Source organism: Hespellia stercorisuis DSM 15480 (assembly GCF_900142165.1).
In the GTDB taxonomy this organism is placed as follows: Bacteria; Bacillota; Clostridia; order Lachnospirales; family Lachnospiraceae; genus Hespellia; species Hespellia stercorisuis.
The window spans coordinates 57,672-115,342 of sequence record NZ_FQZY01000006.1; the positions used below are offsets into that span (position 1 = coordinate 57,672).

The following is a 57,671-nucleotide window of genomic DNA, read 5'->3' on the forward strand; positions in this document are numbered from 1 at the left end:
CCCAATCACCTCACCTCACTTTATCGGGTCGCTAATAAGTTAACGTAGCAATGCAAAAAAGTCAAGGTTCTCTTTTAAAACCTGATTTTAAAGCAGGCTGTATATTCCAAAAGCAGGAATATGCAGCCATTTTGTTGACAGCTGCCTGTTTCACAGTGGGCAGTTTAGGCTATGGTGCCATTAGCAGACCTGTTTTTCTACTACAACCAGCTGATATAATTTTTAAGGATAGAGCAAACCATGAGCTGGGAAAGAATATAATGGACTATTCAAATCGTATGTATGCTGGAACTGGAAGACCAATAACGAAGGGGGTAGAACGATGCATGATATCGAGCAGTTATTTACATTCGCCTGTTCCGGTGATATTTCTGGATTGGAAGAATATTACAAGAACGGTGGCACGAAGAATATTAGGTATCAGAAGTTTGGGACGGAGCATTCCTTGATGATGGGAGCGTTTCGGAACTGCCAATTTGCTACAATGGATTATTTGAAGTCTCAAGGAGAAACCCTGACAGAGGCGGAAGCCGCTGCGCTGCAAAGAGCATTGGGACAAATGGAGCGTGCAAAGCATTTAGCGGATCCTAAAGAGAAAGAGCGGGAAAGTTCCAGATGAATTGGCAGACAGGGAAAACAAGAGGATTCCGGTTGGAACATGAATGAAAAGCAGGGGGATATGTCCGAAGGGTGCATATTTCCCTGCTTTAAAAAAAGGACCTGACCTGCTGGAAAAAAATGTTCCTAGTCCACACACGCCCCTTTAGGGGGCGGGGGTTTTTCAACATTTCCATGTCTGAAATCCCCATAGAAATAGTAAAATTGAAAAGAAGAGAGGATGTGATGCCCTATCATTATAGGAATCGATCATGGCTATTATGCCATCAAAACACCACATGTGTGTTTTTCAACCGGTCTCAGCAAATATGACTACGAGCCGTACACCATGCAAAATGTCTTGCAATATCAGGGGAAATATTATGTCTGCGGCAGCACCCGACAGTCGCTTTTAAAAGACAAGACCATGAACGATACTTATTATCTGCTCACCATGGCAGCCATTGCGAAGGAACTAAAGTATCGGAAAGCGTCAGCCAAAGAGCGGATTGTTCTTGCAGCGGGTCTTCCCCTGGCTGGATTTGGAAGGGAGAAGCAAAGGTTTGGGGACTATCTGCTTCGAAAGGAACAGCCTTTGTGTTTTCGCTATGAGAACAGCGCATATGAAATTTACATCGAAGATGTGAAGCTGTTCCCACAAGGGTATTGTGCACTGGCACTGCATCCGGAGTATCTAAAAGAAGAACCTTCTGTCCTTTTACTGGATATCGGAGGCTGGACGATCGATCTGATGCGGCTTGATAATGCTGTCCCCAATGCCACGACCTGCCGCAGCTTCGAGCTAGGGGTGATCCGTTGTATGGATGAGATCATGGAACAGGTACGGAGGAATACAGGATTGTCAGTTACGGAGATTCAGATTGAACGTGTTCTAAATGGTCAGGCTTGCAGCATGAATCCGGCAGCAAGAGATATTATACTTCAGTATGGAAGTGGATATATTCAGCGGATTCTGTCTGCAGTGACGGAGGCAGGATTTGACTTAAAGGCAATCCCGGCAGTGATCATGGGCGGAGGGGCCTCCATATTGAAACGCCACGTGAGGCCGCAGGATGGGCTGTTTCGCCCGGTTTATCTGGAGGACGTGCATGCGAACGCTTCCGGGTTTGAACGCCTTGCCGGGCAAATGTCGAGCCGATGAACCGCCCGGTGTATTCCTTCCGGCCGGATTTGCAACAAAGGGATCATAGGAGAGCGTGGGAGATACTGAAAGGTGTTCCGAAAGGGCAGAAAAATACCTTTTTAGTGCGTGCGATCCTGCAGACAGATGACAGGGAAACATTAAGAGAACTCATCCGGGAAAGTGTTCAGGAAGTGCTGAGAAATGGAGCTTTGACCTATCAGGAGGCAAAGGAGCCGGATACGGATATCCAAGATCAGATGCTGTCATTTTTAGAAAATCTGTAAGTGTGCGGGAGGTTCGTAAACCAGCAGAAGCACGAACTGTGGGGGAAGCCAGAACACCTTTTGCACGGCCAAGGGAAAGGGGGGATGCTACTGAAAGCAGGATGATCCACATAGGTAACATGCTTCGTTTTCATATAATCTATGCATGCATCTTTGTGTAGTAGTGTGAATGGATATCCATGCATTTTGGGCGTATGTTGTGTGTAGCAAAACGAAAGGGGAATTGTATATGGCAGAGATGAAAAACATATGTGGGAAGATTCCGATAGAACTGCATGAGCAGGTCCGTGCGGAAATCGAACAGACGGAAAGCAGCACACAATTATTTCTACAGAAGATCATTGAAGAGCACTTTATGAAAAAAGGAGCGGTGAGCATGGCAGAGGCAAGGACAATAGCGGTACAGGTAAGCGAGGAACTATTTGGCAGATTTAAGGCGGTGGTGGCAAAAAAGCATTGCAAACAGAAAGAATTTCTGATAGAGATCATCACCCAGGCGATTGCAGCCGAGGAAGCAAAATGGGAAGCATCTGAGCAAGCCGCCAGGTTACAGGAACCTACCGGTGAGTTGCCGGAAGCGGAGCATGATACAGAGGAATAGCAACTAAAAAATGTGAGGAACAGGCGGTGTGGAGCGATCCATACCGTTTTTGTTGTCTTTAAAAGAAGTGAAGGAGGATGATCGATGCAACCATAAGATTTTTTGATTTATTCAGCGGGATCGGCGGATTCCGCGAGGGGCTGACAAGAGCCGGGGGATTTTCCTGTGTCGGGCATTGCGAGGTAGATGCCCATGCAGATAAGAACTACCGCAGGCTGTTCGATACGGAAGGGGAGTGGTTTTGTGATGACGCAAGAGCAATTGAAACTGGAAGAATGCCGGACTTTGATCTTTTATGTGCAGGATTTCCTTGCCAGGCATTCTCAATCGCTGGACGAAGGAGGGGATTTTCCGATGCAAGGGGAACCCTTTTCTTTGAAATTTCCAGATTGGTTAAAGACAAGCGACCTGCGTATTTTCTCCTTGAGAACGTACCCGGACTGCTATCGCATGACAAAGGGAGGACGTTTCATACCATCCTTAGTACGTTTTTGGAACTGGGGTACCATGTGGAATGGAAGGTGCTTAACAGCAAGGATTTTGGAGTCCCACAGGCAAGGAAACGGGTGTATATTGTCGGATATCTTGATGAAAGATGTGCCGGAAAAATATTACCTTTCCCAGAGACAAATGGAACGGCTCTTATACAGCTCCGATCCGGCAGCCAGGGAAAAAGAGTCTACCATCCGCAAGGATTAAGCTGTACGCTGACCTCCGGTGCCGGAGGGATGGGCGGAAAGACCGGCCTTTATGAGTTTGGTGTTCCGATCAAAGAGAATACGAAACAAGGCTATAAAATGGCATATCCCGGTGACAGTATTGACTTAGGGTATGCCAGTATGAATACCAGAAGGGGCAGAGTCGGGCATGGTGTTGCCCATACACTGACAACGGGTGGCCAGCAGGGCACCCTGCAGTTTGCCGCACTGCCCTCCTTGTCTCTGCCCACTGTGTATGCAAGATACCTGCTGGCGGGGCGAAAGGATGGAAGCGGTGACCGCAGGGAAGAGCAGTCAGGCATTCGAACGGAGGACGGACCAAGAGCAGTGCTGACTCTGGCTAAGAGCAGTATAAGGCAAAACGGACGCAGAATGAAAGAGCCGGAGGAGGAAATGTTCACCCTTACGACAGCTGACCGGCATGGTATCTATTATCATGGCAGGATACGCAGGCTGACCCCAAGGGAGTGCTTGAGACTGCAGGGGTATTATGATGTGCAGATCGACTGGATGCTGGAGGGCACTTCGGACAACCAGATTTATAAGCAGGCGGGCAACGGCGTGACAGTTACGGTCATTGAAGCCATAGGAAGCCACCTGCGGGATGCAGATCTTATGCTAAGGCAGATGCCAGAGAAGGGCAGGGATAGCCTATCGACTTAAGGGATCAATACTTTGGAACTGAGATCGAGATGACCGGTATCACCAGAGAAGAGGCCGCCCGCGCAATTGCGCAAATGTTTGGAACAGAAGCGTATTTCATCGGCACCTATTATGAGACATGGGGCGTGCAGGATCCGGAGGGGAAAGAGTGGAAGTTTACCTATGACAGCAGTATCCGGCCAGAGGAACGATCCGGGAGGCGATCTCTGCATGCAGGAAGTGCGTACTGTACGGAAATGGTCAGCCCGAAGCTGGAGTGCGGTGAGATGAAAAAGCTGCAGGCAGTTGCCCGCTGCCTGCGGAGAAGTGGTGCAAAGGTAAATACATCCTGCGGCATGCATGTCCACGTGGATGCCTCCAACCACACGCCCCGGAGCCTGAAAAATGCCCTGACGATCATGTACGCCAAAGAGGATCTTCTGTTCAAGGCCCTGAAGGTACAGACAACCAGAGAAATGGAATACTGCCAGAAGGTCAAACGGACCGTATTGGAAGATATCCGTAAGCTTCCAACCAATAACCTGTCTATGGAACAGGTCAAAAGGAGCTGGTATGAGGGGAGGGACAGAAGCTACAGCCATTATGATTCGACCCGGTATCATGCGCTGAACCTCCATGCGGTGTTCTCTAAGGGAACCTTGGAATGGAGGTGCTTTGAAAGTACCCTCCATGCCGGAAAAGTGCGGGCGAATGTAACACTCGCACTTGCCATTTCCGCTCAGGCTATCAATCAGAAGAAGACACAGATGAAAAAGACCGAGATTTCCGAGAATCCCTGTTTCACCTTCCGCACATTTTTACTGCGGCTGGGGCTGATCGGACCGGAATATAAGAATGTCCGGGATCATCTGCTCTCCAATCTGGAGGGCAGCCGGGCGTGGAGATATGACAAAAGTGTCTATGAAGACCGCAAAAGAAGAGAAGAGTCACGATGAGAGGAGGTGAAAGGTCATAAAGGAGAAATTTTACTTTGCTTATGGCAGCAACATGAACTTAGACCAGATGGACTTCCGGTGCCCGGATGCCCGGGTGATAGAAAATGTCAAGCTGCAGGATTACCGGCTGGCATTTTGCGGCCGGCCATCCGGAGGCGGTGTCGCAACGATACTGCCGGAAAAAGGGAGCATCGTGGAGGGAGTGTTGTGGAAGATCACAGCCCCATGTGAGGCAAGCCTGGATTATTACGAAGGCTATCCCCATCTGTATGGCAAGGAGAGAATCCTTGTACAAAATGAAAAAGGGGTCTTGCAGGAGGCAGCCGTTTATACAATGAATGCCCCCTATAAGGAATGCCCGGCCGTCCCCGCAGATGTCTATTTAAGAGGGATCCTGGAGGGATGCAGACAAAATGAAATCCCGTCTAAGCCAGTCCTAGATGCGGTAAAGCGCGCCATGGTAGAGATAAGGAAGGGTCGGGGGCAGCAAAAGAAAACTGGAAAAGATCTGACACGATAGAAGACCGCAGGAAATGAGATACCTGCGGTCTTTGTATACCAAAGTATGTAAGGAAAGCTGCCAGTGGCAGGTTTTCTGTATGTTGTAGTAGGAAGGAGATCTGAATGAAGATTGGAAAAATAAAACAAAGAATGATTGCATTTGGCCTTGCCCTGCTGATGGGGGCAAGCTCCCTTGGCGGGATCCCGGTATTTGCCGCAGAAGGTGACGGGGAGAGGCCTGCCGTAACAGATACCTTTAGTCAGGAGTCCATACAAGCAGCGGAGGAGGAGGGAACAAAGGTTCTGGCAGAGGATATCGAAAAAGAAGTATCGGACCCGGAGTTTTTCGTGGAGACCTGCATGGAGGGGATCCATTATGATGCAGGGGCGGAGGCTGTGACCCTGACAGAAATCAAAGGGGAGGATGGCGGGGCTTACGATCCAAAGAAAGCCGGGGTCTACGTTGCCAGCTACCTTGTGGTGCCAAAGGACCAGCGGGACAGCTATGTCATCACCCGGAAGATAACCCTGACGGATACAGAGGGTCAGGCACACACGGAACAAGGGGAAAATAAGCTGCAAAAGAAAGATACCGCATCGGAAGAGGATTCGGAAGGTGATACAAACGAGGGACCAGAAGTGAAGGTCACCAGTTCCAATCAAGCGGATACCAGGGAATCCCTGGCAGAATTGGAGGAAGAGATTGCATCCGGGGAGGCACTGGTGCTTTCCGGAGCGGCAAATGATTTTCGTGCCCGGACAACGGTAAACCTGCAAAAAGGGGAAAAGATCTATTATCCAAGTTATATTGGGAATTATTCAACCTGCTGGTTTACGGTGAACGGAAAGATCGCCTATTGCCTGCAGTCACAAAAAGCCTCTCCGCCATCCGGAGCGTATGTGGCGGAGGTACTCGACTCGAACACCAACCTGCAAAAGGTGCTATATTATGGCTATGGCGGTGCCGGAGATATCACGGAGAGCTGTCTGTCCGGAAAAAGTGCCGAGGAAAAATACATCTATACCCACATTGCAGCCAGCTATGCGTATGCCGGAGAGGCCGGCTTCACCGGCTGTGATTATAACGATCTGGTCCGTGCAGGGGTCATCGCCTATATTGACCACCTGTTTGGGATGGAGGGACCTCCCAAGGGAGAGATCACGTTGTCAAAGACCCATGTAGGTGCCGTAAGAGAGGGGGATATCCAGAAGACTCCGGACATAAAGATGGATGGGGATCATCGGAATTATATCACGGTTTCCGTGCCCAGAGAGGTGACCTGTGTGAACAAGACAAAGGGCACTTATGCATCCGCTGGGGAGCTCCGTATTTATGGCGGGGACACCTTCTATCTAAAAGCCCCCTTAAGTGTTGTTGGAAGCTATACCTCCGGAAAGCTTCACGGCTTGGTAGGGGAGACCTGGAGGACGCTGGTGCTTTCCACCGGAACGGCCAGCCAGGATATTGGCGTGTTCGAATCCGAGCATGCACAACCTGTCAGCTTTGGTGTGGACTGGCTGGAAATGACAAGAATCGAATTGCTCAAAAAAGATGCAGATACCAGAAAACCGCTTGCTGGTGCCGTCTATGGCATTTATACTGATCAGAACTGCGAAAATCTCCTTTTGACCATGCCCGTTACCGGGACAGAGGGAAGAGCAGTCAGTGACTACTTTGACGCAGCTCTGAAAACGGTCTATGTGCGGGAGATCACTGCACCGCCTGCTTATGTGCAGTCGTCCACTGTTCATAAAGCTGCGGTGCAGACTGGAACGGCCATAGAGGTGCATGCAACCGATGAGCGGATCACCGGCAGCATCCACATCCGAAAAGTCGATGGGGAGACTGGGGACTTCCTGTCACAGGGGGACAGTGCTCTTACCGGAGCTGTCTATGGCTTGTATGCAAAAGAGGACATCGTACACCCGGACAAAAAGACGGGTGTTCTTTATCAAAAGGACAGCCTGATCGCCCAGGGAACGATCAAGACAGACGGTACGATGGAGTTCTCCAATCTATATCTGGGTGAAATGTATTTAAAAGAGACCACACCGCCAGAGGGCTATACGCTGGATGGCACACGTTATGATGTTTCACTGTCCAGCGAAGGGCAGGGGGAGGCCGTGGTCACGCGTGACCTGACTGTCAAAGAGACCGTCAAGAAGCAGGCATTCCAGCTCATCAAAATCAGTGAGGATGGCGGACAAACCGAAGCCGGTCTGGTAAAGGGGGCCGGATTTAAGGTGTATCTGGTCAGCAGCTTGTCCCAGGTAAAAAGTGGGGTCTTGCAGCCGGCCAATGGAAGCACTTATACCGCAGCGGATTTTATCGGCTATGATTTTGGCAGCGAACCTGTTGCAGTGACTTATGCAGAGGGACAGGCAATTCCAGTGCCGGAACTGATCACAGATGCGAAAGGATATGCCATCAGCCCGGAATTGCCCTATGGCCTGTATGTGGTAGACGAAAGCACGGTTCCGGAGAATCTTAAAAAAGTGGATCCATTTCTGGTAAGCGTTCACGAAGACAGCCGGGAACCGATGCAGTGGCGGATCTTTGATGACAGGCCATTTGAGTTTTTCCTGAAAATCATCAAAAAAGATGCACAGACCGGAAATACGGTATTAAAAGCCGGAGCAGCTTATAAAATATATGACTGCGAAAAAGAGGCGTATGTAGAACAGGTGATTCAGTATCCAAAGAAAGAAAAACTCAGTGTCTTTAAGACCAATGAGGAGGGATATCTGGTAACGCCGAAGGCATTAAAAGCGTCTACGTATCGGATTGAGGAAACAGCGGCGCCGGACACATTTGTAAGGCAGGGCCATGAGATGTCCCTGTATGCAGAGGAAATGCTGCCAGCCCTTGCCCTCACAAGCCATGGGGAATATAAGGAAAATCCAAAAGCAGCGATCACCATCACCGTATCCTCCGATACCGCACATCAGATCGATCCGGACACCGGGGCGGTCATCGCAGCGGTGGAACAGCCAAATGATGAGCAGGTGGGAAGCCTGACCCTTACCAAGACCGGAGAACAGCTGGAGGCGGTAGAAGGTGATTCCTTTGCGGATAAGGCAAAGAAAGTGTGTGCCAATCTGGTCCATACCATGACAGGAAAGGATACGGATACCGGAATCTTTCGGAACTTTCTTTATGAAGAGTCGGGCGTGGAGGGTGCAGTTTTTGAACTCCATGCAAAAGAGACTATCTATTCTCCGGATGGGGCGAAAGACGAGGCGGGGAACCGAATCGTCCGTTATGGGAAAGATGCTCTGGTGGCAGCCCTGACTACGGATAAAGCCGGAAAGGCAGTCCTTCATAACCTGCCCTTAGGCTCCTATTATCTGAAAGAGACCGCTGCAGGGGAGCATTTTGTCCTGAATACGGAACAGAAAGCATTCACGCTGACCGCAGAGGATGACACACAGGCAGTCGTATACAAGGGTGTATCCTATAAAAATGAACGGCAGAAGATCTCCGTATCCATTGAAAAGCAGGATGCGGTATCGAAGGAAGCGCTGGGCGGGGTTGTGTTCGGGCTTTATACAGCAGAGGATATCTTGTCACAACAAGGGGAGCTCCTTGCAGAACAGGACACACTGCTGGAGAAGAAGTCCACCGATGAAAATGGAAAACTGACCTTTGACAGCGATCTGTATCATGGGAAATATTATGTCAAAGAAGAGCTGCAAAGACCGGGGTATCTGCCCAATGAGGAGATCTGGGTATTTGCAGTGGCCTATGAGGATCCGAACGTGGACACCGTCACTTTAAGCAAGGTGATTGAGAATGAGCCCACAGAAAGTCATTTTACAAAGGTGGATGCAACGACGAAAGAGGAGTTAAGCGGCGCCAGGCTGCAGATTACAGATCCGGACGGAAACCTGATCGAAGAATGGATCAGCACCAAAGAGCCGCACATCGTCTATGCGCTTCCGGCGGGGAACTACACCCTTCATGAAGAACTGGCTCCCTATAAAGAGGGCTATGTATCTGCTGCAGATGTGGCATTTGAAATAAAAGAGGACGGCAGCATCACGGAAGTGGAAATGGAAGACGAATATTCCAAAACAGAAATCTCCAAGACAGACAGCACGACCGGGGAGGAGCTAAAAGGAGCAAAGCTTCAGATCTTGGATGCAGAGGGGACGGTACGAGACGAGTGGATAACCAATGGAGAGCCCCACAGAATTGAAAAGCTCCCGGTGCATGAGGAACTGATCCTGCGGGAAATTGCCGCACCGGAGGGGTATGCACTTGCAGAAGATGTAACGTTCACTTTGGAAGATACACTGGAAATCCAGAAGGTAAAGATGCTGGACAGCAGGATACCGGAAATCCCCACTCCCACTGCTCCAAAGACCGGGGACGATCCGTGGAAACCCATGATACTGACAGTCCTTTGCGGAGCGGCACTTGTGTCGTTCGCAGTGGTGACCATCCAAAAAAGGAAACGAAAGGAACAGAAGGATGAATAAGTACCGTTTGATGCAGGGAGCCTTCTTCCTGCTGTTCTGCTTGGCGGCTGGATTCCTATTGCACCATATGGTGTTCGTACCGGAACAGAATCAGAAGAAAATCGAGGCACTCAAAGAGGAATTCCCGGAAGTCACTTCCGGGGCTCCCGCCTCCGAGGAGGACCCGTTCTTACCTGCTGGAAAAGAAGGAGATATCGGGGGCAGGGATCTGCTGGCTATGCAAGCACGTTATCCCGATCTGCAGGCATGGCTCACGATTCCAGGTACAGGAATCGATTACCCTGTCCTGCAAAGCGGGGAAGATGATCCGGAATTTTACTTAAAGCATAATTACAGGAAAGAACAGGATGCTAATGGGAGCCTGTTCTTCGCCTCTGACTGCAACGTAAAGACAAGTGAAAATCTGGTCTTATACGGCCATAACATGAACAGCGGGACGATGTTCGGGAAGCTGGATCTCTTTACGGATGCGGCGTACTGTAAGGAGCATCCGATCATTCAATTACAGACGCCGGAATGTATGGACACGTATGAAATCGTGTCTGTGACCAAGGCAGATACTTCGATGCTGCCGTTTACACAGGTGGATTTTCCGGGGCATGACGGCATCTTAAGCTATGTGGATCAGGCAAAACGGCTGGGGCTGTTTGAAACCGGAGTTTCGGATACCTATTATGAACAGGTACTGACGCTGGTGACCTGCTCCTATGAGTGGAAAGAAGCAAAAACGGTGGTCGTAGCGGTGAAAAAAGCAGCATGATCAATGGAAAAGTGTTCAGAAAAGGGAAATATTGCAACGCTTTGATGACACTTTGATTCGCTTAATATTTGCGCGTAAGCTGGCTATTTTTCAGATTTTGTGCTATACTATAACTACAATATAAAAGCAAAGGAGCTGATTCCAATGTTGGTAAAAGCAGACAAAAAATGGGATTACGCACTTGGTATGATCAAAGTGGATGGTTTGGAGCCTACCCCTGAAATGCAAGAACTAATCAAAAAGGAAAAACGGGGAGAAATTTCCATGGAAGAAGTGAAAAAGGCACTGGACCGTAAGTATAAAATGAAACGGTAGGAAGTGAAAAATGCGTGATCCGTATTTATATCCAAACTCTGAGGTATTGAAAAATTTGGCAGATGTCCAAGAAGAGCAGATATTGAAAGATATGGAAGCAGATTATACTTCATACAGGCTCTCGGAAATTGTAGCCGATGCAAATTGGCTGGAATATGATTTTCATTCCTTGTGTGAGATGCATTACCGTATCTTTCAGGATCTGTATGAATGGGCTGGAAAACCCCGCATCATCAATATTGAAAAGTCTGAGGTGGTCTTAGGAGAATTGTCTATCGAATATTCGGATTGTTTCGACATTGAAAGGGATGCAAAGCAAGTGCTGTTTGACATGAATGCGTTTGATTGGATGGCGGCAGATTTTGATCAGGCAGTGGATATGTTTGCTGCTTGTATGGCAAGGCTTTGGAAAGTGCATCCCTATCGGGAAGGCAACACACGCACAATCGTTACGTTCTGTTCGATGTTTATTGAAACACAGGGAATCTATATTGAAAGCGAGCTGTTCAAAGATCACGCATCCTATATGAGGGATGCACTGGTTGCTGCCAATGCAGTGTTCCATGACATAGGCGATTTGCGCAAACCGGAATATCTACAGCAGATTGTCAGGGATGCATTGGAGCGGGGAAAAGAAATGCGGGAGCATATCGAAGAACAGTTTCGGACAATCCAGCTGACGGTTTCGGAAGAGGATGTGCGTAAAATTGTATTTTGGAATCGCAAAGAGCGGGAAGAACATGCAGCTTGGGAAATCAGGCAATATCTGAGGCATGAAATCAAATAGTGGAAAAATTGATAGAACACTCAGAAGCGTGTTCAAAAAGAGCAATTATGCCACGCTTTGATGACATTGGCTATTTAATAGAAAATAAAACAAACTTAAGATCATAGGATCAGTAAATAACAGGCAGGGTATGTCCTTAAAGCGGGATATGCCCTGCTTTTTTTGTGAAAAAGGAGGTCTACATGAAGCGTTTTTATACAGCAGAAGCAGTGACAGAAGGGCATCCGGACAAGCTCTGTGACCTGATTGCAGACAGTATCCTGGATGCGTGTCTGAGAGAAGACCGTGCATCTAAGGTGGCCTGCGAGGTTCTGGCGACAAAGGGGAACCTGCTTGTAGCCGGGGAAATCACCAGCGGCTATGAACCCTATGTGTTCGAAATAGTAAGACAGGTCCTGGAAGAAGTGGGTTATCCCACGGAGGGGGTGCAGATGGATGCACTGATCCACCAGCAAAGCCCGGATATTGCAGGCGCCGTGGCGTGTTCAAAAGAAAAACGTGCCGGTCTTCCAGCTGCTCAAGATGGATTTGATGCAGGAGCCGGGGATCAGGGAGTCATGATCGGCTATGCCTGCAACGAGACCCCGCAGCTTCTGCCCCTTCCGGTGGTACTGGCGAACCGGATCGTCCGGGAATTATCAGCCTGCAGAAGAAGCGGATACATCGATGGGATATTGCCGGACGGCAAAGCACAGGTCACCGTGGAGTACGAGGAGGGGCACCCAACCCGTTTAGACAGTGTGGTGGTGTCCTGCCAGCATAGGGAGGACAAGACGTGCAAAAAACTGGAGCAGGAAATCCGGGAAAAGGTGTTAAAACCGGCTCTCCGATTCCTGCCGCCCGATGAAGATACCAAGATACTCATCAATCCATCGGGCAGATTTGTCTGTGGAGGCATGGATGCAGATACCGGGCTGACGGGACGCAAGCTGATGGTGGATACGTATGGAAGCATGGTCCCCCATGGCGGCGGGGCATTTTCTGGGAAAGACTGTTCGAAGGTAGATCGTTCCGGTGCTTACATGGCACGGTATATCGCCAAGAACATGGTTGCCGCCGGCCTTGCTAAGCGGTGCCAGATATCACTGGCCTATGCCATTGGTGTGGCGGAGCCTGTGATGGTACAGGTGGATACATTTGGGACCGGAACTGCCTGTGCAGATGACTGTCTGGCAGCGGCAGTCCCGCTGGTGTTCGGCTTGACCCCGGCGCAGATCAGGGAACATCTGCATCTGGACCGCCCCATCTATAAACAGACGGCCGTGTTTGGGCATTTTGGAAGAAAGGAATTTCCCTGGGAGCGGACGGATAAGGTCCGGCAGCTGCGGGATGCTCTCCTCTGATGGCGTGGGTATCGAAAGAGCAGATCGAAGCGGCAAGGGAGATGTCCGCCATAGAATATCTGAGAAGGTATGAAGCAAAACGCCTGAAGAAATCTTCCGCAAGGAATGAATGGGAACTGGCCGATCACGACAGCTTTAAGATCAATGGGATCACCAGTGCGTGGCATTGGAAGTCCAGGGACATCGGGGGCTACAGTGCTTTGAATTTCCTGACCAAGGTAAATGGGATGGACTTTGTGGAGGCGGTGGCGTTCTTAAGCGGACAGAATCCCTCTTATCTGCCGCCCGTGCAGCCAAAGGAACAACAGCCAATCGTGTTTGAACTGCCGCCAAAAGCGCAAACCTGTGACAAAACCCGCCATTATCTGAAGAACCGTGGCATCAGTGACACAGCCATTACCTACTGTGTTCAAAAAGGGATCCTCTATGAGAGCCTTCCCTACCACAATGCAGTGTTTGTGGGATACGATGAAAAGAAGCAACCAAAGTATGCATTCCTTCGTGGGATTTATGATCAGAATGGAAAGTCATTTAAGATGGAGCAGAGGGGCAGCGAGAAAAGCTGTTCCTTTTTGATTCCCCCAAAGAAGGACAGTGCCCGGGTAGCCGTTTATGAAGCTGCCATTGATGCCCTGGCTCATATGACACTGGAAGGGGATCCGATGGATAAATATAGGCTGTCCCTTGGTGGAATCAGTGCCCCGAAGGAGGGAAGTGTACACCGCTCCTATAAGAAACCGTCTGCATTGGAGCGGTTCCTTACAAATCACCCGGAGATTACAGAGATAGAAATCTGCACCGACAATGATTTTGCCGGACGTTGGGCCTGTGAACAATTGAAAAAAGCCTATGCAGCGTACAAAATCATTGAGAATCTGCCACAAGCAGAAGGTGCCGATTATGGGGATCTGGCCGCAGCGGCCGCAAAAACAAATAGAATAAGAGAAAACAGGACAAAGAGAAAGACCCATGAGGGGAGGTGAACGTATCAAAGAGAAAGAACAGCTTATCCCACAGATGAAACTTCTGACGCCGCTTTTTGGTTCCTTTTATCCGGATGATAGGCAAAAGGATGCAGGGCATTATGATGAAAATCGCACACAGGTGGAACTGTTGGAAGGAAAGGACCTGGCCCCCTATGAAGCTGTGATCGCCCAGATGGTGGAAAAGGAAAATGCTTTCGGAGAAGAAGGTGTTTGTAATCTGATGGACTACTTTCATGGAAGGGAATCCATCAAGCAAAAGGTATCGCAGGCGATTGTGTCTGTGAAACAAGTGGATGGGGAACTGTATGGCTGTACGACCCTGACACTTCGTACGAATCTAGAGGGATCAGAGCTTAAGGAACTGTGTGACTATATCAACGGCCAGTACAGCGATGGCTGGGGGGAGGGCTTTGAACAGCGGGACATTGCCATCGATGGAGGTGTCCTAAATGTGCACTTCTGGTCATCCGGCGGTCTGCAGTTTGAAAAGAAACAGATCCTGGAAGAGAAGCGGAAAATGGAACAAAGACCGGAGCATGGGGAAGGAAAGGCGATACGCCCAAAGCTTAAGCTCATTGGTAAGGATGGCAACATTTTTGCCATCTTAGGACGGGCAAAGGCTGTCCTTTGTGATGCCGGGATGAGAGAGGAAGCCTCTGAGATGATCAGCCGGGTAACAGAGGCAGGCAGCTATGAGCAGGCGCTTAGAATCGTCAGTGCATACGTGGAAACAGAGCTAAGCCCTGCAAAGGAGCAGATGCCGGATAAGAAATCAATGAAAAAGAACCAGCCAGAGCGCTGAGAAAAGAAGGGATGATGCCTATTGGGAAAAACTTTAGAATTAGCAGCAATCATGAAAGAAGATGCCGTACGGCCAGAGCATACCGGGGGCAAGAAGTGGGAAATCCTGCATGGAGATACCCTGCGCCTGGTCAATGCCTTTGAGCCGGGAGTCTTCGATGCGGTGATCACAGATCCGCCTTATGCTTCCGGTGGTACGAAACAAAATGAACGGAACCGCATGACAAATCAGAAATACAGCAGCATGAAGCAAGGGAATGCCTTACCGGATTTTGATGGGGATAACAAAGACCAGCGCTCCTGGATGCACTGGATGGCAGAATGGCTGTACGATGTTAGAAAAGCCTGCAAGAGTGGTGCCCCGATCTGCCTGTTCATCGACTGGCGGCAGTATCCGTCCATTACCGATGCCCTCCAGTGGGCAGGGTGGATCTGGAGAGGAACAGCCGTGTGGGACAAAGGGAATTCCCGCCCGCAAAAGGGACGCTTCCGCCAACAGGCAGAATACATTGTATGGGGGAGCAATGGCGCAATGCCGATCAGCCGTCCGGTGTCCTGCCTGCCGGGCGTGTTTCGGTATGGAAACCCACAGAACCGGATCCATGTCACAGAGAAGCCACTGCAGCTAATGAGGGATGTGGTTCAGATTTGCGAATCTGGTGGTTTGATCTTAGATCCCTTTGCCGGAGCAGGTACTACAGTCCTTGCCGCAGTACAGGAGGGATATCAGGCAGTAGGAATTGAAGTGACCGATGCCTATTATAAGCTGGGGACAGACCGCATCCGGTATGCATTAGAGGAAGCCAATCAGGAAAGGGGGGAAGGATAAAGATGGAGAATAAATTAACGTATTCAGAATTTCAAGAGCACTTACTACAGGCGGTGCGACAGGAGCTTAAAACGCAGGGGAGCTATCAATGTGAACTGACACATAATCAAAAAAATAATGTGGAATCAGCGGGGCTTATCATCCGGCAGGAGGACCATGTGATCGCACCTGTTTTCTATTTGGAAAAAGCGTATCAATCGTTTCTTGCGGGGATGCCCCTACAGCAGATCAGCCGGGAGTTGGTGGAAGCTTATCAGGAACAGGTACTCCCGGAGGTTGATCTTCCGGATCTGACGGATTATGAAAAGATAAAGGATAGGCTTCGGGTACGGCTCGTGAACCGGGAAAATAATCAGTCGTATTATAAACAGGGGCCATACAAACTGCATCCAATGGGAGCGGAAGTGCTGTATATAGACCTGGAGAATCAGGGGACAGAACGTATGTCCATACAGGTGAAGACCATTATGGCCGAGCGGTGGGGTAAACCAGAGGCAGAATTATTTGGGACGGCACTTGAGAATACACAGGATCATGAGAAAGTCAGCTTCTGTTCCATGAATGAAGCTCTGCAGGAGCTTCTTGCAGAGGAACCCATGGTGGCACCGCTAGAGGAATCCCCCATGTATGTACTGAGCAATGAAACCAGAAAATTTGGTGCGACAGTCCTCTTGTATCCGGAGGTGGCAAAGCAGATCCGTGATAAGATCGGAAAAGATTACTATATCCTCCCCTCCAGTATCCATGAATGTATCATCTTGCCAAAGGAAAAAGGGATGCTAAGTGTAAAGGAACTGCGGGATATGGTCTGGGAGATCAACCAGAGCCAGGTGCTGCCGGAGGAGGTCTTGGGAAATGAGGTATATGAGTTCCGGGACACTGTGGCTAAAGTGAAAAAATGCAGCAAGGAAGAACGGGAACGTTAGACAGGGCATCCGTATGGATGCTCTGAAATTATTTTAGGAGAACAAGGGCATCCACGTGGATGCCAAAGGAGGGATGTTTTATGGAACAGGCATTGGCTTATGTATGCTGTTCCCCGGAGGAGAGCCGGGCGAACGTGCAGAAATACTGCCGGAAGATCTATGAGATGGGATATGTCCCCTTGTGCCCGCAGTTTGGATTTTCCCCATTTTTAGATGAACGTGAGGCAGAGGACCAGCAGGCATTTGGCCGGATGTCCCATCTGCTCTTACGGAGATGCCGGATGGTGGTAGTCTGCGGACGGGAAGTGACAGCAACCATGAATACAGAAATCAGTATGGCGGACAGGCTGCATATTATCTGCACGACCTTAGAGGGGCTGCTGAAGATCAAAGAAAACGGAGCCTGAACCGCATCAAGGAGTCTGTATGACAGACTTTCTGGTGCGACTGGTTTTGCAAGCATAGCGTTTGGATATCCAAACGCACTTTGGGGCGGACCCCAAACCCCCGGTATCGAATCGGAAAGGAGAAAGAGCCATGTTTTTAGTTGGATTGGCAGTGGGCGTTATAGTAGGAGGGGTCATGGGCATTGTAATCGTGTCTCTGGCAGTGGCAGGAAAAAAGGAAGATGAGCAATTGGCAGCATGGTTTGAGAAGGAGGGAGAGGACAAAAGATGCATCTGCTTTTTAGATGAACAGGAAAAACAGCTATTTTCCATCCCCGATGGGGACTGCATCGGACTGGCGGCTGAAAATGGGGATCAACAGGTGTGCATCTGCCACTATGTGGATGCTGCCCATGTGCAGATCCATGGAGAAGTCTGGGAGCTGCTCCGCTTTGCAAAGGAGATGAAGCAAAGGGGGATTACGTATTATCCGCTGTTAAAATCAGGAACAAAGAAAGAAGGGATATTTTATGAGGAAGAGGAACCATGTGATCCCGGTCCGGTTAAATGCCAGGGAACTGCGCTATCTGGATGAGCAGGTAACAAAAAGCGGGTTTTCCAGAGAAACGTATCTCCGCTCCTTGATCGTGGGCGGGGAGGTACGGGCAAAGCCGTGTGAGCATCATGCGGAGCTTTTGCGAAAGGTCGCCGGGCTGTGCAATAATGCCAATCAGCTTGCGCATGTGGCGAACGCTGCCCAGCGTGCCGATCCGGAGCGGATCCAGGAGATGAGCCGGATATCCAAGGCGGTCTGGCAGCTTGTGAAGGAGGAGTGGTAGGGACGCATGGCCTATACCAGCATCCTTCCCGTCCACCGCCTGGACCATGCGATCGATTATGTGCGTGATCAGGAAAAGACCGTGAAAAAGCCGGAGCAGGCAGACTCCCTGGAAGGAGCCATTGCCTATGCCATGAACCGGGAAAAAACAGAAACAGCCGTCTTTGAAGATTCCATTGGCTGTACCTGTGCGTGTGCATTTGCCGATATGGCTGCCACCAAGGAGCGGTTCCATAAGGCCGGAGGGGTACAAGGATATCATCTGATCCAGAGCTTTGCCGAAGGGGAGGTAACGCCGGAGCTTGCGCATCTGATCGGACAGGAGCTGGCCGAACGGCTGTTAAACGGGCAGTTTGAAGCAGTCATCACGACCCACTTGAATACTCGGCATTACCATAACCATATCGTGTTCAACTCTGTGAGCATGATGGATGGCCATAAGTATCACAGCAACAGCCGGAGCTATTACGAGGATATCCGCCAAAACTCCGATGCCCTGTGCCGGAAATATGGGCTGTCCATCATTCAAACACAGGGAGGAAAGGGGATGCATTATGCACAGTGGAAGGCTGAAAAAGAGGGCAGGCCGACCTGGCGGAGCGGGATCCGTATGGATATCCGGGAGGCTATACAGCTTAGTTTCACCTGGAAACAGTTCCTGCGCCAGATGGAAGACAAAGGCTACGCGTGGAAACTGAACCGGAAGCATCTTGCCTTGAAAGCCCCAGGGATGGAGCGCTATATCCGCTTAAAGAGCCTTGGGGAATCTTATACAGAGACCGCCATACGGGAATGGATCCTCCAGCCGGAACACTTCCGACAGCAAAGGGCCGAAAAAGAAACCCTGCCAAACAAAAAGCAGCACAAAAAAGCGGTCGGCATACAGGCACTCTACTATTTCTATATGTACCGGCTGGGGATATGGGGAAAACATTCCGTGGGGAACGCTTATTCCTTAAAGGCAGATATCCGTAAGTTGGATGAGCGCATCGAACAGCTTCATTTTCTGGAACAGCATAAGATCACCAGTAAAAAAGAACTGGAAGCTTATCGGAAGCCATTGGAGAGGCAGATCCTGGAGATTTTAAAGGAACGCAGGCACCTGTACCGTAAAGATCCGAGTTCAGAGCAGCTCAAAGAGATCACGGAAGCCTTAAAGCCAATCCGAAAGGAAGTGAAGCTGTGCAGCCAAATCCAGGAGCATGCGCTTGAAATAGAGCATCGTTTACAGCAGATGGAACAATGGGAGCAAGAAAAGGTACAACAAAAGTTGGAAACAGAGAACAGGAAAGAAAAGAAAGAGAGGTGACCACATGAACCTTGGAAGTGATGCGGCAGACCAGATTGTAAAATACAGTATGGAGGGTCTGGAAACAGGAGGAAAGCTGGCGCTGGAGGGTGCGGATAAGCTCCTGCGCATTTCGGGCAGAGGTGCACAGCATCTGGCCGCCTTTTTCTATGCGGTACTTACAGATAATAAAAAGAGCAGGGGCAGGACCCGTGTGGTACGTATGGTAAAAGACGGAAGAAACTTGAAATTTTTCACCGTTCCTAAGGATCGGTTAAAGGAGTTCTGTGAGGAGGGAAAGAAACGGGGGCTGCTCTACGTAGTGATTAAAGATAAAAGAGATCCGATAAAGTGTGAGATCATGGTATATGCTGATGATGCAGCAAAGGTCAACCGTGTAATGGATAAGATGAACCTTGATTTTACAGCAGCCCAAAGCGGCCAGCTTGCACATGAGACAAGAGGGGAAATGACCCTGCAGGAACCGGATAAACTAGAAAACATCCAGATGCCGGAAGGTGAGGTATCCTTTGAAATCTTTGATTCCGAACAGGATTTTAACTTTGATACAGCAGAGCCAGGAAATTTTACACAGGCGCAGGAGGCAGAGGAAAAGAATCCGTCCGCACCTTCCTTGCGCAGCAGCGATACTTCTACGGAGCAGGGAAAGACTGAAAAGCCGTCCGTCCGGGAGGAACTGCAGGAGATCAAAGAAGAGCACAAGCAAAAAGCGGAACAGAAACAAAGGCAGGCTAAAAGCCGAAAGAAACAGCGGGGAAAGAACCGATCGGCCGGCAAGGGTAAGAAAAAAGGAAAAACGAAAGGAAGGTAATGCCGCATGGATTTAAATCAATACTTGAATCAGGAATCAGAAGCCTCTGCGCAGGGCGAACCGAGAATGTCAAAGGAAGCGTATGCCGCCATGAAAAAGCAGGAACGGGAAGAGGTCTGGGCAGAGGTAGATGCCAAGGCACAGGAGGTGTTCAAGGACGGAAGATCCCTGAAAGGGTTCCTGGATTTTATGGCACAGTGCACACCACAGCGAACGGTGAATCTGCTGTTATTATACAGCCAGGACCCGAAGATCCGGCAGGTCAGGACCTATGAGAAGATCCGGGAAGAGGGACATTCCCTCCGACCGGAGGAGCGGGGAAAAGGCTACCGTTTCCTTGCAGGAAATGAATATGAGAAGGATGGTGTGATGCTGCAGGGATACCGGATTGTCAAGGCCTATGACGTCAGCCAGATCCGGATGAAACAGCCGGAGCCCATGCAGCCAAAATCCATGGAGGAGTTGATGAAAGCTTTGCTTAGCAATGCAGAGGTGCCAGTCCTAATTGCGGACCATCTTCCGGAGGGGGTGCAGGCACAGTACATTCCGGGCAAACGTTCCATTTATGTGCGAAACGGTATGGGAGAAGTCACGACATTTCATGCAATAAATCGGGAACTGGCCTGTGCCTCCCTGGATATGCGCGGGGGAACCTATAGCAGGAGAAATTCAGCCGCTCCGGCTTTTTGTGCAGCCTATGTGGTGGCACAGAAATATGGCGTGGAAAATTCAGCGTTCCAATTTGATAAAGTCTGCCAGATGCAGGAAAATGGCAGCCGTGACCCAAAAGAACTGCGTGATTTTATCAATGATGTAAAAAATGCAGCCTATACGATTGAAAAACATATGGATCGGAACCTGGGGCAGCCAGAGCAGGAATTTATAGCCGATGAATTTTATGTGGGAGAAGGGAAAAAAGCAAAAGCTACGAAATCGAAAACGCAGCCGGAGCGCTGATGCTGGATAAATCTTAGTTGAATCTTCGTTGGTTTTTTCGGGAAATAGTGGTAGATAATTCCGCTGTCTTGTGGTATGTTGTTTGTAGAAAAGGACAGAAAGGAACGGACAGGACATATGGAAAAACAGCGATGCGTTAAAATGGATGAGATCATGAAGAACATGCTGATTGTTGCCCTGCGGGACGTCTTTCGGGAAGAGAAAGCCAAAGGAATGTCCGTAGAAGAAACAAGAAATCTGACCATGAAGCTGATTGACTATGAAGACACGAAACTATTTCTTGCAGACAACGAATATAGGAAAGCTATTGAGGCACTGAATAAGCTTCGCAATACCTATCTGGATGCCGGGCGGTATTCGGATGGGATCGATGTGGTATTCTGTAAATTATTGAAAGCAAAATATAAGCGATGCAAAGTCCGGTAAGGGAAAAGCAGATCGTATGGAACATGAGCAGTTCCATACATATAGGATGCGGGTGGAAATGAATCTATTTCTATCTGCATTTTTTATGCAGAAGTATGCAAGAGAAGCTGCCGGTGGCAGGTTTTCTGTCTGCAGAAGTATTGTTCCTAACACTGGACAGCAGAAAAGGAGGCATGCAATTGAACCATGAAAAAGAAAAAATCGAACGGTTAAGGAAGCGTTACCCCAAGGGGATGCGGATCTGTCTGGATGGGATGGAGGGAGAACCGCAGATGCCAGCCGGGCTAAAGGGGGAAGTATTCCATGTGGATGATGCCGGGCAGATCCATGTGGGGTGGGAGAATGGCAGTGCACTGGCGTTGGTACCAGGGGTGGATAAGTTCCATAAAATCAACATACCGGAGAAAAAGAAAGAGGTGCCGTCCCGGTAGCACAGAGCAGGAAGTCAGAGTGGATACTCTGGCTTCTTGCTTTACCCATAGTCTGGTGGATGGCGGTACTCCTTGCAGACTGCATCGCACCAGACCAGAACCTGCTTACGATTCTGGAAAAGCTGACAGAAAAGCTGGAGCATCCGCTTGCCCTCCGCTTTACCCCGTATACGATAAAGTCCGTGCTTATCTGTACCGGACTATACGGCATGGGAGTGGCTCTCTACGAATCCAGCCGGAAGAATTACCGCCGGGGCGAAGAGCATGGCTCTGCAAGATGGGGGGATGCCAAGCGGCTCTGTAAGAAATACCGGGATAAGGAATATGCCCACAATCTGCTCCTGACACAGAATTTTCGGATGGGGTTAGATACCTATAAGCACCGCAGATGCCTGAATGTCTTGGTGGTGGGAGGATCTGGCGCCGGAAAATCCAGAGGCTATGCACTTCCCAATATCATGCAGTGCAGCTGTTCCATGATCATCACGGATCCAAAAGCAGAGCTGCTTCGAAAGACCGGCGGCCTGCTGAAAGAAAAAGGCTATGAAGTCAGGGTATTCGATCTGATCAATCCGGACACATCTTTTTGTTATAACCCCTTTCAATATGTCCATGATGATAAGGACGTCCTGCGCCTGATATCGAACCTGATACAGAACACCACACCAAAAGGCGCACAGTCCCAGGATCCGTTTTGGGAGAAGAGTGAAACAGCACTCTTACAGGCCTTAATGCTTTATCTTCTGCACGAAGCACCGCCGGAAGAACAGAATTTTGCCATGATCATGGAGATGCTGGGTGCGGCCCAGGTCAAGGAAGAAGACGAGGATTACGAATCGCCCCTTGATGTTCTGTTTGAACGTCTTCGGATGCGGGAGCCGGAGAGCATTGCAGTGAAGCAGTATCAGATTTACAAGCAGGCGGCGGGAAAAACAGCAAAAACCATCCTGGTCAGTGTGAGCGTCCGGCTGGCGGCTTTCAATCTGCGCCAGATCGCCAATCTTACCTGTACGGATGAGCTGGATCTTGCCAGTATGGGCGAGAAAAAGGTGGCATTATTCTGCTGTATCCCGGATGCGGATTCCAGCCTCAACTATCTGGTGGGCATGATCTACAGCCAGTTGTTCCAGACCTTATACTATGTGGCAGACCGCGTGCATGGCGGGAGACTGCCGATCCCAGTGAACTGCATCATGGACGAATTCCCAAATGTCAGTTTGCCCAATGAGTTCGAAAAGATCCTGGCGACCTGTCGTTCACGTTCGATTTCCTGCAGTATCATCATCCAGAACATGAGCCAGCTAAAGGCGCTGTTTAAGGATAGCTGGCAAAGCCTGGTGGGGAATTGCGATCAATTTTTATATCTCGGCGGCAACGAAAAAGAGACGCACAAGTATGTCTCTGAGCTGTTGGGAAAAGAAACAATCGATACGAATACGTATGGTCAGACCAAAGGGCGTTCCGGCAGTTATTCCACCAACTATCAGCAAAGCGGAAGGGAACTGCTGACACCGGATGAGGTCCGGATGCTGGACAATTTTTATGCGCTTTTGTTCATCCGGGGCGAACAGGCAATCATGGATCAGAAGTATGACCTTATGAAACATCCGAATGTAAAATACACGGAGGATGGAGGAGCCGGCCCCTTTGATTATGCTGCGGCACCCCTGGCCCATGATACGTTTCCATTTGATACAGAACGATACGATGACTATGAACTGCTCACTGAGGAAGACATCCTTGGGGAGCCTTTTTCTTTGACGGAGCAAAAAGAAAGCCGTCTATTTTAGGAGGAATGCGATTGATTAGAATTTTAGAAAATAGGAATGAGAAGCGAAAGAGTCGGAACAAGCAGGACAAAAAACATGCACGGAAGCAACGACCCCCCAAAGGGCTGGGTCTTTGCTGCGTCAGTGCTGTCTGCGTGTCCACAATCGGAAGTTTGACTGTCTATGCCGCCGGAGATCCGCTGTCAGTTGTCAACAATTTATCCAATTTTATTTTTTCTCTGATCCGTGCCATCGGACTGATCCTGCTGGGATTTGGAATCGTACAGGTGGGATTAAGCTTAAAGAGTCATGACCCGAGCCAGAGGGCCAATGGGTTTTTGACGCTGGCCGGGGGAATTATCATCACTTTTGCAAAAGAGATCCTAAATTTGATCATGGGGTAACAGTGACAAACAGGAGCGGGATGCCATGTGTATCCATGGTTTTCGATTGTAAGAAAAGAGGTGGTGACAATTGAGCGATAACTGGATCGTGCAGAACTTAAACTCTGCACTGCAGACCTGGAGTGAAAAGATGGCAGAAATCTGGACACTACTGACACAGAACCCGGAAACGTTTAAAGACGGAGGGATCTGGAGTGTCATGGTGGATATCAATGGAGCCCTAAAAGCCATTGCATATGGCCTGCTGGTCTTGTTCTTTGCCGTGGGGATTGTAAAGACCTGCGGCAGCTTTACGGACTTGAAGAAACCGGAACACGTACTTAAGGCGTTTATTCGCTTTGCACTGGCACAGGGAGCCATCCTGCATGGGATGGAGTTGATGACAGCAATCTTTTCCATTATACAGGGAGTCACAACCCGGATCATGTCCGGCTCCGGTATGGCAGGCGGAGGAGTGACACAGCTGCCGGTAGAGATTGTGGCGAAGATAGAATCGGTCAGCATGATGGAGGCAATCCCCCTATGGGTCGTTACCCTGCTTGGGAGCATCCTGATCACGGTGCTGTCCTTTGTCATGATACTGACGGTATATGGCCGGATGTTCAAGCTTTATATGTACACGGCGATTGCTCCTCTGCCGATCGCAAGCTTTGCCGGAGAACCGACACAGTCGATCGGAAAGAATTTCCTGCGGTCTTATGCCGGCGTATGTCTGGAGGGGGCGATCATTGCCCTGGCCTGCATCATCTTTTCAGCATTTGCGGCAAGTCCGCCGGCAGTGGGCGATGCCAGCCTGTCGGCGGTGACCATTGTCTGGAATTACGTGGGAGAGCTTGTGTTCAACTTATTGATATTGGTAGGTGCGGTAAAGGCATCTGACCGGATCGTAAAAGAAATTTTAGGATTGTAGGAGGAAAGAAATGAGCAGACAGACTACTTTAGAATATGATTGGGAATTTGGACAGGAGGAACTCAGCCTGGCTGTCCATTCGTATGCTTCTGGTGGCGGGCTCTACATTGGATTACTAAACGGAAAGACCGGGGAGCAGTTTTCGGATCTGACCGTGAATCTTCCCTATTTCCAGACCGAGGTAAACGAAGCTTATATGGATGATTTCGATTCAAAAAATAAACTGGCATTTATAAAAAGACATGAGCTTGGAGAGGTACTTCCGGAACAGGGATACTCCGGTTACGGCAGTTATTACAAGGTCGCATTTGACCTTGACAGGCTGGAGGAACTGGATCCGGATGGAATGAAGCAATACCGGAAAACGTATGGACTTAAGGCTCCGGAACGAGGGTCAAAGAAAAAACAGTATGGACAAGAGAGGTGATTTTAGAAAATGGAAGTGAAAATGAATAAGGAGATTCGGGATTACAATGAATCCCTGTTTTTTGGCCTTGATTTCCGCCAATGTGCGTGCTCTGTGCTGGCGATCCTGGCAGCGATCGGAATCTATTTTGGCGCCCGGGATGCCATCGGTGAGGAATTTACCGGGTGGCTCTGTATCTTAAGTGCAGCTCCTTTTGCAGCCTGCGGGTTTTTTAAATACCATGGGATGTCTGCCGAGCAGTTCTTATGGGCCGTGCTAAAATCGGAAGTCTTGTATCCGAAACGGTTGCATTCAAAGCCGGAAAATCTATATTACGCCTGCCTGGAGGAATGCATACGGGCGGGAGAGCAGGCAGGAAAAGATGGGGCAGAGATTCTGCAAAAACGTAAGAAAGCTGCCCAAAAGAAGCCTGTAAAGAAAAAGAAAAGGGGGAGTGTATTTGATTAAAACCTTACATCAGGCCATGAAAATGGATCGGGAGAAGCTAAAGATTCCAAGATCCGTACAGCAGTCGATCCCCATCCGCAGGATCTGGCGGGATGGGATCTTTCAGGTAGGCAACAAATATTCAAAGACCTTCCGGTTTTCGGATATCAACTATTCGATTGCGAGCAAAGGGGATAAGACGGAGATGTTCCTGGATTATTCAGAGCTCTTAAACGCACTGGATTCCGGTACGTCTGCCAAGATCACACTCAATAACCGCAGGATCAATAAAGAGGAATTTGAACAGTCCTTATTGATCCCGATGAAAGAGGATGGGCTGGATGATTACCGGAGGGAATATAACGAAATGCTGCTGTCAAAAGTCAGCGGGACCAACAACAGCATCTGTCAGGAACGTTATCTGACCATCAGTATCCACAAGAAGAACATCGATGAGGCCAGGACCTATTTTGCCCGTGTGGGTACAGATATCCTCACCCACCTGTCGAAGCTGTCCTCGGTCGGGGAAGAGCTGGATGCAGGGGAACGCTTGCAGATCTTCCGGGACTTCTTCCGGGCCGATACGCTGCCGGCTCTTCCCTTGGATTTACAAGCGTCCGCCAGGAAAGGCCATAGCTTTAAGGAATGGATCTGCCCGGATTCCATGGAATTTTCCAAGGATTGCTTCAAGATTGGGGAACGCTTCGGCAGGGTCCTGTTCATGCAGGATTATGCCAACTATGTAAAGGATGACATGGTGTCAGAACTGTGTGATCTGAGCCGGGATCTGATGCTGTCCATTGATATACTGCCGGTCCCTACAGATGAGGCTGTGCGGGAGATCCAAAACAAGCTGCTGGGTGTGGAGACGAACGTGACGAATTGGCAGAGACGGCAGAATGCCAACAACAATTTTTCGGCAATCGTACCCTATGATATGGAACTGCAGAGAAAAGAAACCAAGGAAATGCTTGATGATCTGACCACACGGGATCAGCGGATGATGTTCTCCCTGTTAACTCTGGTACACATAGCGGATACCAAGGAGCAGCTGGATTCCGATACGGATACCCTGCTCTCCGTTGCCAGAAAGCACCTGTGCCAGCTGGCAACGCTCAAATGGCAGCAAATGGACGGGCTGAACACGGTGCTGCCCTATGGACTGCGAAAGATCCAGGTACTGCGTACCATGACAACAGAGTCTACGGCCGTGCTGATGCCTTTCCATACACAGGAGATCATGCAGCCGGGCGGTATCTACTATGGGCAGAATGCCGTCAGTAAAAATATGCTGGTGGCAGACCGCAGAAAGCTGCTCAATGGGAACTCTTTTCGTCTGGGTGTGAGTGGATCTGGAAAAAGCTTCTCTGCCAAGGAAGAGATTGTAGATCTGGCATTATCCACGGAAGATGATATTTTAATCCTGGATCCGGAGTCAGAATTTGGTTCTCTGGTAAAAGCCTTGCAGGGCGAAGTGGTAAAGATATCCGCCACTTCGGATACCCATTTAAATGCACTGGACATGGACCCGTCCTATGGCAATGACAAGAATCCGCTGATTGAAAAGTCGGAGTTTATTCTGTCCTTGTTCGAGCAGTTGGTGGGTGCCGGGAACCTGTCCGCAAAGGAAAAGTCCATCCTGGACCGCTGTACGGCAGATGTCTACCGGGATTATATACGAAACGGCTATATCGGGGAAGTGCCGACATTAAAGGATCTGTACCGTCAGCTGATGCTCCAGCCGGAGGAAGAGGCAAGGGGGCTGGCACTATCCGCAGAGCTCTTCATCAATGGGAGCCTCAACACCTTTGCACAGCATACCAATGTGGATACCAAAAGCCGAATCATCGCCTATGATATCCGGGAACTGGGGGAACAGCTGATGCCGCTTGGCATGCTGGTGACCTTAGACAGTATTTTCAACCGGGTCATAAAAAACTGGAAGCGGGGGAAGACCACCTGGATCTTTGCAGATGAATTTTACCTGCTGTTCCGCTATCCCTACAGTGCCGACTTTTTCTACCGACTGTACAAGCGGATCCGGAAGTATAACGGGTTCGTCACCGGGCTGACCCAAAATGTGGAGGAGCTCCTCAAATCCGATACGGCAAGACTGATGCTGGCGAACAGTGAATTCCTGATTCTATTGAACCAGTCCAGCACCGACCGAGAGGAGCTTGCGAAGCTTCTTAATATCTCGGATAACCAGCTGGGCTACATTACAAATGTGAGCGCAGGGCATGGGCTCATCCGCTGTGCAGGGAATATTGTACCTTTTGAAAACTCGTTTCCAAAAGGGAATCTACACCGTCTGATGTCAACGACCCCCAATGAAAAGTAAGTAAGCATGGAAACAGTGCCATAAATAGAGATGCCGGGAGGCGGAAGGGAGGTGATGTATGAGGGATATTAAAACAAAAGAACACAGCAGGGAACCGAAGACAAGAAACCCAATAGCTCGAAACCCAAAGGAACTGCTCCGGAAAACGGTGTCGCTTACCAAGGAAAAAACCGAGCAGGCTTCCCCTGGAAAAGACAGTGATACACATGAAGAATCTGCCACCGAATATGCCAGTGGGAAACTGGAATCTACAGAAAAATGGATCGGTACAAAGGCTGGAGAAGCTGCACAAAGAGCCGGACAAAAGGCGGTAAAAACTTCTTATGAACGAATCCGGCAGCGTAAAAGAGGGGAGGATACGGTACAGGAAAGCAAAGAAGCGGCAGATGCGGCCTCGGAAGTTTTCAAAACTTCCAACAGGAGTTCTGCGGAAAATACCTTCACACCACAGGCTGGAAGGAAAGTGGACAAAATGCCAAAAGAAACAGTCTCTCATGCGGCAGAACAAGGCAAAATCCGCATCAAGCAGAACAAAGACCGCTTCCCCTCCATGATGGGAAAGTACCGTATCAAGAAAGACGCCCGGATTGTAAAAACCTCTGCCATTAGAGGAAAGCCCATAAAACAAACGACTGGCTGTATGCAGGTGGGACAGGCTGCAAAAGGCATGCATACGGCAGCACAGAGCACAGAAAGATCCGTTCAGGCAGTAAACAATACCGTAAAAGGAACAAAAGCAACGGCCAAAGGAGCGGCAGCGGTAGGAAGGGCTGCCGTAACGGCAGTAAGATCCCTGTTTGCAGCTCTCGGAACCGTGGGCGGAGGGATCGCTTTATTTCTGCTCCTAATCCTGGGTGTGATCGGCGGTGCTGCCTTTTTAGGGGATACTTCAAGTGCAGAGCCCTTAAGTGCAGAAGTCCTGGCCTATACCCCTGCCATACAAAAATATGCCAGCCAATATGGCATCCCAGAATACGTATCCGTCCTACAGGCGGTGATGATGCAGGAGTCAGGCGGCAGGGGATTGGATCCGATGCAGTCTTCGGAATGCCCCTATAATACCAGATATCCCAACCGGCCCAATGCAATCCAGGAGCCGGAATATTCCATCGAGGTGGGGGTCAGGTATTATGCGTCTTGTGTTCAAGAGGCAGGATGTGACAGCCCTTATGACCGGGATAAGCTAAAGCTCAGCTTACAGGGCTACAACTATGGAAATGGCTACATAACCTGGGCAATCCGAAACCATGGTGGTTACAGCGAAGCAAATGCGCTGCAGTTTTCCCAGCAGCAGGCAGCTTCACACGGATGGGCAAGGTATGGGGATCCCCAATATGTCCCCCATGTACTGCGGTATTATTCTGGTGGCAATCTGTTTGCGGGATTGTTTGGGAATGGTCAGATTGTTACAACGGCAAAAGCACAGCTCGGAAATGAAGGCGGGCAGAAGTTCTGGTCATGGTATGGATTTCAGGGCAGAGTGGAATGGTGTGCCTGTTTTGTTTCCTGGTGTGCAGACCAGAGCGGCCTGATATCATCCGGGGAAGTTCTTAAGTTTGCCTATTGTCCAACCGGTGTAGAATGGTTCAAGTCACAGGGAAGATGGCAGGACAGGGGGTATACCCCTACACCGGGAACAATCATCTTTTTTGACTGGAATCAGGATGGGATATCGGATCATGTGGGGATTGTAGAAAAATGTGAGAAGGAAGTGGTGTATACCATCGAGGGGAATAGCAGCGATGCGGTAAGGGGGCGGAGTTATGATGTGGATTCTAGTTCTATTATGGGATATGGGATGACTACTTGAGTTTGAGGTGGATGTACCATTAACTTTGCTGTATGCTTAAAAATAATAACACTGATCCCCATAGTTAAAAGCCTCTAACAAAACTTTTGTTCATGTGCTATATGTTGAGAAACCTGGACAGACTTATTGAGTTTAGGTATCAGAATGCTCCTACTCTTTCGGATTTTAAACAAAATGGCTTCATGACATAGCTTTCTGAAACCATTTTGTTTTAAGAGTAAGATATTCCTGATAAAAGGACTCAATAATTAGTAATTTCTTGATTAAATCACGCAAGAGTCCAAGCAGGGTCTTCCCATCTATTATATGTATAAGACCATAATCTTTTCCATTGATGCCCATTTAATATCTTGTATTTATATCCTGTTATATTACGACGGGGTTGGACCGTCTCTGTTTCTGTAATTACTGAAGCACTATTACTTGTAAATACATTTAAGGGTGTTGCAACCATAAGGAAACACACCAAAGATAGAATCGTGTACATTTTTCTTTTCATTATTTTTCCTCCATATTTTCATATATTTCTAAACCAATAAGACTTTCATCAAGATGTGAAACCTTAGATATAAAGTTATTGGCTGAATCATATAGTTCGTACCCATCCGCAACCTTTAACAAAAATGAGCCATCATTGATATCATCCATATCACCGAAGCTTTCAACCGAAGGTTCGCAATATGGCTGAGGGACAAATATATATGGTGTTACAAATAAAAAGCAAATAATTGGAATAGTTAATAAATCATGGTAATTTTTTCTGGCATAATTATTTTCGAGTATCATTTTAAAGCGCTGCGTTATCTTTTCACTTTCTCTTTCTTCCACTAAACTACAAGACATAGATGGGGAGAGAGTGTGTGATGATATATTACTTAGCACTTTAGTAATTGCATTTAAATATGCTTAACTGTGATAAAAAAGGCTATTGCAAACCACACACAAGGTTAAGAGTATTTGCACGATACATATATATTGCAGTTTCACCAATTATTATCATATGTTCCTTCCTCGGAGGAAGGGCAATTGGAGGTGTTGTCTTCGCATTTGTTTATGGATATTTTGGAACGTTTGAGGGATAATTATTAAACTGGTTTCCGATAAAAAGTGCAATGATACTTGTAGATCCCAATTGTGGAATAGAATATGGGATGTCATATAATGTAATACCTGCAATGATTTCAATTCTGGTATCTCTGATAGTTTCTTTTATGCTGTTGGAGATTCTGGGTCGATTGAGAAAGCCTATATATAAAAAACAAAAGCTAATAAAAAAGACAAATAATTAAGAAAAAAGGGCTGGTAAGTGTAAAGAGAAACAGGAAATGGAAATAGATAGAGTTAAAAAGTTTCCCATTATTTGTTTATTTGGTTCTGCAACTTGCCTTGCTCTTGTCAAAATGGGATAGCATGAATTAAAAGACAAAGCATTCTGGTAATATGTCAAGACTAAATTGAAAAAGATTTTGCTATGTTTTTTTAAAAAAGGGTACACTTAATAAACATTCGACAAAAATAAGAACTTTTCGAATGTCAGTTCGGTTCAATATTATATTCGGGATCCAGTTGTTCGCCGGTGTACAGTTGGTTTTTGACCAGCAAACCAAAAACGAGTCGTACAAATTTACGAGATGTAAGCGCGAGTGCTCTTTTGTGCTGATGCTTGGCTACTTCAGCATATTTTTTAGCATAGTATTCGCCGTATTCAGGCACGTGTCGCCTGACGCTGTTTGCAGCTTCTCCTAAGTAATAACGGAGATAAGTATTACCTGCTTTTGTAATCGGATTATCTTCCGATGCAAAATCTCCAGAGTCGCTTTTTCGCCACGTTAGACCTGCATATTTAGCAAGTGCATCCGATGAGTGAAAAGCTGTAATATCGCCAATTTCAGCGAGCATACCACCAGCCCATACCGGACCTATTCCGGGTATGGATTTTAGAATGATGAATGCATTAGGGTTCATGCCGTTAATACTTTTTTCGATGGCCTGATCGATCAGTTTTATTTCTTTTTGATAGGTCTGGATACAATTGAATGAACTTGCCAAAGAAACATTCAGAGGTTCATACATGCATTTATCTAATCGATAAGAATCTCTTGCAGCCTTTTTAAGAAGCTCAGAGGTCTTTGCTATATCGGCAATGCGGTTTTTACTTTTATCAGCAAGGAAGTGTAAAAGTTCTTCTTCGGAGGAATCCATAATCTCTTGTGGAGACAGGTATTCCATTAAAACAGCAGAAGAAGTAGCACCATATAGGTTGCTAAAAGGCTGCGAATCACCATCCAGAAGCTGAAGTTCGCTAAATTTTAAGTAGAGATTTGACACCATATAAGTTTTCTCCCTTGTAATACATTCAGCAAGATGGAGACGGTGCCTGGTCAGGCGTTTCAAAGCCAGAAACTGGCTGCCACGCCAAGGCTCGCATTTCTTAATACGGCCACATCGTGCAAAATCAGCAATGAGATACGCGTCAAGCGGATCAGTCTTATCCATGCCGATATAGGATTTACGATAGTTTGCAGTCATCTTGGGATTTACACAAAATACGTAAGGTTTATAAGGCATGAGCGTCTCACAGGTAGACAGAAAATTAGCAATGTGGACGCTGTAAACAGAAGTGGACTCCAGTGTAGCCACGACCGTATTAAGGTTTTTATGATGTGCCATACAGTCAGCTATCATTATGGAAAGTTCTTCCGCCCCAGGCTGGTTGTTCTTGAAAGATGAGGAAATATACTTGTTCTCATCGAAATCGATGGCACATACAACGTTGGATTTAGAACTTACATCAATACCAACAAACAAAGTGGACATATAGTTGATCTTTATCATGTTATCACGCTCCTTTCTGATCAGGATTGTTGGAGTCTTAAGCAAAGGTTTATCCTGCACTGCATATGGTGACCGCAACCTCGCGTTATGAGCATTCATCCAGTCAGCATTTTTTGCTGGTGCTACGGCTGGAGATGCAGCTTCTGTGTAAGCGGAATGTGCCATATGTGCCAGGCTGCACGCTTTATAAGCAGTCTCGGACAAAGCCGGCTGAAAGGAGTAACAGCAGTGCCTTCGGACATCAGACTCTGCTGATATCATACCACAGGATTAACCATATAAAAAAGTAATTATTGACTGTATAGATGGGGATAGGAATGAGGGGAATCCTCAGAGATATCCTTACCACTATACCAAAAAAGAATAAGTCTGCAAGCTGTATTTTTCTTGCTTACAAACTTATTATACGAGGAGTTGCGGGGTGAAATATTTCGTGATTTATAACAGAAAGGTGACTTATAAAGATGAGATCAAAGAGCTGAAGAAGAAAAAGGCCAAAGGCTATCAGGGAGCGTCAACTGGTGGAATCTTATGGTCAGCGTGTGCAGGATATGGAGGGCTATGTGAAAAAGCCAACTACCTCAAGAAAGAATTTGATGATGATCTTGTAAGACGCCTGTTGCAGACGGTCAAGGTTATTAATGAGAATAAAATCGAGATACAGTTCCAGTCAGGAATTGTGATGACACAGAGGCTGGATTGTTGGGATTAAGCGACGGTGGGAGTGGACAGAGAGGGGCTTCTGCCGGTTACATAAGCTCTGGTAAGAACAGAATACTCAGGTAGTCGGCTGAGGGAAACCTTTAACAGTGTTTAAAGTATATATGGATGTAGTCAAATAAATGGGAATAGGCTTTTTTTATTGATACATCAATGTTATAATAGCCTTATTATTTTAATGTCGAAAGCAAGAGTATTTATTGGCATAACTGCTGGGTGTATCACACCTTATCAAAGGAAAAAATTCAAGTTGCGATTAAATGACTGCAGAAGCAATCGGGAAGCACTTTTAGGAGAACTGCCGAGCGTATGTCTGAAGAAATAATGGAGAAGATTTGAATTTGAGGAGGTCAAGCTTTGAACGGACAGAGATTTACAAAGAAAGATTGGACGCTTTTCAGAAATAAAATTTCTGGTTGGCAGGAAGCCTATATGGACGGGCTCAACAAGGAATATATAGAATTACTAAGCGAAGATGGGAATCCATCAGATAAATTTTGGCGGTTGGAGAAAAGGATAAAGGAAGATAGGAAGAAAACGGGTGTCCAAATAAGGATGAGTCGGTCCAATCTGATTTATAATATTATTTCGCTAGTAAATGAGGGGGCAATTAGATTTGATGATCTTGAAGAGTTCAGTGATGAGCTGAAAGAAACTGTAAGTGCTTTTGTTAAGAAATAGTGACTTGAAGCAACGTTCAAATAAAACTTTTAATTGAGGTGATTATTATGTGGGAATGCCCAAAATGCGGCCGAATGTTCAAGAATAAAAATCAAGATCATGATTGTGGTGAGGCTCCAAAAACAATCGAAGAATATATTTCAGGACAGCCGGAGACAGTTCAATCGTACTTGCAGGAAATTAACAGGGTGATAAAGAAGGCAATACCGGATGCAGCAGAAAGAATATCCTGGAGTATGCCTACTTATTGGAAAAAGCGTAACCTGATTCAGTTTGCCGCTTTCAAGAAACACATAGGTTTGTATCCTGGTTCTGAAGCCGTGGAGGCGTTTGCGGATAAACTTAAGGAGTATAAGACAAGCAAGGGCGCCATACAGCTTCCTTATGACAAACAGCTGCCGCTTGAGCTGATAGGAGAGATTGCAAAATGGTGTGAGGAGAACGGGGGATCATGAAAAGTGAGGAAAAAGTTAGATATCTTTTCCAATAAACATTTTTTTATCTTTTTTGCTTGTGTTTCTTTTATGCGTGTACGAAAGAAAAAGACTGTCCGCCTTCTTACCTTGTCGTGACTTTTGGATTGAATTACAAACTTAATTCTATGCCCATTCAGATAGCGACAGAGCCCTATCTGAATCGTCGAACGAATGATCTGCTCATCACAGAGCTGAATGATGTGGATGATGAATTGATGGGATGGATAAAGGAAGCTGCGGCCTTTTCGGCAGCGAAATAAAAAACTGTCTGTTTGGGGAGGAAAAACAAAAATGCAAATATGAATTTATCAGATTGGTCACGAGGAGGATAAAACATGAAATATAAAGACTTTTTAAACAAGCTGTCTAATCCGGCAAGAAGAGCATTGGAATATGAGGGCGTTAATAATTTTGAGAAGCTAGCAGCATTGAGTAAGAAAGAGTTACTTTCAATGCATGGGATCGGTCCCAAATCATTACCTGTAATTAATGAATGTTTAAATTATGTAGGAATGAAATTGAGAGATTGAACAACTCACAATATGAATTTGTAGAAGCTGAGAAAGGCTATGTGAATTACTATCAGGAGGGAGAGACTCCTGAGAAAAGGGCGGTAATCAACTATGGGGAACTGAATGTGGAAGGAAATCAGATGGTCATTATGGATCATGGAATGGGCGGAGCTTTTACGTTTAATGAAGCATTTTCTTTGATGATTTCCTGTAAAGACCAGGCAGAAATTGATTATTTCTGGGATAAGCTTTCTGTTGTTCCTGAGTCAGAGCAATGCGGCTGGGTGAAGGATCAGTTTGGTCTGTCCTGGCAGATCGTGCCAGCAAATATGGATAAGATAATGGCAGGAGCGACAGAAGAAGGAAGAAAACGAGGGATGGCTGCTCTTTTAAATATGAAAAAGCTGGATATAGCTGCTCTTGAAAAGGCTGTTGCAGAGGAATGAGACGGGAAATAAGTCCCCTTTACTCAGCGTCAAAGCAAATGATTTCAGATAAATGAAGAACAGAAGAAAGATAACCAAGGTAAGCTCAAATATAGGTGCAATATCTTGGAGGGTGTAGAAAACTGGTTCCGGAGAAAGTGAATCCATTTCTTTTAATGGGAGCAAACTACTGCCGGTTTGACCGTGTGATCGGCAAAGCATTTTTTGCCGGAAAAGAATTTAACTGAAAGGTGGATGAGCAATGACTCGTGAAAAAGTATTCAACATGAAATTTTCCAAAGTTTACCTCTGTCTGGTCAACAAAGCACTGAAGAAAGGGCGAACACGGGCAGAGGTGGATGAGGTGACTTCCTGGCTGACGGGGTACAGGGCTGAACAAATTTCCCAGATGGAACACTCCGATATAACATATCAGGAATTTTTTGAACAGGCACCACAGCTCAATGATAACAGAAAATGCATCAAGGGAAAAATCTGCGGCATCCGTATAGAGAGTATTGAAGACCCACTGATGCAGAATATTCGTTATCTGGATAAACTTGTGGACGAATTGGCAAAGGGAAGACCAATAGAGAAAATTCTTCAATTTTGAGAGGAACGAATATATGAACTTGAAAGAGAAAGCTGTACAATTAAAAGCTGATATTCCCGCTATATTTTTATGTCTGAAAGACAAGAGCACCCCAGTTGCTGTAAAAATACTGGCTGGAATTGCAATAGGATATGCACTTTCTCCGATCGACTTCATTCCTGATTTTATCCCGGTTCTGGGATATCTTGATGATATAATTGTTATTCCTGTACTAATTGCACTGGTAGTTAAACTAACACCAAAAGAAAACTTTGAGAAATACAGGCAAGAGTCTAAAGGAATGTGGCAAAACGAAAAACCGAAACAATGGTACTTTGCAATTCCTATAATTATGATATGGTTCTTGATATTGTGGCTTATAATAAAAACTATTTTCTTTTAAGTTAAATATCCGACCCCCCCATTTGCTGTCTGACTTACGACGTAAAAGGAGCGACCGCAACGGTCTGTACCGGCGGCCGACTTTTACCGGATTCATTTGCTATAGTCAGAGTTGCTTTTCCTTTGATGTCAGCTTGTGTTCCTCTCTTAACGGCCAAAACAATTTGAAATCCAATTTTTCAATTTCCCTTTTCTGCTTGTAACTAACCCTGAGCGTAACATTGTCCGGAATATCGATGCCTTCCGGAACGTCTTTCAACAATGTGCTGATATTGCGATTTACTTTAATATCTGAAACTGCATCCAAAATGCTGTCCAGTAAAATACTATAATTATCGCTGGTATCTTTGACCACTTCATACAGTTCGTCCTTATTTGCATATTCATATGAGTCTCCGGATGCGACCCAATTTATAAGGGCAGATTTACTAAATCTCCATTCCCTGCCTATCTTTCTTGCCGGCATATGTTCTTCCCTTAACATTTTTATCACTGTTCTCTCTCCGACTCCTAAAAAGGTGCAGGCCTGATCCAAATTTAAAATATCATTTTCCATGAAGGTTCCTCCTCGTATCAATAGTAAGATTCATTTTGCAGTTACTGTTAATTGCCTTTGGTACTTATTTATCGTTCATTATAAATTAACAGATGCTGCCGGTCAACAGGATCAATGAAATTAATGCATGATAATATATTTATAAGAGCAATTAATATACATATGATTGTATTTTGATGTCAGTAGTAGTATGATTGATTTGAGGAGGTTATTATGATGTCAAAATTAAAAGTTGAACCTATGAAACAGCCAGATAGGATTATAAACTATTGGAAGAATGAAAAGTTTGTTGTGGTTTGCATTATAATATTTGGATTAGCTTTTAATATTTCCACTATTTTGGGACCGATATATCAAGGCAAACTTATTGATTCTATTGCTTATGGGCCCCCCGCCTCCTCTGTAATAATACTCTCTGTTACCTATATTATCCTTATTGGAGCGATTCAAATTTTACGATATTTTAAGCGCTTTTACATAAGGCGCTTCGCAAATAGTACCAGTTCAACTATGAGACTTATGATATATAATCATATCATGCATAAAAGCACTTCCGAATTGTGCAGTGAAAATATGGGAAACCTCATGACAAGAGTTATTTCTGATGTTGATTTGTGCGTGGAAGGTATGAGAAAATTTACAACAGAAGTATTTGATACCGGAGTCATTATGATATCCTATCTTGTATCCATGTTTGTTTATGATGTTAAAATAACTGCACTTTCTGTCATGTTTATCCCAATTGCCATGTTAATTGCTGAAAGGTTGAAAAGTGTTATATATAAGTATTCCCGGGATTATCGGAAAAAGGGCAGTGAAGTTGCAGATATCACATATGATATCATTGAAAATTCCATGTTTTACCGTGCAGCCGGTATGGAATATAAAAATAGGGCAAAGTATAATCAGGAGTTGGAGAAATTACAGGATCAGGCAATTAAAGCCAATATATTTGAAAATTCTATGCAGCCTGTCTACAATGTTATAGCAATGTTAGGAATATTTATGGTGATTTACTTTGGAGGCATAAAAGTGAATCATAACGGCTGGACTGTGGGAGCTTTTTCTACTTATATAGTGATGTTTACAGCTATGGCAGTTAAGGCGAGTAAGGCGGCAAAGCTATTTAATTCTGTGCAAAAGGCCCAGGTATCATGGGGGCGTATAAAACCATATTTTACAGAATATAAAACCAAAGTCAATTCTTCTGATATATACAATGGCAATACAACACTTTCAGTAGAAAATCTTAGCTTCTCCTATGAGGAAGGCCGGGGAAAGATTATTGAGAATATTAGTTTTGAAGTTGAGAAGGGGGAGATTTTAGGTATAACCGGTTCAATTGCCTCCGGCAAATCTACGCTTGGATTATCCTTATTAGGCTTATATCCGTATCTGGGAAGTATTAAAATAGATGGCAAAGAACTGAAAGATTATACGGAATGTGAGCGGAGTCAAATGATTTCTTACTTAGGACATAGTCCACAGCTGATTTCAGATACCATATACAATAATATAACTTTGGGTAGTATGAAAAGTATAACTTCTGTTTTAAAAGATGTTTGCTTTGATGAAGATCTGAAGACAATGCCAGATGGACAAGATACTTTAGTTGGAAACAGCGGAGTAAAGTTAAGCGGAGGTCAGCAGACAAGGATAGCTTTGGCCAGAGCACTTCTTAATAAGAACAAAATCATAATATTAGACGATCCCTTTTCAGCAGTGGATATGAAGACAGAAGAAAAAATAATTGAAAACTTAAGAAACAATTACAAAAACAGTTTAATTGTTTTGATTTCTCATCGCTTAGCTGTTTTTAACAGGATTCATAAAATAATATTGTTAAATAGTGATAAGACAACGGATTATGGCACACATGAAGAACTCATTGAAAAATCTAAACTTTATGCAACAATATATAATTTACAATGTACAGAGTGAGGAAACCGTGATGAAGAACAGCTTAATAAAAAGGTCAATTACAAAAGTAATTAAAAAAAGTATTGGGCTATGCATAGTATTAGCCTTTGCCATATGCGGTGTTGTAGTTACCAGTTTAATTCCTCCCCAGATTTTAAAATATATAATTGACAATAACTTGGTCCCTAAAAAATCGGATCATTTGCTTATGCCGGCAGCTTTATATATAGGAGTGATAGCTTTTACAGGAATATTTGATTTTGTAAAGGAGGCTGTTCTTACAATCATGGGACAGAAAATCACAAAAGAAATAAGAATGGAAATGATGGAAAAGCTTGAAAGGATTCATGCAATGTTCTTTTCCACAAATAGTTCGGGAACGGTGGTTTCAAGATTTATAAATGATGTTGACGCAATCAATTCATTGTTTACCAGCGGTATAATCGGAATGATGGTAGACTGCTTTAAGCTTATAGGTATTGTGATTTCAATTTGGATATTTAGCAGCAGGATCGGAATGATAACCTTATTATTGCTTCCGGCTGCCTATGGTATGACACGGTTTTTTCAAAAAAGAATGCTCAAAGCACAGATTGAAAATCGAATACTTGTCGGAAGGTTAAATAATCATATTTCAGAAAGCCTAAAAAATATACAGATGATTAAAGCCTATAGCAAGGAAAGCTATATGGAAGAGAAATACAAGAAATGTTTGCTTGATAATTATAAAACAGTGGAGAAGGTAAATTTTTATGATTCCGTATATTCTCCGTTTATTCAGGTCACCCGCACTGTTGTTATCGCTCTGATTGTAGTACTATCCTCCAAACAGCTGGATTTTTTGGGTATATCTTTAGGTATGGTTGCTGCTTCAATTGAATTAATCTCCAACTTATTTGCGCCGATTGAGAACCTTGGCATGGAGCTTCAAAATATTCAGCAGGCTATATCCGGTATCAAAAGGATAAATGATTTTAACAGTGAACCGGAAGACAGTCCTAAGAAATATGAAAAAAGAGCAGAAACTATAATCCAAAATCGTGAAGAGGTACATTTATCCTTACATAATGTCACCTTTCAATATGAAGAAGGCACAGAGATTCTTAAAGATATTAATCTCAGTCTGAAACCAAAGGAGAGGATTACATTTGTGGGGAGAACAGGAGTTGGAAAAACCACACTATTTAAGCTTATACTGGGGATTTTAGAGCCAACGAAGGGCATGATTACAATAAATGGAGTGGATGTTTACGAGATACCAAACTCCCAAAAACGCAGCATATTTGGGTATGTTGATCAAAGTTTCCCTTTAATTAAGGGAACTGTGGCAGAACAAATCAGTTTGAAGGACGAAAGTATTACGAGAGAACAGATAGAGAGGGCAATTGATTTTGCAGGTCTTAAAGCGTATGTTGAAGCTTTGGACAACGGACTGGACACGCATGTAGTCAGTGATACTCTGTTTTCCCAGGGACAAAAACAGCTTTTCGCTATAGCCAGAGCTGTTGTAACAAGCCCTCCTATACTTTTATTGGATGAGATAACAGCAAACCTTGATTCAATAACAGAAGAAAAAATAGTGTCGGTACTTGAAAAAGCAAGTGAGATGTATACAATATTGTCTATCTCTCACCGCCTGTCCACCATGATTGCAAGTGATACAGTGGTTATATTAGAACATGGCAGAGTTAAAAATGCAGGATCTCCCGAAGTGCTTCTGGAAAGTGATGCTTGGTATCGCAGCCATATTGCACTTGAGAAACTGACCTGGAGTTAGCTTATTATGAATAGATGGAGTGCAGGAAACCACGACGAAGCAGGAAGTATCTGATTAGAAGAAAAATGTTGAAAACCGTGCAGAATATGGTAGAATACAGAAGAAACTGGGTGCCGCTGATTTGAACTGAGAAGCTGGGATATGCTTGTATGGCATGAATATAGAGGAATACTATGAGAAAATCTTTTTTTAGAAATTGGTATCAAGATAAAATAAAGAACAAAGTCAAAAAAAGAATGGTGCCGCTGGATAAAATAATGAACGCTGGTTTATTGGCAGGAATGCTTTTTCTTCTGGCATTTGTTTATTACGGTTACAGAAAGGGGATTTTTTCATCTACTGAAGCCTTTGAGTCTTATATTGCAGGATTTGGAGTATGGGAAGCAGTAGTTTTTATTCTGATACAAATCATACAGGTAGTAGTGCCTGTTCTGCCTTCGTCGATCGGGTGTGTGGCTGGTATCTTACTATTTGGACCATGGACAGGATTTTTATATAATTATATTGCTATATGTACAGGATCGGTGATTAATTTCCTGCTTTCCAGAAGATATGGTGTTGTTTTCGCAGAAAAAATTGTAGGTGAGAAGAGATTTGAAAAATATATCCACATGACGGAAGACCGAAATAATTTTGAAAAAGTGTTTATCGCAGCAATTTTTGCTCCGGGAGCTCCGGATGATTTCTTATGCTATATTGCAGGTTTGACAAAGATGAAGCTGAAGAAGTTTGTACTCGTGATACTTCTTGGAAAGCCGTTATCGATTGCAATATTTAGTCTGGGTACCAGCGCTGTCATCAAATTTATTATTTCATTACTTAAGTGATAAAAGGAGAGAACTCTTTGAACAAAAAAATGCTGAAATGGATGATAGGCATTACAATTATCTTCCTGCTTCTTGGAATAAGCTATAAAATTTATCTGATTCTTCATGAAAAGGATTTTGTAGAAAGCAATTATCAGAATATTAAAAAAATGGACAGCAGTGAACAGGGAGAAGAGTATGCCTTTGCCGTAATTGGTTCCGCTAAGAATTCTTTCGATGTTTTTCAACAGGAAATCATTCATGATATTAATGCAGACACTCAAATTGATTTTGTGATTTCAACCGGTGATGCAGTCATGGATGGAGCAGAAGATAAATATCGGATATTGAATCATTCACTTCACACATTGAATGTACCAGCCCTTATCGGCATTGGGAAAAATGAAATCTCAGATAGTGGATATATGCGCTTTTACAGACATTTTGGGCCATTCTACTTTTCTTTTTCATATGGAAAGGATTACTTCATTTTCCTTGATACAACGGGGACGACCTCCTATAATCTGCAGGAAGGCTGGCTAAAGGGAGAACTTGCAAAAGCCCGGGAATATAACCATACATTTGTGGTTATGGATGACGGTCCGTTGGAAAAGAAAGGGGATAAAGGTTTCGGAGATACCGTGGTCAAGTATCTTTCGGAATATGAGGTAACGTCCGTTTTTTACAATGGAGACAACTATATGGATCAAGAAGAGCTGGGTGTTGCGTATCATTCAAGTGGGAAAGCCGGGGGAATCGCTGACAGCAAAAGCTATGGATATCTGAAAGTATCCGTGAAAGACGACACGGTTACAGTAGGAACAAAAAAAGTAATCTCTAAATACAACAGTGCGGTGACACGGACTATAGCAGGAATCTGGTTTGCTGTCCGCTCTGTCATTTATATTCAGCTTGTCAATATTTTGCTGGTCATGGCGGGCCTTCTGCTGCTCTGTCTGATACTGTATAGAAAGATGTCCAAGAGCACAGATTACTATAAAAATTTCAATGCAGCAGATACGGAGATACGAAAAGACAGGAAGTTAACAATTGCTATGTTTACCAATAATTACTTCCCCTTTGTCGGCGGTGTGCCAATTTCCATTATGAGACTGGCATCTGCATTGCGAAAGAATGGAAACAAGGTGATTATATTTGCACCGGCATATCCTGAGGAAGACGAAAGCGAACAGGATGTGGTGAGATGCCGCCTGATCCACTATAGAAAGTCCGGGAAATTTCAATTTGCTATTGCAAATATTTATGATTCTAAAATCGCACGGGAATTTGAACGATATCCTTTTGATCTTGTGCATGTGCACCATCCGTTCTGGATGGGTAAAGAGGGATTGAGATTAGCAAAAAAAGTAGGAATACCTGTGGTACTTACCTACCATACACGCCTGGAAATGTATTCTGAAAATCTGCCTTTTGGAAAGTTGTTTTTTAAAAATATACTTTCTCACAAAATGATAAAGAGATTTGCACAGCAATGTGATGGAATCATTGCCCCAACGATATCTGCAAAGGATTATCTGGAGAATGTAGGCGTCAGCAGGCAGAAACTGGTCGTTCCGACAGGAATCGAGCTTCGTAAATTTCAGAATATAGATACAGCAGTAATTCATCGGCTCAGGAACCGATTTGTGAAGAGTGAAGAATTACTTATGTGTTCAGTGTTCAGACTTTCACCTGAGAAAAATGCCGATTTTTTGATTGAAGGCTTACAGCTTGTAAAGGATAAGGCGAAAGTCGGATTTAAGTGCATTATTATTGGTGACGGACCCGCAAGGGAGAATATACAGGAATTAATAAGACAAAAAGGAATGACGGAGGAAATTCTTCTTCTTGGCAAGATACCCCCTGAAGACATGGCCCAGTATTATCTGGCAGCAGACCTGTTTGTTTTTAGTTCTCAGTCTGAAACACAGGGAATGGTACTGCTTGAAGCCATGGCCGGAAAGTGCCCGGTGGTATGTGTACGGTCGAGCGGAACGGATGATGCCGTAATAAATAATTATAATGGCTATAAGACGGCGGCAAATTTGCAGGAGTGGGCAGACAAGATAGTGGAACTCATGGAAAGCAACAGCCTCCGGGAGCAAATGAGCAAAAATGCAGAGAAGTATGCTGTTAAATTTTCCATTGAAAACACATCAGAAAGAATAGAAACATTTTACCGCAGACTGATCAGCTTAAAAAAGAATCAGACAAAGGAGTCATAAGCATGTTCAGAGAAAAGTGGCAGAAAATAGCAGCAGGAATCATGACGGCATATATCAGGTTTGTATATAAGACCAGCAAAGTCTGTATGATAGGTTTTGAGAAAATAAAGGAAACTGACAGGGAAAACGTGGTTGCAGCATTTTGGCATGGAGACAGCTACTGCCTGTATCCTGCGCTGGCAGGTATGAAACTATATGTTGTGGCAACAAAGGACAGTAGAGGGGATTATATATCCGAAATATGCCAGCACTTTGGCTACCGTGCCATACGTCTTCCGGATAACCCGGATGGGGGAAATTATATCTTTAAAATAAAAAAGTTAATAACGCAGGATAATGCAGCAGACCTTGCGATTACTTTAGATGGCCCGCTTGGACCATATCACCTCCCGAAATATTTTCCGCTTGCGCTTGCATACTTAACCAAACGAAATATAATTCCAGTTTCGGTACAAGTAAAAAGGAAGATAGAGCTGAAGAAGCGGTGGGATGCCTTTAAAATTCCACTTCCATTTAATGAGATGGAGATCCGGCTTCATGAAGCAGTGAAAGTAACAAAAGAAGATAAGGATGAAAAATTCATTTCGCTGATAAAAAACATACAATGTATTATGGAAGCAAACAGTAGATAGGAGTACCCGCTGACTTATACCGTTTACAATCCAAATTCCATAGGTATACGGAGACAAAGACAAAGGTCAGCGCCATATTATTTCAGTGCAAACCTGTTGTTCCATATTATTCCCGAAAATAAAAACCAGCCTTTGCCTGTAGCGAAATGAAAACGGGCTGTTTGGACAAGGTAAACAAAAATGCGGATGTAATTTGAAAAGGGAGATAGCAGAACATTATGATGGAAGTGTTGTGAACATGGGTGTAAAGAATCCGGACGGAACTATTTGTTACATTCTTGGTGTACGAAAAGATATTCAGAAGGATATGGACAGGCATACCGGTGACACGATTACAGTGACCATACAAGAAGCATAAATTTCAAGTTTTTGGTCATTAAAATTTAAGCGAACAAAAGTTTTACAGAGCATCAGTCAGAAATGGCTTGTTCCATCAAGGTCAAGTGATGCCTTCCGATAAATGATAGTACAATTGGTTTTCCCTGCGCTGATGAAGTAGTACATCCACTTCTATCATGGCTTTTGAGGTGGAAAATAATGAAAAATATATGAGATATTGACAGGTGGATCATATAAGTGAACATTTAGTCGATTCTATAGGAAGCATGGATTTCAGATCATGACAGATGGAGTTTCGATGCAGAGTTGTAATTTTCTTAATAAGATTTAGAGATAATTAACAGCCCGACAAGTTTCAAATTGTTATCTGACTTACGACACAAAAAGAACAGGGCACAACGGTCAGTATTGGCTGAACTCCCTGTTCTTATCTTATTTGTTTGTTAATTCCTTAGCCAGCCCTGCAATATGGGATAGTGATTTTTCGTCCAGATGTTTCAAGTTTTCAATTAGTTCTTTGAGCATTTGCGGGTTAGTGTTTTGCTCATCAAAAAACTCCTGTGGGGTAATGCCGAAATACTCACAGATATAAAGGAATACTGTCATTGACGGAAGGGATTTCTTATTTTCAATCGTATTAATATAACTTTCACTCTGCCCCAATGTCAGGCTCATATCTCGTGCTGATACTCCCTTTTTTGTCCGCAACTGCGCTATGCGCTCCGGTATAAACTTTTCATCAATCATTATCACACCTCCTGTATAGAATTATATTCTATACAATCAGCATTTATATTTGATTATACTTTCAATTTCTCTTGATGTATAGAAATTAATCATATATAATATGATGTATAAAATATTTAATCTTATACAGGAGGGATGGTTATGTCAAATTATAAAGAAATGTATTTCACTTTATTTCAGCGGGTTACGGTGGCAATCAACGAATTGCAAGAAGCACAGCAGCAAATGGAAGAAATGTATATATCTTCTGCTCATACAAACGTAAGTGCTGTTGACACTTGTAAAAAAGAAAATGAAAAATCTGATATAGGAGAATGAAAGGTAGGTGCAAAATATGGATAAGATTCTAAAAGCTCTATACGAAGGGGAAATTTATCCTGCAGAGCAATATCTTCCCTTGATTGAGGAATATAAAGATCTATGGAAGAAAAACTATCAAAAATATGAAGATTTTATCAAGAAAGTCGGAAGTCCTCTTGATAAGGAATTTATTAAGATAATGGACGAACAGCTTGATGCGGTTCCCCTTGAACTGTCGGAGATGTTTATCGATGGTTTCCGGCTCGGTGCAAGAATGATGATTGAAATTTTTGAAGATAAATATCAAAATGGAGAACAATAGACTAAAATAGAATGTATTAAACAGATTTTTATGGTACTATGAATCTATAAGTAAAATTACATATATGGAACAGCCAGGTCTGTATTTGGAGGTGATGTGTATTAATACGGTAATCATCGCACTCAAGCTGGGGATCCAACAGCTTAATAATAGTTTGTTCCATAAGTAATCACCTCATGCTAATCATAGCACTTTTTTGCTGTGACATCAACTAACTTTGGAAAGAACCGCTTCAAAAGATAGCGTCGTGTAATTCCTGAGAAAATCCTGTAAAATTGACTTAAAATATCTTTAATAGGTTACACAATGGACCAGGATAATAGAGCTTTATGGAAAGAACGGATTCAAGAGCAGGCATCCAGCGGTATATCTATGGCTGCGTGGTGCTGGCAGAATCATATAAAAAAGTCTACTTTCTACTATTGGAAGAAACGTCTACATATAGAATCCAGGGAAATATAACCTGTAGCACCTCAGTTTGCCAAACTAGAGCTACCAGCCTCACCAGTACCATTAGGTAATCCAGAGGGACTCCGGATTACCTGGGGAGAGTTTTCCTTTAAGTAAAATAATTCTGAGAGAAACAGTAGCTTGCTATAGTCAGCTGCTGTTTCTCCATAGTGCCACGATTCGGAAACGGATTGGGGCATTTTTGTTTTTGATAAATTTGAATACAGACTTATATTAATCTACATTCAATTTTGTTCCCCAGTATTTTTATGATTAATGTTGCCTCATAGTTGTAAAAGGATTTTGCCCGCGCATGTTTTAACGATATAATGCATAATAACTTGCCCGAATGCTTGGTGAAACGAGATTAATTGCTAAAATGGATTAAAATTGAATGTTATTCAACAACTTGCACAGCAGGATAGAAAAAGCAAATGCCAGATCACCTCCACACTTCGATTTGATTTCTAAAAAAACAAATCGGAGGTAGAGAAGGATGGGCTATAACAAAGCACAGGCAGAAGCCATATGGAAACAGTGGAAAGAAAAAGAAGAACTCCTATTACGGAAAGAGGGAGCTTCGGAAGAGATGATTGAACGGCTGCGTCAATCCGATTGGGAAGACTTCAAGGCAGAGAGGCGGTATCGGGAACATACGAGGGTGTTTCTTGAGGATGTGGAATTGCCGGGAGGTGACATTGCGGGGCCAGAGATGGAAGATATAAATGTTCTTTTAAACTGCATAGAAAACCAGCAGCTTTTATATATCCTGCTGACAGCGGATAAGAAAACGCAGGAGCTCATTGTTTTACGGATGCGAGGGTATCAGATCAAAGAGATCGCTGCAATGACAGGGACTCCGGAACAGACACTTTATACCAGATTGAACCGTTTGAAGAAAAAAATAAAAAAATTGTTGGAAGGTGAATAAAAAGGACGAAATCAAACGGCTATACTTATATAAGGGGGATTTTTCTTCCTTTGGCCCTTGATAATTTCATACCAACATTATAGGTACGTTCCCATAAGCTGTAGCGTGACAGCATAAGCGCCAGGACATACAAAAGTAGCATTGTATGTATACAGTTTTTTGTCTCAAGTGATTTTTTATAGCTGTGAATAGGCCCTGGCAGGCTTTTCTCCATGAAAACAAGTGGGGGATAATGATACGCTTACTAGCTATACAGCAGAAGATGGACCTTGGGTTGTAATCAGCAAGACCCTTTGGAAATCTGCGAATGACATCTGGCCGGATGTCTGCCTGTAATGTTCCCAATATAAGCATTGTAAAGGTTTCCGGAGGCGCGGGGGCAAATACGGAACTCAAATTAGTAAAAATAGAAATAAATAGAAGTGTTCTGTTGATATCAGATACATGCGGCTGTGGAGACCCATGGCCGTATTGCTGTGAGATCAACTCTATAACTGAAACAAAAAGGATGAGCGTATGTTTTATCGAAAAGAATATGAGAAAAAAGTCCAGGAAGTACTGCGAAAGCGAGAAGGGCAGAAATCACATCTCTCCTATGGCAAGGGAAAAGGAGAGGGTTTTTTGAGGATTATTGCATGATTCCTGTCCGTAAATCACTAGGAGTACTCCCTTTGAAAAAAACAATAGAATCTGAACCTCTTTTTATGAAATAATGTTTATTTCAGGAGGTGTGAAGATAAATGAACAAAAATTATGGATATGCCAGAGTATCAAGCGTCAGTCAAAATATAGACCGGCAAATATCGGCTTTGAAGGATATAGGGATCTGTGAGAAGGATATCTTTATCGACAAGAAGTCGGGCATGGATTTTAACCGGCCCAGTTACAGGAAGATGATAAAGAAGCTGAACAGCGGGGATTGTTTATACATAAAGTCCATCGATCGGCTGGGAAGGAATTATGATGAAATCATAGATCAGTGGCGATATATTGTCAGAGAAAAGAATGTAGATATTATTGTCCTGGATTTTCCGTTGCTTGACACCAGAAATAAGGTCAATGGCATCACAGGAAAGTTTATATCAGATTTAGTGCTGCAGATACTCTCATATGTGGCGCAGATAGAGCGGGAAAACATCAAACAGCGTCAGGCGGAAGGTATTCAGATTGCCAAAGCCCAAGGGAAACATCTCGGCAGACCCAAATTGAAACCGCCAAAACAGTTCTCCAAAGTATGTATCCAGTGGGAATCAGGAAAGATAACAAAAGCCGAAGCAGCCAGACGTTTAAACACCAATTCCCATACATTTTCACGATGGGTTGAAGAACACAAAACACAGGAACATAATACGGACAGAATCCTACTCAAAAAAAATAATGAAAAAAGGTAGACTTTATTTCCGCTCTGAAAAAGCTGAAATAAGTCTGCTTTTTTAGTATATCCTGGTAATCACACCATGAATTCCATATATTTATTTATGTTTTGAGTATATCAGATGCATGAAAAAAAGTCTACCTTTTCTCTCGGGAGGCAATATTTCCCATATCACCCAGTTTCTACAGTTTATTTCTATTAAAATTTCAATCTGGAAAGAGGTGTAGATATGTGAAGATTGTAAAAGGATTCCATCGAAAAATTCTGGCGTTCTTTTTATTAACGTCAGTTATCGCAGCTTCGATTCCATTAGGAAGTACCTACGCCACTGCAACAAGTGACCTGCCTGAAAGCGAAAATCCATATCACATAGAAATCGTTCCTGATGCAGGGAATACCTATGAGGGGGATACACAGGCTGGTTTTGACATAAAGGTGTCATATTCCGGCGTGGATGCGGTTCAAAAGGAAACAGTACATCTGGAAACAGTGATATCCGATGCTGTGACTGCTTCCTTGAATGCGGAGGTTCTGTCAGAGGAACGGTTAAATCCTTTGGAACTTACAGCGGATCTTGAATGGGAGGAATCGTACCGATTGGTTCTTCCAAAACTGGAAATCAAAACAGATGCGGATTACATGGTAATGCTCAAAGATGGAGAAGATAACATTCTTGCATCGGCAAACCAAAAGTTTACGGTAGAAAAATTGGAAGCTGATCCGGCAGCCCCCCCTTTGGAGGATGCGACAGCGGAAACAGCATCACTGGAATCCGGAGAAAAACTAACGGCATATTCGTTGAGAAACTATACGGATATCACAGGAATACTGCCAAACAAAATTTCGGGACTGGATAAGCTCTATTATGGAAGTGTTGGAAATGATCCCACTGCTCCATTTCATGATGCGGATGCGTTGAAGGATATCCTGGAAAATGGCGATGAAGCCTATGCCAGAGCGGTCTGGAGAAAATATCAGTATGACTTATATGATCCCAATTATTCGTCCAGAGGTGGCTGCGGGCCTTTGCTGACACCCTCTGGCGGGAAATATTCGGAGAATAAGCCATCCCAGAACCCAGAGGACAGACCGGACTACGCAGATGAATTGTTGGCAAGTACAGGCCATGAATACCCAAAGGATGGAGACAGTCCGTTTCATGCAAATATAAGGCCTCAAATAGATGCGGTGAAAGAGGGTACGATAGTAAACGGAGCTTTAGTTGAAAATGACGAAAGTGTATTTGAAGATCTGGAAAAAACAGCATCGCCAGATACCGGGGATGCCAATACGAACCGGGAATATACCGTGGATCTAAAGGCAGCACCGAATCTGAAACAGATAAAGCCCACGGTACTTTTATTTCAGATCCAGACCAGCTGGCAGATGTTTGATCTGCTCCATGCCAATGACAGAGCGTCACTTGTAAACGGCAATGAAGTCAGTGCAGAGTTGTTATCTTTGTACGAGATGAAACAGGCATTTTTTGATTTTATGGACTGGATGGAAGAAAATACAGATGGAAGCCTGATGATCGGAATCACTAATTTTCAGCATGGTGGTACACATTCATTAGTGGACAGGCCGTATTTTACAAACGAAACAAACAGCATGTTAGAAGGTCTTTATGGCTGGGACAGTTTTGGAGATTGTGAGCATATCCATTATGCAAATACAGCATTGGCAAATGCGATGAAAGAATTAAATATTGCCAGTAATTTCAGCAACTGGGTAGATAACAGGGGTACCTCCATTTATGACAATGCGGAGATGGTTTCTGTCATTGTCGGTGGTGCATGTGAAGCGGCGGACTTGAAAGAAGGCAGTACGTCACTGCCGGAAATATCCGGTGTTTTGAAAAGACAGTACGGGATTCGTACCAATAAAGGGACAGGTGCCGTTTCCAATGACATGATTTCATGGATGGATTATGCAGCACAAGGGGGCAAGAAGGGTTCGCCGGCTTTTGATACGGGTGCGTATTATAAAGATGTGGTCACAAGAGAAGGGTTTTTCAATACGCTGAAATCCATTTATGCGGACGTACAGACAAAAGCACCAAACATACAGAAAGTAACAAATGTAACAGTCGAAGATACAATCACGGATGAATTTGATGTCAAGACATCTGAAATCAAGGCATTTGTCGGGGACAAGGATGTCACAAGCCAGGTGGCTGTCACGGCCGAAAAACAGGAAGATGGAACAACGAAGGTTACCTGCGACTTTGGAACTGTTGAAAACGAAAAAGAAGTGCACCTTCAAATACCGGTGCAGGCAAAGAGCGGCTTCATTGGCAGCAACAATGTTTATACCAATACAGGGGAGCCAACCGTATCCTATAACGGGCGCATTGACAGTAATAAAACCTATACACAGAAATTTGAAGATACGCCTGCTGTGAATGTTCCCGTCAAGTTTGGTATTGCAGATGGACAGACGGTCAGCATTGAACCAGGAGAGAGTGTTGATTTGGCAGACCTTGCGAAAGATACGAATGGAAACAGCCTGATTACAAAAGCAATGGAAGAATCTCTTGGTAAATATGCACAGACAGAGGGAACGGTCATTTATCAGTGGGTGGATTCGAAAGGCCAACCAGTAGGAGATCCAACAACGGCTGCGATTGATAGTAATAGTCATACACCGCCTGTCATTCCATCCTATGTGGTCACTGGAACAGAGCAGGATATCGGAAGTGATCTGACTTATAAGTTACAGGTGACCTTTATCCCGGCAGAAGTAAAAGACGAGACAACGTCAAAGAATCCAGTCAGCAGACAGACACAGACCGGGAAAGCCGTGATTCAGATCGCACAGACACAGGCGGGGAAAGTCTATATCAGAAAAAGCATAGATAATTATGATGCCAGCTTGCGTGATGACGAGTTCATGGTAAAGATCAACAGTATCAGCGGAACAGCTGTTTCTTCACAGGTCGTTTTGAAGCATGACGATACAAGCGGATATATTGAAATCACGGAACCGACAGTCTTAAATATTGAAGAGATACTTCCGATGGAATATTCTTTTGTGAAAATCAGTATTGAGGATAGTACAGGTGCTCCGGCATCGGATATTCAAGGCAGCCGGATTGAAGTGGACCGTGGAGAAAACATTACGATAACGGTTCACAACAAATATACGTGGAATCCCTTCTTCCATACATTCGATTCCATTATGAATGTATTTGAACACAAGTAAGAAAAGAAGGAGGACGTATGAATAAGAGAAGAAAACATATAGGGGCAATACTCGGCTTATCTGCTCTGTTAGTCATCGGTACGACATTTGCCGTTTGGTATCAACGTGTACAGCATACAAACCATCTGGTTGCAGACACCATCAGGGCAGAAGTTACGGAGAACTATACGCCAGGTGAGCCGGAGAATACCGTCACAAAAGAAGTGTCCTTCAAAAACGCAGGAACTACTGATGTGTTTGTAAGGGCGGCAAATATAGAGACCTGGGAGAAAAAGGACAGCAGTGATGAGCATATGATTCTAAGCAACAAGCTGGATGGACAGGATGTGGCGGTAAAAAACTGGACAGAGGTATTCTCTGCTGATTGGCAGGATGGAGGGGATGGCTGGTTCTATTACAAACATATCCTGAAAGCTGGCGAAAGTACACAGGATATCCTAAGCAGCGTCACCTTTCCTGACTATACACAGCCGGTATATCAAGAGTATGAGGATGCAGACTATTCCTTGTATTTTAAAGTGGAAATGCTCCAGGCAAGCACAGGGGATGCGACCTTGAACAAGGATACAGTTAATGAAGAAGCGTCACAGACGGTGTTTGGAAAGTCCCTTTTTGTAGACTATGATTCCAGTACCGTAACATGGCAGTAAAGAGGAGGTCAGATATGAAAAAGGTGTCGAAGAAAATCCTCTTGCTCGCCGGTGCGTGCTCCTTATTGGCAGTGGCATGTGTCTGGGCTTATTTTCAGAACAGTATGCCGGTAACCAACCCATTCTCGACAGGGAAAGCGAACGTATATATGGATGAGACTTTTGATGTGGATGATACGTGGGTTCCGGGTGAGGAAAAACAAAAGGAAGTGACATTTGGCAATGCGGGTGAAGTCCCGGTAGTCATACGTGCCAGATTTCTTCCGGAACTGTATCTAAGTGATGAGAGCAAAGTTACAGATGCATCCATATTAGCTGGATTTCAGCTAAACTTTGCAGACAGCTTTGCAGCGGAATGGGAAGAACATGAGGATGGCTGGTATTACTATAAAAAGGTGCTGGAACCGGATGAAAGGACAAATCTGACATTGGTTTCCGTTACGATGAATAACAATATCAGCAACGATGTCCATGGAGTCAGGACAGATTATTCAAAAGCAAGAATGGATGTAGATGTTATATGTGAAGCCATTCAGACGACTGTCTCAAAAGACAGCAGTAAATTGGAAGCCTGGGACTATTATCCTCAGGTCAATGGCACACAGGTTTCATGGACAAAAAAATAATCTGTGATCCATAACAGTTTATTATAAAGCAACAAAGAATAGCATAGAAAATAGGAGGAACTATTATGAGGAACAAAAAATTAGCGGCAGTTACAGGCGTGGCGGCAATCGCAATCATCGGAGGGTCATTGGCATACTTCAATCAGTCAATGACGGTAGAAAACCCATTTGATACGAGCAAATACGCAACGGAACTTGTGGAGGATTTCCATCCGGGAGACGGTGATAACTGGGAACCGGGTTCCGAGGTAAACAAAGATATTGAAATCCAGAATACAGGGGATTACGACGTTATTACACGTGTGAAATTCGATGAAACATGGACAAGAAAAGACGGCACAGTTGCCTATGTTGACAATACTGGAATCAATAATACAACAAGCCAGACAGATCCGGCTGACGGTTTAACAACCGATGACTACTCTGTTGTAGCAAAGAACTTAATCAACAGCAGTGATTGGTTCTACAACGAAAGTGATGGCTATTACTATTACTTAAAACCAGTAAAAGCAGGGGAAAATACAGGGAAATTCCTGGACAGCGTAACACTTTTAGAGAATGCAGATATGGGTGTATATAGCACAGTAAAATATTACACAACTGCCGAAACTGCACCGGCAAACACTGTAATCGGAACGGACCCTGAAACAAGCTGGGCAGTTTATACGGGGGATGTTCCCACAGATGCAAAACACACAAGAACGGTATCAAATCTGGATTCTGATAAACAAGGCTATGCAGATTCAGACTATAAATTAACCATTACAGCGCAGACTGTACAGGCTACAAAGGATGCTGTCGGGGATGCATTTAACCTTACAAGTGTAACCGGTTCAACCTGGGGATTTTAAATAACAGATCATAGGATTACATATAGGGAGTGCTGTTATTGGCGCTCTCTATTTTGGTAAAGGATGTTGAAATTGATGCGAAGAATCTTTAACTTTTTTTCATGGATTGTCATGGCAATCGTCATCGGTTATATTGCTGTAGCCTCACCGATGCTGTTTGGAAACCGTCCGGTGGTGGTTTTAAGCGGAAGCATGGAACCTTCCTACCCGGTGGGCAGCCTGACCTACTATCACGCAGCAGCTTTCGAGGAAATTAAAGCAGGTGATGTGATTACATTTAAAGCCGGGGACAGCCTTGTGACACATCGTGTGGAAGAAAAGAATGACCTGTCCAGAACACTCATCACGAAGGGCGATCATAACGAGACACAGGATATAAACCCTGTCAAAGAAGCAGACCTTGTCGGGAAGACAAGCACGATCGCTGTTCCCTATCTTGGCTACATCGTGAGCTATGGACGTAATATGACAGTGATCATCCTTATGGGGGCGATACTTCTGATCAGCTATCTGTTGGATGTTTTGGATAAAAAACAAGGGAGGAAGCATGAAGAACACAGTATGGAAGAATAAGAAAAATCTATTTTTAGTTGCTTTCCTATGCCTTTTCCTTATTGGCGGTGTATTTGCCTACTGGACCCAGGAACTGCAGGTGCGTAATGAATTCAAGACGGCAAGGTATGATACAAAGGTCGTAGAGGATTTTACGCCCCCTTCAAACTGGCTTCCGGGCCAGGAGATCAACAAGGATGTTTCGATACAAAATAAAGGAACGATTCCTGTATTTGTAAGGGGAACGATCCATCAGAAGTGGATGCGAAGAGAAAACAGCTATGATGGTGATGGAAATCCAATTGCTCCCTTAAAAGGTGAAAACATTCCTCTTAGCTTTGATGCAGGGGACGGTTCTTCTTATGCCTCTTTAGTGACATGGGGCAAGGATGTGGCCGTGCTCTCCAGTGGAAGACGCTCAGACATTGATCTGGGGCTTCCGTCCGTGGACACAATCATGGAAGCCAAAGGGAAATGGCTTCTGGTGACGGACCAGATAGATGGGGAAGGAAATCTATATTTCTACTATATCGGAAACGTTCAGCCGGGTACGGATACCCCCCATCTCGTAGATGCTGTAACAATGCACCCTGCCATTGAACCCGAAATCAAGGGAGAAAAAGTGTGGTATGACAGTTCGGATCATAAGGTGACACAGGAAATCAAAAGTACGACAACTGGTTATGAAAATGCACGTTACACGATGACTGTCAATGCTGATACGGTACAGGCAACGGCGAGTGCTGTAAAAGCAGTGTTTGGCAATGCAGATAATGCAAAAGGAATTGTAGAGTATCTTGCGGAATATGAAAGTATGAAATAGGGGTGTGGTATGAAAAAAAGAAAAATATGGACAAGCCTGCTGCTGTTTGTACTCCTTTTAGGAAATGTCATCCCTGTCCATGCCGACGCTGAGGAAAAGAAATTGTATTTTGAACAACAGGATGGGAACATGGTATGGAATGCAGAAAAAGGTTCAAACGGAAATTGGTTCATGCGTTTTACGAACATGGTTCCGGGAGAGTCTTATCAGGACAACATGCGGATAGAGAATGGCTCTAAAAAGACCTATGATCTGTATTTTCAGGTAATCCCTTTAGAGCAGCCGGAACTCAAAGACGAACTTTTGAAAAAGATAGGGATGACGGTTACGCAGGATGGGAAACAGATTTATAAAGGAAATGCTGCCGGGGAAGAGGGGACGGTTGATTTACAGGGCCTCATCTATCTTGGAACGTACAGACCATCCAGGGAGTCCGCACTGGCTGTTGACCTGACCTTGGATGCAGCCATTGGTCTGGAATACAATGATCTTTTGACACAGATTGACTGGAAGTTCATGGTAAAAGAAAAGGTGGACTCCCCAAAAGATACACCAGTCATAGAAATCAAACCGCCAAAGACAGGTGATACAACCAATATAAATGTATGGGCACTTGCTATGCTAGGCTCACTGGCATTGCTTGCCGCAGTAGTTGCTGTATCGAACCATAAAAGAAAAATGCTGAGAAATAACTTGTATATTCAAGAAAATCAGGATTTTACAAAAGAGGAAAGCAATAGAAGCAGTCATGGGCAAGCAGAGTAATCTGGTCGGACAATGTTTTGGGTTCCTTCAGGTGGAGGAAAAAATGCCTTATACGGAGGAACGCTATTATGTGTGGCGGTGCCAGTGTTTAAACTGTGGGGGAGAAACATTTGTCAGCACAAGAAAACTAAAGAACAAGATTACAACCAATTGTGGGTGTATTCCGAAGATACCGATCCGTAAAGGCTCTATTGCTGAAGACTTGACGGGGCAAACTTTTGGTCGGTTAAAAGTGCTCCGCCAGGTGGAGAGCTGTGCGGACGGACACGCCAGGTGGATGTGTGAATGTATCTGCAAAAAGAAGATGGTTGTGTCCGCACGTAACTTAAAGACGGGAAGAACAAAGGACTGCGGCTGCGTCAAAAAGAGACTGTCCGGACATTGTCTGGATTTACAGGGCAGGCAGTTCAAAAGACTGACAGCGTTGTATCCCACTGAAAAAAGGGAAAAGAAGGGCTCTGTGATCTGGCACTGCAAGTGCAGCTGCGGAAATGAGCTGGAAGTGTCAGCGGATGCTTTGCTGCATGGAAATTATTACAGTTGTGGATGTCTTAAAAAAGAAATACAAAAAAATATTGTGGAGCGTCTTCATTTAATTGATGGTACGTGTGTGGAATGGTTGGAAAGCCGTAAATCCAGATGTGACAACACCAGCGGATTTCGGGGCGTATATCCGGTTGCAAGTGGACGCTTTGCAGTAAAAATAGGATTTAAAAAGCATGTATTTCATATAGGGACGTATGACACGTTTGAGGAAGCGGTACAGATTCGGGTTGAGGCGGAAAAGATTTTCCATAACGGTTTTACAGATGCTTATTATCGATGGTCTAAACGGGCAAAAGAAGATTCGTCCTGGGCTCATGACCATCCCTTTTATTATGATGTGAAAAGTGAAAATAATCAGTTTCTTGTTTCTACGATCTTGCAGGAGGATTACAGGGAATAAAGAAAATGAATACATAAGAACAGGGAAAGGGGAAGGATGCAGGTTCATGAAATGCATCCGACAATATATCATGTCACTTTGTGTAACCGTCCAGTTTAATGGCAATTGCCGGGAGGCAGTCCTGTTTTATGCAAGGGCATTTAAACAGGAAATTCCACTGTTTTTAACTTATGAGGAGGGGAAATCTTCGCTTCCCTGTGAATGTAAGATACCTGACAAAATGAAATCCCGTGTAATGCACAGCCGTCTGAATATTGCAGGAACGCCAGTGGACTTTTGTGATCTGCCGGAGGCCTTTGGATTTATGCAGGGA

The 57,671-nt window shown here is 44.8% G+C and carries 65 protein-coding genes (1 of these 65 only partly in view); 60 read left to right on the forward strand and 5 right to left on the reverse strand.

The window, feature by feature from the left end; genetic code table 11:
• The first annotated feature begins 322 nt into the window (after nt 1-322).
• The 31 genes from BUB85_RS01125 to BUB85_RS01270 all read left to right on the forward strand — a co-directional run bounded on the left by BUB85_RS01125 (nt 323) and on the right by BUB85_RS01270 (nt 29,918).
• Nucleotides 323-619, forward strand: coding sequence for a hypothetical protein (locus BUB85_RS01125; protein ID WP_073103970.1), 297 nt, complete (start codon nt 323-325; stop codon nt 617-619).
• Between the two features lie 231 nt (nt 620-850).
• A complete protein-coding gene (locus BUB85_RS01130; protein WP_159434603.1) occupies nt 851-1,759 on the forward strand; it encodes a ParM/StbA family protein in 909 nt (302 codons plus the stop codon).
• A complete protein-coding gene (locus BUB85_RS01135; RefSeq protein ID WP_073103975.1) occupies nt 1,756-2,025 on the forward strand; it encodes a hypothetical protein in 270 nt (89 codons plus the stop codon). The genes BUB85_RS01130 and BUB85_RS01135 overlap by 4 nt, the downstream gene beginning before the upstream one ends.
• A 229-nt stretch (nt 2,026-2,254) precedes the next feature.
• On the forward strand, nt 2,255-2,626 hold the full coding sequence (locus BUB85_RS01140) for a hypothetical protein (RefSeq protein ID WP_073103977.1): 372 nt from the start codon (nt 2,255-2,257) through the stop codon (nt 2,624-2,626).
• 77 nt (nt 2,627-2,703) lie between these two features.
• Nucleotides 2,704-4,008 (forward strand): DNA (cytosine-5-)-methyltransferase, encoded by a 1,305-nt coding sequence (gene dcm / locus BUB85_RS01145; RefSeq protein ID WP_073103980.1) that lies wholly within the window; start codon nt 2,704-2,706, stop codon nt 4,006-4,008.
• The gene (locus tag BUB85_RS01150; RefSeq protein ID WP_073103982.1) at nt 3,999-4,943 is read left to right on the forward strand and encodes an amidoligase family protein; all 945 of its coding nucleotides are present in this window, start codon (nt 3,999-4,001) and stop codon (nt 4,941-4,943) included. The genes dcm and BUB85_RS01150 overlap by 10 nt, the downstream gene beginning before the upstream one ends.
• Before the next feature lie 52 nt (nt 4,944-4,995).
• Nucleotides 4,996-5,463, forward strand: a complete 468-nt coding sequence (locus BUB85_RS01155; protein ID WP_456298566.1) for a gamma-glutamylcyclotransferase family protein — start codon at nt 4,996-4,998, stop codon at nt 5,461-5,463.
• A 104-nt stretch (nt 5,464-5,567) separates the two neighbouring features.
• Nucleotides 5,568-9,926: a SpaA isopeptide-forming pilin-related protein gene (locus BUB85_RS01160; protein ID WP_073103986.1), complete on the forward strand. Its 4,359-nt coding sequence runs from the start codon at nt 5,568-5,570 to the stop codon at nt 9,924-9,926.
• Nucleotides 9,919-10,686, forward strand: a complete 768-nt coding sequence (locus BUB85_RS01165; protein WP_143160637.1) for a class B sortase — start codon at nt 9,919-9,921, stop codon at nt 10,684-10,686. Before BUB85_RS01160 ends, BUB85_RS01165 begins: the two co-directional genes overlap by 8 nt.
• A gap of 144 nt (nt 10,687-10,830) precedes the next feature.
• Nucleotides 10,831-11,001: an antitoxin VbhA family protein gene (locus BUB85_RS21660; protein ID WP_200803524.1), complete on the forward strand. Its 171-nt coding sequence runs from the start codon at nt 10,831-10,833 to the stop codon at nt 10,999-11,001.
• Nucleotides 11,002-11,092: 91 nt separating this feature from the next.
• Complete coding sequence (locus BUB85_RS01170) at nt 11,093-11,788, forward strand: Fic family protein (RefSeq protein ID WP_242945314.1); 696 nt, start codon at nt 11,093-11,095, stop codon at nt 11,786-11,788.
• 182 nt (nt 11,789-11,970) lie between these two features.
• Nucleotides 11,971-13,131, forward strand: a complete 1,161-nt coding sequence (gene metK / locus BUB85_RS01175; protein WP_073103990.1) for a methionine adenosyltransferase — start codon at nt 11,971-11,973, stop codon at nt 13,129-13,131.
• Complete coding sequence (locus BUB85_RS01180; RefSeq protein ID WP_073103992.1) at nt 13,131-14,114, forward strand: DUF3991 and TOPRIM domain-containing protein; 984 nt, start codon at nt 13,131-13,133, stop codon at nt 14,112-14,114. The genes metK and BUB85_RS01180 overlap by 1 nt, the downstream gene beginning before the upstream one ends.
• Nucleotides 14,101-14,919 (forward strand): hypothetical protein, encoded by an 819-nt coding sequence (locus BUB85_RS01185; RefSeq protein ID WP_084533866.1) that lies wholly within the window; start codon nt 14,101-14,103, stop codon nt 14,917-14,919. Before BUB85_RS01180 ends, BUB85_RS01185 begins: the two co-directional genes overlap by 14 nt.
• A gap of 21 nt (nt 14,920-14,940) precedes the next feature.
• Nucleotides 14,941-15,747, forward strand: coding sequence for a DNA-methyltransferase (locus BUB85_RS01190; RefSeq protein ID WP_330392192.1), 807 nt, complete (start codon nt 14,941-14,943; stop codon nt 15,745-15,747).
• 2 nt (nt 15,748-15,749) lie between these two features.
• Complete coding sequence (locus BUB85_RS01195; RefSeq protein WP_073103994.1) at nt 15,750-16,673, forward strand: DUF5688 family protein; 924 nt, start codon at nt 15,750-15,752, stop codon at nt 16,671-16,673.
• 80 nt (nt 16,674-16,753) lie between these two features.
• Nucleotides 16,754-17,080, forward strand: a complete 327-nt coding sequence (locus BUB85_RS01200) for a DUF7768 domain-containing protein (protein ID WP_143160638.1) — start codon at nt 16,754-16,756, stop codon at nt 17,078-17,080.
• A 130-nt stretch (nt 17,081-17,210) separates the two neighbouring features.
• Complete coding sequence (locus BUB85_RS01205; RefSeq protein ID WP_143160639.1) at nt 17,211-17,654, forward strand: DUF3789 domain-containing protein; 444 nt, start codon at nt 17,211-17,213, stop codon at nt 17,652-17,654.
• Nucleotides 17,590-17,898: a plasmid mobilization protein gene (locus tag BUB85_RS01210; RefSeq protein ID WP_073104000.1), complete on the forward strand. Its 309-nt coding sequence runs from the start codon at nt 17,590-17,592 to the stop codon at nt 17,896-17,898. Before BUB85_RS01205 ends, BUB85_RS01210 begins: the two co-directional genes overlap by 65 nt.
• A 6-nt stretch (nt 17,899-17,904) precedes the next feature.
• A complete protein-coding gene (locus BUB85_RS01215; RefSeq protein ID WP_073104002.1) occupies nt 17,905-19,206 on the forward strand; it encodes a relaxase/mobilization nuclease domain-containing protein in 1,302 nt (433 codons plus the stop codon).
• 4 nt (nt 19,207-19,210) lie between these two features.
• Nucleotides 19,211-20,017, forward strand: coding sequence for a PcfB family protein (locus BUB85_RS01220; protein WP_073104005.1), 807 nt, complete (start codon nt 19,211-19,213; stop codon nt 20,015-20,017).
• 6 nt (nt 20,018-20,023) lie between these two features.
• On the forward strand, nt 20,024-20,974 hold the full coding sequence (locus BUB85_RS01225) for a hypothetical protein (RefSeq protein ID WP_073104007.1): 951 nt from the start codon (nt 20,024-20,026) through the stop codon (nt 20,972-20,974).
• 117 nt (nt 20,975-21,091) lie between these two features.
• Nucleotides 21,092-21,400, forward strand: coding sequence for a hypothetical protein (locus BUB85_RS01230; RefSeq protein WP_073104164.1), 309 nt, complete (start codon nt 21,092-21,094; stop codon nt 21,398-21,400).
• A gap of 173 nt (nt 21,401-21,573) precedes the next feature.
• Entirely contained in the window at nt 21,574-21,831 is a 258-nt protein-coding gene (locus tag BUB85_RS01235; protein ID WP_073104168.1) for a DUF4314 domain-containing protein, read from the forward strand.
• 59 nt (nt 21,832-21,890) lie between these two features.
• Entirely contained in the window at nt 21,891-23,621 is a 1,731-nt protein-coding gene (locus BUB85_RS01240; protein WP_200803525.1) for a VirD4-like conjugal transfer protein, CD1115 family, read from the forward strand.
• Complete coding sequence (locus BUB85_RS01245) at nt 23,615-24,004, forward strand: glutamyl-tRNA amidotransferase (protein ID WP_084533867.1); 390 nt, start codon at nt 23,615-23,617, stop codon at nt 24,002-24,004. Before BUB85_RS01240 ends, BUB85_RS01245 begins: the two co-directional genes overlap by 7 nt.
• A gap of 70 nt (nt 24,005-24,074) precedes the next feature.
• Complete coding sequence (locus BUB85_RS01250) at nt 24,075-24,914, forward strand: hypothetical protein (RefSeq protein WP_073104011.1); 840 nt, start codon at nt 24,075-24,077, stop codon at nt 24,912-24,914.
• Nucleotides 24,915-24,924: 10 nt separating this feature from the next.
• Nucleotides 24,925-25,341 carry a DUF4313 domain-containing protein gene (locus BUB85_RS01255; RefSeq protein ID WP_073104014.1) on the forward strand — a complete coding sequence of 139 codons (417 nt, stop codon included), beginning with the start codon at nt 24,925-24,927 and terminating at the stop codon, nt 25,339-25,341.
• Nucleotides 25,342-25,350: 9 nt separating this feature from the next.
• On the forward strand, nt 25,351-25,788 hold the full coding sequence (locus tag BUB85_RS01260; protein WP_073104016.1) for a PrgI family protein: 438 nt from the start codon (nt 25,351-25,353) through the stop codon (nt 25,786-25,788).
• Nucleotides 25,781-28,108: a VirB4-like conjugal transfer ATPase, CD1110 family gene (locus tag BUB85_RS01265; protein ID WP_330392195.1), complete on the forward strand. Its 2,328-nt coding sequence runs from the start codon at nt 25,781-25,783 to the stop codon at nt 28,106-28,108. Before BUB85_RS01260 ends, BUB85_RS01265 begins: the two co-directional genes overlap by 8 nt.
• 58 nt (nt 28,109-28,166) lie before the next feature.
• The gene (locus BUB85_RS01270; RefSeq protein ID WP_073104020.1) at nt 28,167-29,918 is read left to right on the forward strand and encodes a CHAP domain-containing protein; all 1,752 of its coding nucleotides are present in this window, start codon (nt 28,167-28,169) and stop codon (nt 29,916-29,918) included.
• Nucleotides 29,919-30,186: 268 nt separating this feature from the next.
• Here the strand turns inward: BUB85_RS01270 and BUB85_RS01275 are convergent, their stop codons facing one another.
• From BUB85_RS01275 to BUB85_RS01285, 3 genes are all read right to left on the reverse strand, one after another.
• Nucleotides 30,187-30,417 (reverse strand): hypothetical protein, encoded by a 231-nt coding sequence (locus BUB85_RS01275; RefSeq protein WP_073104022.1) that lies wholly within the window; start codon nt 30,415-30,417, stop codon nt 30,187-30,189.
• Nucleotides 30,417-30,746 carry a hypothetical protein gene (locus BUB85_RS01280; protein ID WP_143160640.1) on the reverse strand — a complete coding sequence of 110 codons (330 nt, stop codon included), beginning with the start codon at nt 30,744-30,746 and terminating at the stop codon, nt 30,417-30,419. The genes BUB85_RS01275 and BUB85_RS01280 overlap by 1 nt, the downstream gene beginning before the upstream one ends.
• Before the next feature lie 705 nt (nt 30,747-31,451).
• Complete coding sequence (locus BUB85_RS01285; RefSeq protein WP_073104176.1) at nt 31,452-32,753, reverse strand: IS110 family RNA-guided transposase; 1,302 nt, start codon at nt 32,751-32,753, stop codon at nt 31,452-31,454.
• Nucleotides 32,754-33,186: 433 nt separating this feature from the next.
• Here BUB85_RS01285 and BUB85_RS01290 point away from each other — a divergent pair, with 433 nt between their 5' ends.
• From BUB85_RS01290 to BUB85_RS01320, 8 genes are all read left to right on the forward strand, one after another.
• Nucleotides 33,187-33,465, forward strand: coding sequence for a hypothetical protein (locus tag BUB85_RS01290; protein WP_242945290.1), 279 nt, complete (start codon nt 33,187-33,189; stop codon nt 33,463-33,465).
• 365 nt (nt 33,466-33,830) lie between these two features.
• On the forward strand, nt 33,831-34,154 hold the full coding sequence (locus BUB85_RS01295; protein WP_073104027.1) for a multidrug transporter: 324 nt from the start codon (nt 33,831-33,833) through the stop codon (nt 34,152-34,154).
• A 74-nt stretch (nt 34,155-34,228) separates the two neighbouring features.
• Nucleotides 34,229-34,609, forward strand: coding sequence for an iron chaperone (locus BUB85_RS01300; protein WP_330392196.1), 381 nt, complete (start codon nt 34,229-34,231; stop codon nt 34,607-34,609).
• A 125-nt stretch (nt 34,610-34,734) separates the two neighbouring features.
• Nucleotides 34,735-34,890 (forward strand): hypothetical protein, encoded by a 156-nt coding sequence (locus BUB85_RS21345; protein WP_159434598.1) that lies wholly within the window; start codon nt 34,735-34,737, stop codon nt 34,888-34,890.
• Between the two features lie 75 nt (nt 34,891-34,965).
• Nucleotides 34,966-35,160 (forward strand): helix-hairpin-helix domain-containing protein, encoded by a 195-nt coding sequence (locus tag BUB85_RS01305; protein WP_073104032.1) that lies wholly within the window; start codon nt 34,966-34,968, stop codon nt 35,158-35,160.
• Nucleotides 35,157-35,588, forward strand: a complete 432-nt coding sequence (locus BUB85_RS01310) for a VOC family protein (RefSeq protein WP_073104034.1) — start codon at nt 35,157-35,159, stop codon at nt 35,586-35,588. The genes BUB85_RS01305 and BUB85_RS01310 overlap by 4 nt, the downstream gene beginning before the upstream one ends.
• 241 nt (nt 35,589-35,829) lie before the next feature.
• A complete protein-coding gene (locus BUB85_RS01315) occupies nt 35,830-36,180 on the forward strand; it encodes a DUF2200 domain-containing protein (protein ID WP_073104036.1) in 351 nt (116 codons plus the stop codon).
• Between the two features lie 13 nt (nt 36,181-36,193).
• Complete coding sequence (locus BUB85_RS01320; protein ID WP_073104038.1) at nt 36,194-36,562, forward strand: YkvA family protein; 369 nt, start codon at nt 36,194-36,196, stop codon at nt 36,560-36,562.
• A 105-nt stretch (nt 36,563-36,667) separates the two neighbouring features.
• Here the strand turns inward: BUB85_RS01320 and BUB85_RS01325 are convergent, their stop codons facing one another.
• A complete protein-coding gene (locus BUB85_RS01325) occupies nt 36,668-37,117 on the reverse strand; it encodes a helix-turn-helix domain-containing protein (protein ID WP_073104041.1) in 450 nt (149 codons plus the stop codon).
• Between the two features lie 213 nt (nt 37,118-37,330).
• Here BUB85_RS01325 and BUB85_RS01330 point away from each other — a divergent pair, with 213 nt between their 5' ends.
• The 6 genes from BUB85_RS01330 to BUB85_RS20895 all read left to right on the forward strand — a co-directional run bounded on the left by BUB85_RS01330 (nt 37,331) and on the right by BUB85_RS20895 (nt 44,835).
• On the forward strand, nt 37,331-39,058 hold the full coding sequence (locus BUB85_RS01330) for an ABC transporter ATP-binding protein (RefSeq protein WP_242945291.1): 1,728 nt from the start codon (nt 37,331-37,333) through the stop codon (nt 39,056-39,058).
• 10 nt (nt 39,059-39,068) lie between these two features.
• Entirely contained in the window at nt 39,069-40,814 is a 1,746-nt protein-coding gene (locus tag BUB85_RS01335; RefSeq protein WP_073104046.1) for an ABC transporter ATP-binding protein, read from the forward strand.
• A gap of 173 nt (nt 40,815-40,987) precedes the next feature.
• Nucleotides 40,988-41,641 carry a TVP38/TMEM64 family protein gene (locus BUB85_RS01340; RefSeq protein WP_242945292.1) on the forward strand — a complete coding sequence of 218 codons (654 nt, stop codon included), beginning with the start codon at nt 40,988-40,990 and terminating at the stop codon, nt 41,639-41,641.
• 17 nt (nt 41,642-41,658) lie between these two features.
• Entirely contained in the window at nt 41,659-43,845 is a 2,187-nt protein-coding gene (locus BUB85_RS01345) for a glycosyltransferase (RefSeq protein WP_084533869.1), read from the forward strand.
• A 2-nt stretch (nt 43,846-43,847) separates the two neighbouring features.
• Nucleotides 43,848-44,477 carry a DUF374 domain-containing protein gene (locus BUB85_RS01350; protein WP_073104048.1) on the forward strand — a complete coding sequence of 210 codons (630 nt, stop codon included), beginning with the start codon at nt 43,848-43,850 and terminating at the stop codon, nt 44,475-44,477.
• Between the two features lie 193 nt (nt 44,478-44,670).
• Nucleotides 44,671-44,835, forward strand: coding sequence for a DUF1905 domain-containing protein (locus tag BUB85_RS20895; RefSeq protein ID WP_242945293.1), 165 nt, complete (start codon nt 44,671-44,673; stop codon nt 44,833-44,835).
• Between the two features lie 413 nt (nt 44,836-45,248).
• Here the strand turns inward: BUB85_RS20895 and BUB85_RS01355 are convergent, their stop codons facing one another.
• A complete protein-coding gene (locus BUB85_RS01355; protein ID WP_073104185.1) occupies nt 45,249-45,560 on the reverse strand; it encodes a helix-turn-helix domain-containing protein in 312 nt (103 codons plus the stop codon).
• Between the two features lie 144 nt (nt 45,561-45,704).
• Here BUB85_RS01355 and BUB85_RS21350 point away from each other — a divergent pair, with 144 nt between their 5' ends.
• From BUB85_RS21350 to BUB85_RS01415, 15 genes are all read left to right on the forward strand, one after another.
• Entirely contained in the window at nt 45,705-45,881 is a 177-nt protein-coding gene (locus BUB85_RS21350) for a hypothetical protein (protein ID WP_159434599.1), read from the forward strand.
• Nucleotides 45,882-45,897: 16 nt separating this feature from the next.
• Complete coding sequence (locus tag BUB85_RS01360) at nt 45,898-46,185, forward strand: DUF6809 family protein (RefSeq protein ID WP_073104050.1); 288 nt, start codon at nt 45,898-45,900, stop codon at nt 46,183-46,185.
• A gap of 306 nt (nt 46,186-46,491) precedes the next feature.
• Nucleotides 46,492-46,647 carry an IS66 family insertion sequence element accessory protein TnpA gene (gene tnpA / locus BUB85_RS22570; RefSeq protein ID WP_408607062.1) on the forward strand — a complete coding sequence of 52 codons (156 nt, stop codon included), beginning with the start codon at nt 46,492-46,494 and terminating at the stop codon, nt 46,645-46,647.
• Between the two features lie 484 nt (nt 46,648-47,131).
• Nucleotides 47,132-47,566 (forward strand): sigma factor-like helix-turn-helix DNA-binding protein, encoded by a 435-nt coding sequence (locus tag BUB85_RS01365; protein WP_073104053.1) that lies wholly within the window; start codon nt 47,132-47,134, stop codon nt 47,564-47,566.
• 307 nt (nt 47,567-47,873) lie between these two features.
• Nucleotides 47,874-48,191, forward strand: coding sequence for a hypothetical protein (locus BUB85_RS21085; protein WP_143160641.1), 318 nt, complete (start codon nt 47,874-47,876; stop codon nt 48,189-48,191).
• A 115-nt stretch (nt 48,192-48,306) separates the two neighbouring features.
• Nucleotides 48,307-48,957 carry a recombinase family protein gene (locus tag BUB85_RS01370; protein WP_073104055.1) on the forward strand — a complete coding sequence of 217 codons (651 nt, stop codon included), beginning with the start codon at nt 48,307-48,309 and terminating at the stop codon, nt 48,955-48,957.
• 215 nt (nt 48,958-49,172) lie between these two features.
• Nucleotides 49,173-52,145: a hypothetical protein gene (locus BUB85_RS01375; protein WP_242945295.1), complete on the forward strand. Its 2,973-nt coding sequence runs from the start codon at nt 49,173-49,175 to the stop codon at nt 52,143-52,145.
• A gap of 17 nt (nt 52,146-52,162) precedes the next feature.
• Nucleotides 52,163-52,795, forward strand: a complete 633-nt coding sequence (locus BUB85_RS01380) for a BsaA family SipW-dependent biofilm matrix protein (RefSeq protein ID WP_073104057.1) — start codon at nt 52,163-52,165, stop codon at nt 52,793-52,795.
• Between the two features lie 14 nt (nt 52,796-52,809).
• A complete protein-coding gene (locus BUB85_RS01385) occupies nt 52,810-53,421 on the forward strand; it encodes a BsaA family SipW-dependent biofilm matrix protein (protein WP_242945297.1) in 612 nt (203 codons plus the stop codon).
• Nucleotides 53,422-53,486: 65 nt separating this feature from the next.
• Nucleotides 53,487-54,272: a BsaA family SipW-dependent biofilm matrix protein gene (locus BUB85_RS01390; RefSeq protein WP_073104062.1), complete on the forward strand. Its 786-nt coding sequence runs from the start codon at nt 53,487-53,489 to the stop codon at nt 54,270-54,272.
• Between the two features lie 75 nt (nt 54,273-54,347).
• Nucleotides 54,348-54,845 (forward strand): signal peptidase I, encoded by a 498-nt coding sequence (locus BUB85_RS01395; protein WP_242945299.1) that lies wholly within the window; start codon nt 54,348-54,350, stop codon nt 54,843-54,845.
• Nucleotides 54,820-55,647 carry a BsaA family SipW-dependent biofilm matrix protein gene (locus BUB85_RS01400; RefSeq protein WP_073104064.1) on the forward strand — a complete coding sequence of 276 codons (828 nt, stop codon included), beginning with the start codon at nt 54,820-54,822 and terminating at the stop codon, nt 55,645-55,647. The genes BUB85_RS01395 and BUB85_RS01400 overlap by 26 nt, the downstream gene beginning before the upstream one ends.
• Nucleotides 55,648-55,656: 9 nt before the next feature.
• Nucleotides 55,657-56,412, forward strand: coding sequence for a hypothetical protein (locus tag BUB85_RS01405; RefSeq protein ID WP_242945302.1), 756 nt, complete (start codon nt 55,657-55,659; stop codon nt 56,410-56,412).
• Entirely contained in the window at nt 56,396-57,358 is a 963-nt protein-coding gene (locus BUB85_RS21935; protein ID WP_242945305.1) for a transcriptional regulator, read from the forward strand. The genes BUB85_RS01405 and BUB85_RS21935 overlap by 17 nt, the downstream gene beginning before the upstream one ends.
• Before the next feature lie 46 nt (nt 57,359-57,404).
• Nucleotides 57,405-57,671: the 5' portion of a VOC family protein gene (locus BUB85_RS01415; RefSeq protein ID WP_084533870.1), read on the forward strand. It continues 183 nt past the right edge of the window; only the first 267 of its 450 coding nucleotides appear in the window; the start codon lies at nt 57,405-57,407; the stop codon falls past the right edge of the window.

Coding starts and splice junctions, on each gene's coding strand:
- BUB85_RS01360 (WP_073104050.1), top strand. CDS start 45,898: ATGGATAAGATTCTAAAAGCTCTATACGAAGGGGAAATTTATCCTGCA.
- BUB85_RS01205 (WP_143160639.1), top strand. CDS start 17,211: ATGTTTTTAGTTGGATTGGCAGTGGGCGTTATAGTAGGAGGGGTCATG.
- BUB85_RS01255 (WP_073104014.1), top strand. CDS start 24,925: ATGAGCAGACAGACTACTTTAGAATATGATTGGGAATTTGGACAGGAG.
- BUB85_RS01400 (WP_073104064.1), top strand. CDS start 54,820: ATGAAGAACACAGTATGGAAGAATAAGAAAAATCTATTTTTAGTTGCT.
- BUB85_RS01330 (WP_242945291.1), top strand. CDS start 37,331: ATGATGTCAAAATTAAAAGTTGAACCTATGAAACAGCCAGATAGGATT.
- BUB85_RS01220 (WP_073104005.1), top strand. CDS start 19,211: ATGAACCTTGGAAGTGATGCGGCAGACCAGATTGTAAAATACAGTATG.
- BUB85_RS01300 (WP_330392196.1), top strand. CDS start 34,229: ATGTTCAAGAATAAAAATCAAGATCATGATTGTGGTGAGGCTCCAAAA.
- BUB85_RS01200 (WP_143160638.1), top strand. CDS start 16,754: ATGGAACAGGCATTGGCTTATGTATGCTGTTCCCCGGAGGAGAGCCGG.
- BUB85_RS01165 (WP_143160637.1), top strand. CDS start 9,919: ATGAATAAGTACCGTTTGATGCAGGGAGCCTTCTTCCTGCTGTTCTGC.
- BUB85_RS01180 (WP_073103992.1), top strand. CDS start 13,131: ATGGCGTGGGTATCGAAAGAGCAGATCGAAGCGGCAAGGGAGATGTCC.
- BUB85_RS01370 (WP_073104055.1), top strand. CDS start 48,307: ATGAACAAAAATTATGGATATGCCAGAGTATCAAGCGTCAGTCAAAAT.
- BUB85_RS01270 (WP_073104020.1), top strand. CDS start 28,167: ATGAGGGATATTAAAACAAAAGAACACAGCAGGGAACCGAAGACAAGA.
- BUB85_RS01380 (WP_073104057.1), top strand. CDS start 52,163: ATGAATAAGAGAAGAAAACATATAGGGGCAATACTCGGCTTATCTGCT.
- BUB85_RS01385 (WP_242945297.1), top strand. CDS start 52,810: ATGAAAAAGGTGTCGAAGAAAATCCTCTTGCTCGCCGGTGCGTGCTCC.
- BUB85_RS01325 (WP_073104041.1), bottom strand. CDS start 37,117: ATGGAAAATGATATTTTAAATTTGGATCAGGCCTGCACCTTTTTAGGA.
- BUB85_RS01350 (WP_073104048.1), top strand. CDS start 43,848: ATGTTCAGAGAAAAGTGGCAGAAAATAGCAGCAGGAATCATGACGGCA.
- BUB85_RS01160 (WP_073103986.1), top strand. CDS start 5,568: ATGAAGATTGGAAAAATAAAACAAAGAATGATTGCATTTGGCCTTGCC.
- BUB85_RS01235 (WP_073104168.1), top strand. CDS start 21,574: ATGCAATTGAACCATGAAAAAGAAAAAATCGAACGGTTAAGGAAGCGT.
- BUB85_RS01210 (WP_073104000.1), top strand. CDS start 17,590: ATGAGGAAGAGGAACCATGTGATCCCGGTCCGGTTAAATGCCAGGGAA.
- BUB85_RS01215 (WP_073104002.1), top strand. CDS start 17,905: ATGGCCTATACCAGCATCCTTCCCGTCCACCGCCTGGACCATGCGATC.
- BUB85_RS21350 (WP_159434599.1), top strand. CDS start 45,705: ATGTCAAATTATAAAGAAATGTATTTCACTTTATTTCAGCGGGTTACG.
- BUB85_RS01230 (WP_073104164.1), top strand. CDS start 21,092: ATGGAAAAACAGCGATGCGTTAAAATGGATGAGATCATGAAGAACATG.
- BUB85_RS01140 (WP_073103977.1), top strand. CDS start 2,255: ATGGCAGAGATGAAAAACATATGTGGGAAGATTCCGATAGAACTGCAT.
- BUB85_RS01125 (WP_073103970.1), top strand. CDS start 323: ATGCATGATATCGAGCAGTTATTTACATTCGCCTGTTCCGGTGATATT.
- BUB85_RS21935 (WP_242945305.1), top strand. CDS start 56,396: ATGGGCAAGCAGAGTAATCTGGTCGGACAATGTTTTGGGTTCCTTCAG.
- BUB85_RS21660 (WP_200803524.1), top strand. CDS start 10,831: ATGTTGGTAAAAGCAGACAAAAAATGGGATTACGCACTTGGTATGATC.
- BUB85_RS01135 (WP_073103975.1), top strand. CDS start 1,756: ATGAACCGCCCGGTGTATTCCTTCCGGCCGGATTTGCAACAAAGGGAT.
- BUB85_RS01365 (WP_073104053.1), top strand. CDS start 47,132: ATGGGCTATAACAAAGCACAGGCAGAAGCCATATGGAAACAGTGGAAA.
- BUB85_RS01320 (WP_073104038.1), top strand. CDS start 36,194: ATGAACTTGAAAGAGAAAGCTGTACAATTAAAAGCTGATATTCCCGCT.
- BUB85_RS21085 (WP_143160641.1), top strand. CDS start 47,874: ATGACATCTGGCCGGATGTCTGCCTGTAATGTTCCCAATATAAGCATT.
- BUB85_RS01285 (WP_073104176.1), bottom strand. CDS start 32,753: ATGATAAAGATCAACTATATGTCCACTTTGTTTGTTGGTATTGATGTA.
- BUB85_RS01390 (WP_073104062.1), top strand. CDS start 53,487: ATGAGGAACAAAAAATTAGCGGCAGTTACAGGCGTGGCGGCAATCGCA.
- BUB85_RS01225 (WP_073104007.1), top strand. CDS start 20,024: ATGGATTTAAATCAATACTTGAATCAGGAATCAGAAGCCTCTGCGCAG.
- metK (WP_073103990.1), top strand. CDS start 11,971: ATGAAGCGTTTTTATACAGCAGAAGCAGTGACAGAAGGGCATCCGGAC.
- dcm (WP_073103980.1), top strand. CDS start 2,704: ATGATCGATGCAACCATAAGATTTTTTGATTTATTCAGCGGGATCGGC.
- BUB85_RS01275 (WP_073104022.1), bottom strand. CDS start 30,417: ATGAAAAGAAAAATGTACACGATTCTATCTTTGGTGTGTTTCCTTATG.
- BUB85_RS01340 (WP_242945292.1), top strand. CDS start 40,988: ATGAGAAAATCTTTTTTTAGAAATTGGTATCAAGATAAAATAAAGAAC.
- BUB85_RS01260 (WP_073104016.1), top strand. CDS start 25,351: ATGGAAGTGAAAATGAATAAGGAGATTCGGGATTACAATGAATCCCTG.
- BUB85_RS01335 (WP_073104046.1), top strand. CDS start 39,069: ATGAAGAACAGCTTAATAAAAAGGTCAATTACAAAAGTAATTAAAAAA.
- BUB85_RS01195 (WP_073103994.1), top strand. CDS start 15,750: ATGGAGAATAAATTAACGTATTCAGAATTTCAAGAGCACTTACTACAG.
- BUB85_RS01155 (WP_456298566.1), top strand. CDS start 4,996: ATGAACTTAGACCAGATGGACTTCCGGTGCCCGGATGCCCGGGTGATA.
- BUB85_RS01305 (WP_073104032.1), top strand. CDS start 34,966: ATGAAATATAAAGACTTTTTAAACAAGCTGTCTAATCCGGCAAGAAGA.
- BUB85_RS01405 (WP_242945302.1), top strand. CDS start 55,657: ATGAAAAAAAGAAAAATATGGACAAGCCTGCTGCTGTTTGTACTCCTT.
- BUB85_RS01395 (WP_242945299.1), top strand. CDS start 54,348: ATGCGAAGAATCTTTAACTTTTTTTCATGGATTGTCATGGCAATCGTC.
- BUB85_RS01185 (WP_084533866.1), top strand. CDS start 14,101: ATGAGGGGAGGTGAACGTATCAAAGAGAAAGAACAGCTTATCCCACAG.
- BUB85_RS01315 (WP_073104036.1), top strand. CDS start 35,830: ATGACTCGTGAAAAAGTATTCAACATGAAATTTTCCAAAGTTTACCTC.
- BUB85_RS01240 (WP_200803525.1), top strand. CDS start 21,891: ATGGCGGTACTCCTTGCAGACTGCATCGCACCAGACCAGAACCTGCTT.
- BUB85_RS01170 (WP_242945314.1), top strand. CDS start 11,093: ATGGAAGCAGATTATACTTCATACAGGCTCTCGGAAATTGTAGCCGAT.
- tnpA (WP_408607062.1), top strand. CDS start 46,492: ATGGACCAGGATAATAGAGCTTTATGGAAAGAACGGATTCAAGAGCAG.